This is a genomic window from Erwinia persicina NBRC 102418 (genome assembly GCF_001571305.1).
Classification (GTDB): domain Bacteria; phylum Pseudomonadota; class Gammaproteobacteria; order Enterobacterales; family Enterobacteriaceae; genus Erwinia; species Erwinia persicina.
This window is the reverse complement of sequence record NZ_BCTN01000001.1, coordinates 1-57,342: the sequence shown is the minus strand read 5'-3', so window position 1 is coordinate 57,342 and position 57,342 is coordinate 1. Positions and strand designations below refer to the sequence as shown.

Annotated in this window: 52 protein-coding genes, 1 tRNA gene and 1 pseudogene (1 of these 54 only partly in view); 31 read left to right on the top strand and 23 right to left on the bottom strand. The window is 54.4% G+C overall.

The genetic code is table 11. The annotated features are described in order from the left end of the window. The 3 genes in view from EPE01S_RS00260 to EPE01S_RS00250 are tightly spaced (at most 12 nt apart) and all read left to right on the top strand, a layout consistent with a single transcriptional unit that may run on beyond the window. Positions 1-209: the end of an aldo/keto reductase gene (locus EPE01S_RS00260; protein WP_072277369.1), read on the top strand. The gene continues 817 nt to the left of window position 1, outside the view; the window shows 209 of its 1,026 coding nt (coding positions 818-1,026); its start codon lies beyond the left edge, outside the window; it ends in the stop codon at positions 207-209. 12 nt (positions 210-221) lie between these two features. Further along, positions 222-1,409 carry an MFS transporter gene (locus EPE01S_RS00255; protein ID WP_062742573.1) on the top strand — a complete coding sequence of 396 codons (1,188 nt, stop codon included), beginning with the start codon at positions 222-224 and terminating at the stop codon, positions 1,407-1,409. A gap of 11 nt (positions 1,410-1,420) precedes the next feature. Beyond that, positions 1,421-2,137, top strand: coding sequence for a PHP domain-containing protein (locus EPE01S_RS00250; RefSeq protein WP_072277368.1), 717 nt, complete (start codon positions 1,421-1,423; stop codon positions 2,135-2,137). Between the two features lie 6 nt (positions 2,138-2,143). Here EPE01S_RS00250 and EPE01S_RS00245 read toward each other — a convergent pair whose 3' ends face one another. The 5 genes and pseudogenes from EPE01S_RS00245 to EPE01S_RS00230 form a co-directional block, all read right to left on the bottom strand. After that, on the bottom strand, positions 2,144-3,196 hold the full coding sequence (locus tag EPE01S_RS00245; protein WP_240043851.1) for a LysR family transcriptional regulator: 1,053 nt from the start codon (positions 3,194-3,196) through the stop codon (positions 2,144-2,146). A gap of 268 nt (positions 3,197-3,464) precedes the next feature. Then, positions 3,465-3,752 (bottom strand): annotated as a pseudogene (locus EPE01S_RS23840) (Arm DNA-binding domain-containing protein); the annotation flags it as partial. Between the two features lie 195 nt (positions 3,753-3,947). After that, positions 3,948-4,023: transfer RNA gene (locus tag EPE01S_RS00240), tRNA-Asn, on the bottom strand. Between the two features lie 99 nt (positions 4,024-4,122). Beyond that, the gene (mtfA, locus tag EPE01S_RS00235; RefSeq protein WP_062742572.1) at positions 4,123-4,917 is read right to left on the bottom strand and encodes a DgsA anti-repressor MtfA; all 795 of its coding nucleotides are present in this window, start codon (positions 4,915-4,917) and stop codon (positions 4,123-4,125) included. 210 nt (positions 4,918-5,127) lie between these two features. Then, positions 5,128-5,784, bottom strand: a complete 657-nt coding sequence (locus tag EPE01S_RS00230; protein WP_062742571.1) for a hypothetical protein — start codon at positions 5,782-5,784, stop codon at positions 5,128-5,130. A gap of 597 nt (positions 5,785-6,381) precedes the next feature. On the opposite strand from EPE01S_RS00230, the gene EPE01S_RS00225 reads away from it, so the two are divergent. Continuing rightward, positions 6,382-7,086 (top strand): phosphohydrolase, encoded by a 705-nt coding sequence (locus EPE01S_RS00225; protein ID WP_062742570.1) that lies wholly within the window; start codon positions 6,382-6,384, stop codon positions 7,084-7,086. A gap of 73 nt (positions 7,087-7,159) precedes the next feature. Next, on the top strand, positions 7,160-7,408 hold the full coding sequence (locus tag EPE01S_RS00220; RefSeq protein ID WP_062742569.1) for a hypothetical protein: 249 nt from the start codon (positions 7,160-7,162) through the stop codon (positions 7,406-7,408). Positions 7,409-7,446: 38 nt separating this feature from the next. On the opposite strand, the gene EPE01S_RS00215 is transcribed toward EPE01S_RS00220, so the two are convergent. Then, positions 7,447-8,106, bottom strand: coding sequence for an epoxyqueuosine reductase QueH (locus tag EPE01S_RS00215; protein WP_062742568.1), 660 nt, complete (start codon positions 8,104-8,106; stop codon positions 7,447-7,449). Positions 8,107-8,265: 159 nt separating this feature from the next. Here EPE01S_RS00215 and EPE01S_RS00210 point away from each other — a divergent pair, with 159 nt between their 5' ends. Both EPE01S_RS00210 and EPE01S_RS00205 read left to right on the top strand, forming a co-directional pair. Then, positions 8,266-9,675 carry a DNA cytosine methyltransferase gene (locus EPE01S_RS00210; protein ID WP_062742567.1) on the top strand — a complete coding sequence of 470 codons (1,410 nt, stop codon included), beginning with the start codon at positions 8,266-8,268 and terminating at the stop codon, positions 9,673-9,675. A 72-nt stretch (positions 9,676-9,747) separates the two neighbouring features. After that, on the top strand, positions 9,748-10,218 hold the full coding sequence (locus EPE01S_RS00205; RefSeq protein WP_062742566.1) for a very short patch repair endonuclease: 471 nt from the start codon (positions 9,748-9,750) through the stop codon (positions 10,216-10,218). A gap of 38 nt (positions 10,219-10,256) precedes the next feature. Here EPE01S_RS00205 and yedA read toward each other — a convergent pair whose 3' ends face one another. After that, a complete protein-coding gene (gene yedA, locus EPE01S_RS00200) occupies positions 10,257-11,174 on the bottom strand; it encodes a drug/metabolite exporter YedA (protein ID WP_062742565.1) in 918 nt (305 codons plus the stop codon). Between the two features lie 163 nt (positions 11,175-11,337). On the opposite strand from yedA, the gene EPE01S_RS00195 reads away from it, so the two are divergent. The 4 genes from EPE01S_RS00195 to EPE01S_RS00185 all read left to right on the top strand — a co-directional run bounded on the left by EPE01S_RS00195 (position 11,338) and on the right by EPE01S_RS00185 (position 13,067). Beyond that, on the top strand, positions 11,338-11,613 hold the full coding sequence (locus EPE01S_RS00195) for a hypothetical protein (RefSeq protein ID WP_062742564.1): 276 nt from the start codon (positions 11,338-11,340) through the stop codon (positions 11,611-11,613). Between the two features lie 11 nt (positions 11,614-11,624). After that, the gene (locus EPE01S_RS00190) at positions 11,625-12,536 is read left to right on the top strand and encodes a DUF808 domain-containing protein (protein ID WP_062742563.1); all 912 of its coding nucleotides are present in this window, start codon (positions 11,625-11,627) and stop codon (positions 12,534-12,536) included. Positions 12,537-12,573: 37 nt separating this feature from the next. Next, positions 12,574-12,705: a hypothetical protein gene (locus EPE01S_RS23835; protein ID WP_255210125.1), complete on the top strand. Its 132-nt coding sequence runs from the start codon at positions 12,574-12,576 to the stop codon at positions 12,703-12,705. 182 nt (positions 12,706-12,887) lie between these two features. Next, positions 12,888-13,067, top strand: coding sequence for a YodC family protein (locus tag EPE01S_RS00185; RefSeq protein ID WP_062742562.1), 180 nt, complete (start codon positions 12,888-12,890; stop codon positions 13,065-13,067). Between the two features lie 56 nt (positions 13,068-13,123). Here EPE01S_RS00185 and EPE01S_RS00180 read toward each other — a convergent pair whose 3' ends face one another. Then, positions 13,124-13,447, bottom strand: a complete 324-nt coding sequence (locus EPE01S_RS00180) for a DUF6388 family protein (RefSeq protein ID WP_062742561.1) — start codon at positions 13,445-13,447, stop codon at positions 13,124-13,126. A gap of 156 nt (positions 13,448-13,603) precedes the next feature. Between EPE01S_RS00180 and yedD the strand changes: the two genes are divergently transcribed. After that, positions 13,604-14,089 carry a lipoprotein YedD gene (yedD, locus tag EPE01S_RS00175; protein WP_062742560.1) on the top strand — a complete coding sequence of 162 codons (486 nt, stop codon included), beginning with the start codon at positions 13,604-13,606 and terminating at the stop codon, positions 14,087-14,089. Between the two features lie 38 nt (positions 14,090-14,127). Here the strand turns inward: yedD and amyA are convergent, their stop codons facing one another. The 4 genes from amyA to fliD form a co-directional block, all read right to left on the bottom strand. After that, positions 14,128-15,606, bottom strand: coding sequence for an alpha-amylase (amyA, locus tag EPE01S_RS00170; RefSeq protein WP_062742559.1), 1,479 nt, complete (start codon positions 15,604-15,606; stop codon positions 14,128-14,130). 139 nt (positions 15,607-15,745) lie between these two features. Beyond that, on the bottom strand, positions 15,746-16,111 hold the full coding sequence (gene fliT / locus EPE01S_RS00165) for a flagella biosynthesis regulatory protein FliT (protein WP_062742558.1): 366 nt from the start codon (positions 16,109-16,111) through the stop codon (positions 15,746-15,748). 12 nt (positions 16,112-16,123) lie between these two features. Beyond that, the gene (fliS, locus tag EPE01S_RS00160; protein ID WP_062742557.1) at positions 16,124-16,522 is read right to left on the bottom strand and encodes a flagellar export chaperone FliS; all 399 of its coding nucleotides are present in this window, start codon (positions 16,520-16,522) and stop codon (positions 16,124-16,126) included. Between the two features lie 9 nt (positions 16,523-16,531). After that, the gene (fliD, locus tag EPE01S_RS00155) at positions 16,532-17,935 is read right to left on the bottom strand and encodes a flagellar filament capping protein FliD (RefSeq protein WP_062742556.1); all 1,404 of its coding nucleotides are present in this window, start codon (positions 17,933-17,935) and stop codon (positions 16,532-16,534) included. Between the two features lie 279 nt (positions 17,936-18,214). Between fliD and EPE01S_RS00150 the strand changes: the two genes are divergently transcribed. The 4 genes from EPE01S_RS00150 (at position 18,215) to EPE01S_RS00135 (ending at position 27,759) form a co-directional block, all read left to right on the top strand. Beyond that, positions 18,215-19,417: a FliC/FljB family flagellin gene (locus tag EPE01S_RS00150; protein WP_062742555.1), complete on the top strand. Its 1,203-nt coding sequence runs from the start codon at positions 18,215-18,217 to the stop codon at positions 19,415-19,417. 204 nt (positions 19,418-19,621) lie between these two features. Continuing rightward, entirely contained in the window at positions 19,622-23,137 is a 3,516-nt protein-coding gene (locus EPE01S_RS00145; RefSeq protein WP_062742554.1) for a glycosyltransferase, read from the top strand. Between the two features lie 3 nt (positions 23,138-23,140). After that, complete coding sequence (locus tag EPE01S_RS00140; protein ID WP_062742553.1) at positions 23,141-26,602, top strand: glycosyltransferase; 3,462 nt, start codon at positions 23,141-23,143, stop codon at positions 26,600-26,602. A 29-nt stretch (positions 26,603-26,631) separates the two neighbouring features. Beyond that, positions 26,632-27,759 carry a DegT/DnrJ/EryC1/StrS family aminotransferase gene (locus EPE01S_RS00135; protein ID WP_062742552.1) on the top strand — a complete coding sequence of 376 codons (1,128 nt, stop codon included), beginning with the start codon at positions 26,632-26,634 and terminating at the stop codon, positions 27,757-27,759. 81 nt (positions 27,760-27,840) lie between these two features. Here the strand turns inward: EPE01S_RS00135 and EPE01S_RS00130 are convergent, their stop codons facing one another. From EPE01S_RS00130 to rfbA, 4 genes are all read right to left on the bottom strand, one after another. After that, on the bottom strand, positions 27,841-28,434 hold the full coding sequence (locus EPE01S_RS00130; RefSeq protein ID WP_062742551.1) for an acyltransferase: 594 nt from the start codon (positions 28,432-28,434) through the stop codon (positions 27,841-27,843). A gap of 118 nt (positions 28,435-28,552) precedes the next feature. After that, complete coding sequence (rfbD, locus tag EPE01S_RS00125; protein WP_306304608.1) at positions 28,553-29,401, bottom strand: dTDP-4-dehydrorhamnose reductase; 849 nt, start codon at positions 29,399-29,401, stop codon at positions 28,553-28,555. Then, complete coding sequence (rfbC, locus tag EPE01S_RS00120; RefSeq protein ID WP_062742549.1) at positions 29,401-29,946, bottom strand: dTDP-4-dehydrorhamnose 3,5-epimerase; 546 nt, start codon at positions 29,944-29,946, stop codon at positions 29,401-29,403. Before rfbC ends, rfbD begins: the two co-directional genes overlap by 1 nt. Beyond that, on the bottom strand, positions 29,947-30,816 hold the full coding sequence (gene rfbA / locus EPE01S_RS00115) for a glucose-1-phosphate thymidylyltransferase RfbA (protein WP_062742548.1): 870 nt from the start codon (positions 30,814-30,816) through the stop codon (positions 29,947-29,949). A 271-nt stretch (positions 30,817-31,087) separates the two neighbouring features. Here rfbA and EPE01S_RS00110 point away from each other — a divergent pair, with 271 nt between their 5' ends. The 6 genes from EPE01S_RS00110 to EPE01S_RS00085 all read left to right on the top strand — a co-directional run bounded on the left by EPE01S_RS00110 (position 31,088) and on the right by EPE01S_RS00085 (position 37,165). After that, a complete protein-coding gene (locus EPE01S_RS00110) occupies positions 31,088-32,056 on the top strand; it encodes an HNH endonuclease signature motif containing protein (RefSeq protein ID WP_062742547.1) in 969 nt (322 codons plus the stop codon). 167 nt (positions 32,057-32,223) lie between these two features. Beyond that, on the top strand, positions 32,224-32,946 hold the full coding sequence (locus EPE01S_RS00105; RefSeq protein ID WP_062742546.1) for an RNA polymerase sigma factor FliA: 723 nt from the start codon (positions 32,224-32,226) through the stop codon (positions 32,944-32,946). A gap of 43 nt (positions 32,947-32,989) precedes the next feature. After that, a complete protein-coding gene (fliZ, locus tag EPE01S_RS00100; protein ID WP_062742545.1) occupies positions 32,990-33,493 on the top strand; it encodes a flagella biosynthesis regulatory protein FliZ in 504 nt (167 codons plus the stop codon). Positions 33,494-33,635: 142 nt separating this feature from the next. Beyond that, entirely contained in the window at positions 33,636-34,613 is a 978-nt protein-coding gene (locus tag EPE01S_RS00095) for a D-cysteine desulfhydrase (protein ID WP_062742544.1), read from the top strand. A gap of 205 nt (positions 34,614-34,818) precedes the next feature. Further along, entirely contained in the window at positions 34,819-35,913 is a 1,095-nt protein-coding gene (locus EPE01S_RS00090; protein ID WP_062742543.1) for an acyltransferase family protein, read from the top strand. 175 nt (positions 35,914-36,088) lie between these two features. Next, positions 36,089-37,165, top strand: coding sequence for an acyltransferase family protein (locus EPE01S_RS00085; RefSeq protein ID WP_062742542.1), 1,077 nt, complete (start codon positions 36,089-36,091; stop codon positions 37,163-37,165). Here the strand turns inward: EPE01S_RS00085 and pcaD are convergent. From pcaD to EPE01S_RS00060, 5 genes are all read right to left on the bottom strand, one after another. Continuing rightward, complete coding sequence (gene pcaD / locus EPE01S_RS00080; RefSeq protein WP_062742541.1) at positions 37,162-37,938, bottom strand: 3-oxoadipate enol-lactonase; 777 nt, start codon at positions 37,936-37,938, stop codon at positions 37,162-37,164. The genes EPE01S_RS00085 and pcaD overlap by 4 nt on opposite strands. Before the next feature lies 1 nt (position 37,939). Next, positions 37,940-39,142 carry a 3-oxoadipyl-CoA thiolase gene (gene pcaF, locus EPE01S_RS00075; RefSeq protein ID WP_062742540.1) on the bottom strand — a complete coding sequence of 401 codons (1,203 nt, stop codon included), beginning with the start codon at positions 39,140-39,142 and terminating at the stop codon, positions 37,940-37,942. Further along, positions 39,139-39,804, bottom strand: a complete 666-nt coding sequence (locus EPE01S_RS00070; protein ID WP_191927381.1) for a 3-oxoacid CoA-transferase subunit B — start codon at positions 39,802-39,804, stop codon at positions 39,139-39,141. The genes pcaF and EPE01S_RS00070 overlap by 4 nt, the downstream gene beginning before the upstream one ends. Position 39,805: 1 nt before the next feature. After that, entirely contained in the window at positions 39,806-40,501 is a 696-nt protein-coding gene (locus EPE01S_RS00065) for a 3-oxoacid CoA-transferase subunit A (protein ID WP_062742539.1), read from the bottom strand. Between the two features lie 116 nt (positions 40,502-40,617). Further along, a complete protein-coding gene (locus EPE01S_RS00060) occupies positions 40,618-41,532 on the bottom strand; it encodes a LysR family transcriptional regulator (protein WP_062742538.1) in 915 nt (304 codons plus the stop codon). Between the two features lie 111 nt (positions 41,533-41,643). On the opposite strand from EPE01S_RS00060, the gene EPE01S_RS00055 reads away from it, so the two are divergent. From EPE01S_RS00055 to catA, 3 genes are all read left to right on the top strand, one after another. Further along, positions 41,644-42,756, top strand: a complete 1,113-nt coding sequence (locus EPE01S_RS00055; protein WP_218007811.1) for a muconate/chloromuconate family cycloisomerase — start codon at positions 41,644-41,646, stop codon at positions 42,754-42,756. Positions 42,757-42,771: 15 nt separating this feature from the next. Continuing rightward, on the top strand, positions 42,772-43,062 hold the full coding sequence (gene catC / locus EPE01S_RS00050; protein WP_062742537.1) for a muconolactone Delta-isomerase: 291 nt from the start codon (positions 42,772-42,774) through the stop codon (positions 43,060-43,062). 104 nt (positions 43,063-43,166) lie between these two features. Further along, positions 43,167-44,087 (top strand): catechol 1,2-dioxygenase, encoded by a 921-nt coding sequence (catA, locus tag EPE01S_RS00045; protein WP_062742536.1) that lies wholly within the window; start codon positions 43,167-43,169, stop codon positions 44,085-44,087. A gap of 90 nt (positions 44,088-44,177) precedes the next feature. Here the strand turns inward: catA and putA are convergent, their stop codons facing one another. After that, entirely contained in the window at positions 44,178-48,125 is a 3,948-nt protein-coding gene (gene putA, locus EPE01S_RS00040; protein WP_062742535.1) for a trifunctional transcriptional regulator/proline dehydrogenase/L-glutamate gamma-semialdehyde dehydrogenase, read from the bottom strand. Between the two features lie 440 nt (positions 48,126-48,565). On the opposite strand from putA, the gene putP reads away from it, so the two are divergent. The 6 genes from putP to phoH all read left to right on the top strand — a co-directional run bounded on the left by putP (position 48,566) and on the right by phoH (position 56,436). Continuing rightward, positions 48,566-50,050: a sodium/proline symporter PutP gene (putP, locus tag EPE01S_RS00035; protein ID WP_062742534.1), complete on the top strand. Its 1,485-nt coding sequence runs from the start codon at positions 48,566-48,568 to the stop codon at positions 50,048-50,050. 204 nt (positions 50,051-50,254) lie between these two features. Then, the gene (locus EPE01S_RS00030; RefSeq protein WP_062742533.1) at positions 50,255-51,595 is read left to right on the top strand and encodes a histidine phosphatase family protein; all 1,341 of its coding nucleotides are present in this window, start codon (positions 50,255-50,257) and stop codon (positions 51,593-51,595) included. 195 nt (positions 51,596-51,790) lie between these two features. Continuing rightward, positions 51,791-52,624, top strand: a complete 834-nt coding sequence (gene efeU / locus EPE01S_RS00025) for an iron uptake transporter permease EfeU (protein WP_062742532.1) — start codon at positions 51,791-51,793, stop codon at positions 52,622-52,624. Between the two features lie 57 nt (positions 52,625-52,681). After that, on the top strand, positions 52,682-53,809 hold the full coding sequence (gene efeO, locus EPE01S_RS00020) for an iron uptake system protein EfeO (protein ID WP_062742531.1): 1,128 nt from the start codon (positions 52,682-52,684) through the stop codon (positions 53,807-53,809). Positions 53,810-53,815: 6 nt separating this feature from the next. After that, positions 53,816-55,099 (top strand): iron uptake transporter deferrochelatase/peroxidase subunit, encoded by a 1,284-nt coding sequence (gene efeB, locus EPE01S_RS00015; RefSeq protein ID WP_062742530.1) that lies wholly within the window; start codon positions 53,816-53,818, stop codon positions 55,097-55,099. Positions 55,100-55,647: 548 nt separating this feature from the next. Further along, positions 55,648-56,436 carry a phosphate starvation-inducible protein PhoH gene (gene phoH, locus EPE01S_RS00010; RefSeq protein ID WP_062742529.1) on the top strand — a complete coding sequence of 263 codons (789 nt, stop codon included), beginning with the start codon at positions 55,648-55,650 and terminating at the stop codon, positions 56,434-56,436. A gap of 48 nt (positions 56,437-56,484) precedes the next feature. On the opposite strand, the gene EPE01S_RS00005 is transcribed toward phoH, so the two are convergent. Further along, complete coding sequence (locus tag EPE01S_RS00005) at positions 56,485-57,225, bottom strand: NADPH-dependent oxidoreductase (protein WP_062742528.1); 741 nt, start codon at positions 57,223-57,225, stop codon at positions 56,485-56,487. Positions 57,226-57,342: the final 117 nt, after the last annotated feature.

Here is a 57,342-nt window from a genome sequence, read left to right as displayed (position 1 = left end):
CTTTGGCCTGGATAATGAACAACGAGGCGAAGATCATTCCAATTCCTGGAACCCGGACGCCTCAATTCCTGGATGAAAACATTCAGGCTGCTGACATAACGTTAACCCCAGAACAGATTTCAAGTATCAATGATATATTATCAAGCTATGAAACTGCAGGGACACGTTATCCTGAGGAGTTCATGAAAGCCTATGGCATGATTAAATAAACGGACAAGTGCATGACTGAATTAATTAAATTGACAGATGAAAAATCGGGGTTACCCGTATTTAAACTCGGTATCATAGGTGCAGCTCTCTTTCTTTCAATCCTCACTGAGGCGCTTCCTGCAGGATTCCTTCATTCACTGGAACAGACTTTCAGTGTAAGCGCTTCCGAAGCGGGTCAATGGGTGACGTTGTATGCCATCGGTTCTCTGTTGTCGGCTATCCCTTTAACACTGGCAACACAGCACTGGTCAAGAAAAAAACTATTATTAATTACATTGGCAGGATTTGCTGTATCAAATGCTGTCACTGCTGCAGTTGATTCGTTTATTGTTACGCTTGTAGCTCGCTTTTTAGCTGGGATCTTCGCCGGTCTCTTATGGGCACTGGCTGCGGGCTATGCTGGTAGAATGGTGGCTCCGGCTCATCAGGGTAGGGCTATAACAATTGTCATGCTAGGCGTTCCACTGGCGCTTTCTCTGGGGGTTCCGGCAGGAACATTCTTGGGAAATATTTATGGCTGGCGTACTATTTTTTATACTATGACGGTTCTGGCCGGTTTGCTTTTTATTGCTGGAGCATTCGCTTTACCGGACCAACCGGGAATAAGTCATGCAGAACGTATTTCTGTTGGCAAAGCAGTATCTATACCAGGAATTAAAACGATTTTATTAGCGACGTTTGTTTTTTCACTCGGTCATAATATGATGTATACATACATTTCTCCGTATTTAATGACATCATTGGATAGTAGATTTATCAGTACATTTCTGTTGATTTTTGGCGTGATGGCCGTCATCAGTATTATAATTACTGGTGTGTTTATAGACAAGCATCTTAAGTTACTTACATTGTGTGGATTGTCTCTATTCATCATGTCGTCTTTGATATTCTCTTTATTTTTTGACAGCGTTTATTTCGTTATGAGCGGTGCATTTTTATGGGGATTGGGTTTTGGTGGCGGTGCAACATTATTTCAGACAGCATCCGCACGTACTGCTGGTAATGCTGCTGATATAGCGCAGTCTCTCATGGTAACTATCTGGAACATGGCAATTGCTGGCGGTGGTCTTGCAGGCGGTTTATTACTGGATCAGTTCGGTATTTTATCCCTTCCTGTAGTGTTAACAGCACTACTAATATTTTGTCTTTTTATTGTTAAGAGAAGTAAGGCTCAAGGATTTTCCCGCATTTTGAACTAAAAGAGGAAGATATGAATTTATTTATTGATTTGCATATGCATACTCATGCAAGTGCACATGCCTACAGTTCAGCATTTGAATACATCATGGAGGCTAAGCGTAAAAATATGCTGGCAATAGCAATAACGGACCATGGGCCTGCTCTAGATGATTCCCCTCATAAGTGGCATTTCCTTAATTTGTATGCTATCCCAGAACGAGTAGATGGGATCCGAATATTAAAAGGAATTGAAGCCAATATTTTTAAGGACGGCAGTATTGACTGCGATAACCTGATGTCAGAAAAACTTGATTTTGTTATGGCGGGGTTTCACGATGCAGTGTATCCCCCATGTTATGATGTAACAAAAAATACAGACTGTCTGATCAAAGTGATAAATAATCCATCTGTGAAAATTATCGTTCATCCTGGTAATCCTAAGTTTCCTGTTAATTACCGAGCTATTGCCACTGAAGCTGCCAGAAATAATGTCGCACTAGAAATAAATAGCGGTTCTGCAGTTGCCCGCAAAGGGAGTTCGGCAAACTGCCGTGAGATTATCGAAGAAGTTAAGTCCGCTAATGGGTATGTTTCTGTCGGTTCGGACGCACATTACTGCTCTCAGATGGGCAATTTTGAACATGCACTGAAACTGCTAGAAATGCAGAAGTTTCCAGAGAAAAAAATCATCAACTCATCTTTGATGCTTACATCGTCTTTCCTTGAGATCAAAGAATTATTGCATTGATAACTATTATCTCTTTAAAATCTGAGCCTCAGTGCTTTCAGTATGGCTATTTTCAGTCACGCTTTTGATAAATTCGGTACGTAGAGAAATATCTAATTTATTATTCCACGCAAGACCTAACGGCCATTCACTTTGACATCCTGTCAAAGCCTGACATGAAAAATTGGACTTTAAAAAAGAGATGATACTATGAGGAAGGATTGTAACTCCCATTCGTGATCCCACTAGAGCCAGTACACTGTAGACATTTGTCAAATATTCAGCTGGTTTTTTATAAAAGTTACGTATTTTAAGATAGTCACTGACGATATAATGCAGCTCTGGATTACTGATCTCACTGAGTAAAATAAGATTGTTTTCATCAATCAGATTATCGATGGTTTGTTTTTTATTTTTTATATCTGGATGTGTGACAATACATAAGAAATCCTTACCAAGAGGTATGGACGATAAGTTATCTTCTCTTGGTTTGCGCATAAAACCTAGATCAATCCGACCTTTTAATAGCTCTTGCTCTTGTTGCATGGAGGACATTTCAATAAGCTTTATATTAATATTAGGATACTGGGAATTGAATGAGTTAACGATCTCTGGGACTATACTGAGAAATGATGATGTGTATCCAATGTTAAGGTGACCAGTTTTTCCTGTGCGGATTTTTTTTGCAACACATAAAAAATGATTTATTTGTTCATCAAGCAACAAGGCATTCTGGTAAAGCATTTCCCCTTCTTCGCTCAGTTTTGCACCATGATTATCGCGTTCAAAAAGAGATAAATCTAACTCATGTTCAAGTACGTTTATCTGCTTTGTTAGTGCAGGCTGAGTAATAAATAATTTCTCAGCAGCTTGCCTATAGCTCTGGCTCTGTGCCAGCATAATGAAAGATTTCAGTAGCTTATTATCCAACCAGGCTGCTCCACACGGATTATTATTTTGTATGCTAACTGCAACGTCAAACGATGACAAGCCTGTTAGAATAGTGTTGTGACCAAGAACAGCAGGGTAGTGCACGGGTAGGGCACCTGTCATGTTTTCGTTGCTGATTAAAGTCTTCATAATCTTACCTAAATATCGCCGGAGCGATTTTGACCTGTTCTTTGGCATATCTTAAGAATCAGTTGGTCTGGCCTCTCACGCTGTCCCTGATATATTTTGGTATATACGCTTCCCTGCGAACATTCAGATAACCCACCACCACTGCACCATTGCTTGACTGCCCTTCAGATATTCCGCCTCGGGATATTTGCGTTCCTGGTGGCTTATCTGACGCTCAGCGGCATCATTTGACCACAGGTCCGACTCTATGAGTGCACAACATTAAATGTTTTTCTGGTGAGCGGGCAGCTTTCTCTGCGATACGATGCTGTGCTGGATTGATATTCTGCGCCAGCAGCTTGCGTATGCCATCACGTTGATGTCGGGCGTAATCCAGGGAACCATCGGGTTAGGCTCCTAAGCCGGAGCAGGATTCTATTAACATTGATACGATATTTGAGATACCAAAGATGTGAGCCGCCTGGATTAACCAAAAGGTACAGGCCATGAGAATTGGAAACTTTGAAAGATTTTTCAGAAGGCTTGAGACTGCGGATTTAGTGTCGCGCAGAGACATAAGGTCGTCACTCCATACTCCAAATGAAATGACCTCAAACCAGATCACCAATCTTGCCCGATGCGGAGGAGGAAATGAAAATGCATCAGAAAGACTTTACGCCCTGACCCGGTAAGTCGTGTTCGTGCAGAATTGCGTGACGAGGCACAACAGCAAAAAGCCCGCTCAGGTTTCCCTGAGCGGGCTTCTCTAATATGGCTCCTCTGACTGGACTCGAACCAGTGACATACGGATTAACAGTCCGCCGTTCTACCGACTGAACTACAGAGGAATTGTGGAACGAGGCGAATAGTAGCGATACGCCTCCGGCCTGTCAACAGCAAAAAACAGTTTAGCTTTCAACTGACTGCGTTTGAATCAACCCGGCTGATTAGTGAACAATTCCGCCCTCGTTGTGGTGTAACTGCTGGTGCGCCAGCCGCTGATGCGGATCCTGGCGGTAAAACTGGCGAAAACGCGAGTAGAGGGTCGGAAAGCGGGTGAGCAAAAGCTCCGGCGCGCTGAAAAAGTATTCGGACAGAACGGCAAAACATTCGGCCGGTTCGCTGGCGGCATAGGCATCAATGCTGGCGGTATTTTCCCCGACAAGGTCTATCTCATCCTGGATATCGTTCATCGCGGCGCGCAGCTCGCGCTCCCAGCTCACCACATCACGCAGTGCCATGGAAGGAACGCCATTAGCTTCACCGCTGCCGCGCGAGTCCAGCTTATGAGCGACCTCATGGATCACGAGGTTATAACCGGACAGGTCGAACGAATCCTGCACATCCAGCCAGTTGAGCACAATCGGGCCCTGCTGCCAGCTTTGTCCGGCATGGACGGTCTGCTCGCGGTGGACCAGACCGAATTCATCCTGCCACTCATCGTCAACCATAAACGGGGAAGGGTAGATCAGTACCTCATGAAAACCATCCAGCCAGTCATAGCCGAGACTGAGTACGGGCAGGCAGAACAGCAGCGCCAGACGGCAGCTTTTCAGTTCATCCAGCTCAAATTCCTGCAACGGAACCAGACGTTTCTGACGTAAAAAGCGGGTAGCAAGCTGACAGAGTGCCTGACGCTCAGCTTCATTCAGGCTCGCCAGCAGGGGAATGTCCAGTGCCTGCTGCCAGGGCAGCCCGCTTTCCACGGCGTCATCACCACCTTTCCACGGCCATTTGATCATGCTGTTGTGACTCCCGCCTGAGAAGAAACCAATCCGTAAGCAATCCCTTCATCACTGAAGCTGCCTGCGTCTTTCCCGGACAGGTTGAATTCGGGAGAAGAGAGTGGCTGGAGCGCAGGTGAATGAGGGGAATATTCAATCAGTTATATTGAAGGCTGTCTGTGACAAAACGCAAGCAGCGCTGAAAAAAATCAGCGCTGCTATCGGGCCTTAAAGGCGATCAAATTCGATGACCCAGACCCAGGGATTGACTTCCCAGCTGGTGCCACCGTACTGCAGAGCCCACTGCTTGCGGTAGGCATCTTTTGCGGACACCGCTTCACTGTGCATGGTGAAGAAGTTATTAAGGAAGTGAGAGTCGACCTGCACCCCTTCGGCCATCACATCGTCATCACTGATATCCTGAATACGCTCCACACGAATGGCTGTGATAGTCAGGTCGATACGACTCGCCCAACGCGGCATATGAATGCCTGCCTGCCAGCCGAAATTTTCGTCATTTTCTTCGGTGCTGTAGATGCTGGAATCGGCACGATACTGGCAGTAGTCGATGTTCTTAAACTGCGCGGGGGCCTGCTGATATTGCGCCATTTCGCCGGGGGGCACCACGGGGCCACGCCAGGTTTCACGCACCCAAAGGCGGTCGCCTGGCTGTCCATAGGGGCAGTGGTAGCTCAGGTTTTCCATCCCCAGAACCCGGTTACCTTGTAAATTATTGCTCAAAACATCAATGCCATAACAACCCTCATGATTGTCCTGGCCGGGCCCAAAAAGTTGGGACTTCATGATGCGCCGTGTCTGCTTTTGCTGGCCTGATAGCAGGGCGCGCACCCGTTGATCACTAAATAGAATCGGGCGTTCTTTCATGGTTTAACCTCTAATAAGACTTTCTTAACCAGTTCCTGGTTCATAAGCAAAGTAAAAATACAATACAGATAACTCCTAACATTAGCTCAAAAAAAAGAAATGCATTATTTTTTTCTGTAATCATCAGAGTATCTTATAAAAAAACACCAGGACTGCACGGTTGTTGATGTAATAACGGCCATGTCACCAGGGTTCATTTAGTGTGCACTACAGGTGCGGTGCTAAACGTCATTAATGTGACATTTTACCATATTACAATGCGTTAGTGTGATGAAAGCGGCCTGCCCGATTGCACTAAAATCGGTGCCGATCATGGCAGTATTTTCCTTCCGGCGGTGGCACTTTTAACATGCACTTGGCGCGTTTTGACATTTTATTCTCCTCATTTGCATAACGTTTATTTATCAATATGGTCACAAACCAGGCATCAAAAGAGAAGGAGAAAAGACTGAAAATGGAAAAAATACTGTAACAAGCGCAAGACAGCGGCTATAAGTTTGATGTAGATCGCATTTTTATGCCGAAACGGGAGATCCGTCCCGTCGGCGTGACTCCACTGACTTCTCGACAAGTTCAAACAATATTAAGGAGACGTCTATGACGCTGACCCACTGGCAATCACGTTTTGAACACTGGCTGCATGAGACCTGGCAGAAGGAAGATAAAGCCCACGATGTGGCGCACCTGACGCGCGTCTGGCAATCGGCACAGCGCATCATGGCAGGTACTGATGCCGATGCACTGGTCGTGCTGGCTGGCTGTTACTTCCACGATATTGTTAACCTGCCGAAAAATCACCCCGAGCGCCATCTGGCCTCCGCACAGGCCGCTGATGAAACCCGTCGCGTATTGCGGCAGGTGTTTACGGACTTTCCGCCGGAAAAAATTGAAGCGGTGGCGCATGCTGTCCATGCCCACAGTTTCAGTGCCGGCGTCGCCGCAGAGACGCTTGAAGCAAAAATTGTGCAGGATGCTGACCGGCTCGAATCGCTGGGCGCTATCGGGCTGGCGAGGGTATTTTATGTTTCGGGGGCGCTAGGGCGCTCTCTGTTTGACAGCCTGGACCCGCTGGGGCGCGAGCGGCCGCTGGATGATGCCGAATGGGCACTGGATCACTTCCAGAAAAAACTGCTCAAACTGCCTGAAACGATGCAAACGGCACAGGGGAAAAAGCTGGCTGAATATAATGCCGGTTTCCTGGTGACTTACATGGCAAAACTGTGCGCCGAGCTGAAAGGAGATTTTTGCGCGCTGGATCAGGATGTTCTGGCGGAATTTACCCCGGACGGGGTGAAATATTAAATTTTTGTGACAGTATGGTTAAACCGAACATTACAGGTTACGTTGTTGGGACAATTATCAGGAGAATCAGGCAATGACCGACAAAGTAAGCTTAACCATCAAGATCGATCCCGCTTTAAAAGAAACGATTAAAACGCTCGCTCTGGACAGTCAGCTTTCTTTAAGCGATCTGGTGACCCAGCACCTGGTGAAGAGCTTTTCCGCTCAGGCACCGGATGCGGTAGACAGCACTCATACAGAAGAAGAGACTTCAGAGCAACTCAGTCAGAACGAGCTGAAACAGGTTCGCGCGCTGCTGAAAAAATCGAAAAAGAAAAAGTAACCCTCGCCTCTGTGCGTCTCTCCGTCGGAGAGACGCGTTTATGACGGTTCGTCATCACCGTAATACAGCACGCCCAGCTTGATTAATGGCCGTCCCTGGCTTTTGCGGTGCAGATTGCTGTCCCGCAGGGAATAGACACAACCGCAATACTCCTGCTGATAAAAACGCTCGCGCTTGCTGATCTCGATCATCCGCGACGATCCCCCTTTTTTACGCCAGTTATAGTCCCAGTAGCGAAGACCGGGGTAGGGTTCGGCTGCCCGTGCGCCGCAGCCGTTAATTTGCTGCATGTTTTTCCAGCGTGAGATCCCCAGCGAGCTGGAAATGACCGGAAAACCGTGTTCAAAGGCATAGAGGGCGGTACGCTCGAAGCGCATATCAAAACACATGGTGCAGCGCACGCCGCGTTCGGGCTCCCACTCCATCCCTTTGGCCCGTTCAAACCAGTTGTCAGTGTCGTAGTCGGCGTCCACAAAGGGGATGCCGTGCTGTTCAGCAAAGCGGATGTTCTCTTCTTTTCGCAGCAGATATTCTTTCTGTGGGTGAATATTCGGATTGTAGAAAAAGATGGTGTAATCAATGCCCGATGCCTGTAGTGCTTCCATGACCTCGCCGGAGCAGGGGGCACAGCAGGAGTGCAGCAGCAGCTTTTTGGCGCCATCGGGCAGGGTCAGCAGGTCGCGTTGGGGTGCGCTCATCGGTATTGTCTCCATGTTTAAATCCGTTAACCGCGCAAGTGTAGTCGCCTCTTTTCGCACTGTCACCCGTTGGAGGAGCGTTGCAGGGCTAATTTCCGCCTGGCGCTGGGTCAGTGAAGTGATAGACTGACACCCGTTTATCCCATTTATTGAGTAATTATGAGCGATTTTGACCGCGTGGCCGCCGGGCTGGCAGAGCAGGCACGAGTGCAATCCCAGCATAAAGAAGAGCAGGACCGTCAGCTGTTGCTGCGCGTGCTGGAGATCTATGACCAGAAAACCGTGGCGGCTACCCTGCGTAAGGTCAGCCAGCAGGAGTGGACCCGGGAGTCTGTTAACCGCTGGGTAAAAGGGTACAGTCGTAAAACGCTGAATGAGGCCGAAGTCAGCTTGTTGCGCAAAATGCTTCCAGCGCCGCCGTCGCATCATCCTCACTACGCCTTTCGCTTTATTGACCTGTTTGCCGGCATTGGTGGCATACGCAGCGGTTTTGAAGCGATTGGCGGGCAGTGTGTGTTCACCAGTGAGTGGAATAAACACGCGGTACGTACCTATAAAGCTAACTGGTACTGTGACGAGCACCAGCACCGCTTTAACCAGGACATCCGCGATGTCACGCTGAGCGGCGACGCGCAGGTGAATGAAGAGCAGGCCTATCAGCACATTCGCCAGCAGATACCGGATCACGACGTGCTGCTGGCCGGGTTTCCCTGTCAGCCTTTCTCCCTGGCCGGGGTGTCGAAGAAAAATGCGCTGGGGCGTAAGCATGGATTTGAAGATGAAGCGCAGGGCACGCTGTTCTTTGACGTGGCGCGCATCATCACCGCCAGAAAGCCGGCGATCTTCGTGCTGGAAAATGTGAAGAACCTGAAGAGCCACGACAAGGGCAATACCTTCCGCATCATTATGTCGACCCTGGATGAGCTGGGCTACGACGTGGCGGATGCCGCCGTGACCGGCTCACCGGATCCGAAAATTGTCGACGGCAAACACTTCCTGCCGCAGCACCGTGAGCGCATTGTGCTGGTGGGGTTCCGTCGTGACCTGGCGCTGCCGGCCTTTACACTGAGTGCCTTACCCTCCCTCTATCCGCAGCAGCGCACGCCGCTGAAGGCGTTGCTTGATCCGGTCGTGGACGAGAAATATATCCTGACGCCGACCCTGTGGAAGTATCTCTATCAGTATGCGAAAAAACACCAGGCACGCGGCAACGGATTCGGCTATGGACTGGTGGATCCGGCGTTGGAGCAGGGCGTGGTGCGCACGCTGTCGGCCCGGTATTACAAAGACGGTTCGGAGATCCTTATCGATCGCGGCTGGAACAAAGCGCTGGGCGAAGAGGATTTTGACCATGCTGACAATCAGCAGCGTCGCCCGCGCCGGCTGACGCCGCGTGAGTGCGCCCGACTGATGGGGTTCGAGCAGCCGGGGGAACAGCGCTTCCACATTCCCGTCTCGGATACTCAGGCCTACCGGCAGTTCGGCAATTCGGTGGTGGTGCCGGCCTTTGCCGCGGTGGCCCGGCTGCTGCTGCCCTGGATTGAGCAGGCCGTTAAGCAACGCCAGTGAAATGTGGTTCGCCGCTACGACGACAGTGCCGCTTTTAGCTACACTTAAGGTCTTCTTTAAAGGGATATCAAGATGGCCGACGTTCACTCTTCAGACGTGCGTAGCAAGAACATGCGAGCCATTCGCACCCGCGATACGGCAATTGAAAAAAAGCTGGCAGAACTGCTGGCTGAGCTTGGCCTGAGTTACCGGGTGCAGGATAAATCCCTGCCCGGGCGTCCTGACTTTGTGCTGGGTGACTATCAGGCCATCATTTTTGTGCACGGCTGTTTCTGGCACCGGCATCACTGCCATCTGTTTAAGATGCCCGCCACCCGCACGGCATTCTGGCAGGGAAAAATAGACAGCAACGTGGCGCGCGATAAACGCTATATCGAAGAACTGAGCGCCAGCGGCTGGCGGGTTATGCTGGTCTGGGAATGTGCACTGCGGGGTAAGACACGCTTAGAAGAAGAGGCGCTGCGCACGCGCCTGGAGGAGTGGCTGTGCGCCGCGACGGGCAACGGCGAGATCGACGCCCGGGGGATTCGCTCCCTGTCATAGCGGCGGACAGTCTCTTGCGGTCTGCCCGCCCGTAACCCTTATTTTTCCGTGCAGGGCCTGATAATCGGTTTGGCCGGGAACAGATATTTTCCCAGCGTCACCAGCACCACGGCCAGGATGATAATCCCCAGCGCCAGCCATTCGCGACCGGACAGGCTTTCCCCCGCAAAGGCAATACCCAACAGCACGGCGACCACCGGGTTGACATAGGCGTAGCTGGTCGCAATTGCCGGGGTGACGTTACGGATCAGGAACATATAGGCATTGATGGCAATCACTGAACCAAACAGGCTGAGGTAACCGAGGGAAAAGAAACCGGCCAGCGATGGCTTCTGCACCAGGTGCTCGCCACTTAACTGACTGGCGATCAGCAGCACCACGGCGGCGGCCAGCATCTCGATGGCCCCGGCCATCATCCCGTGCGGCAGGGCAATGCGGGAACCCCACACAGAGCCGAATGCCCAGGTCAGTGAACCGCCCAGAATCATCAGTGCGCCCCAGGGATTACCCGCCAGGTGTCCGCCGCTGTTGAGCAGAATAATCCCTACCAGGCCGACGGCGATCCCCACCCATTCGATCCAGCGGGTGGCAATGCCAAACAGACGACTGAAACACATGGCAAACAGCGGGACCGTTGCAACCATTACGGCTGCCAGTCCGGAAGGCACGTGCTGGTGCTCAGCGACGGTGACCGCGCCGTTCCCCATCGCCAGCAGCAACACGCCGATAATGGCGGCATTACCGGCTTCACGCCACGAGGGCAGCTTATGCCCTTTAAGCAGCAAAAACGTCAGCAGCACAACACCTGCCATTAAAAACCGCAGTCCGGCCAGCATCATCGGTGGCCAGCTTTCGACACCAATGCGGATCACCAGATAGGTGGAACCCCAGATGAAATAAAGTGTAAACAGGGCAGCCAGCAGGGGCAGCAGGGCGGGGGCACGGCGTAACGTCATGTCAGGATCGTCCTTGTTATAGCAAGTTATAAAAGTGTTATGTAGGGCTGATTCTGCCACTAATTATCACCCCCGGAAGGATTTTTTTTACAAAATTTGCACTCCCTGGCCATAATTGCTTAGATCAGTGCCCTCTATCAATACAGCCAGCCAGGGGTAAGCCATGGCCAGTGTCAAACTGACGGTAAGACGTTTGTACAAACTCAGCGGCGAACGCATGGTCAATACCCAGGCGACGGCGCGTATTTACGTGGGCGACTGCCTGATAGCGACAGAAGAAATTAGCGGGATGACGGAAAGCCCGGTGAGCAAATATCTGCACCATACGGAAACGGCGGGGCAGAGCGTGCGCGTTGAGTGGGACTGCGATGGCATCGCTGATATGGCGGTGGCAGAAATTGAGCGGTGCCCCTGTTGTCAACATGATGAAATTGAATAAGGAATCTGATTTTGGCCGGAAGCAGTTTACTGACCTTACTGGATGATATTGCCACCCTGCTGGATGACGTCGCAGTGATGGGCAAAGTGGCGGCAAAGAAAACCGCCGGGGTACTGGGGGACGATCTCTCGCTGAATGCCCAGCAGGTCAGCGGAGTGAAAGCGAACCGTGAGCTGCCGGTGGTATGGAGCGTGGCAAAAGGGTCATTTCTTAATAAGCTGATCCTGGTGCCGCTGGCGCTGCTGATCAGCGCCTTTGCCCCCTGGGCGATCACTCCCTTACTGATGGTGGGCGGTGCCTATCTGTGCTACGAGGGCGTGGAGAAGGTGCTGCACAGTCTGCATAAAGACAAAAGTCAGGAGACGGCGGAAGCCCGCGAGCAGCGTCTGCTGAAAGCCGCACAGCAGGACCCGGCAGAATTTGAAAAGAAGAAGGTCAAAGGTGCGGTACGCACTGACTTTATTCTTTCTGCTGAGATCGTGGCGATTACACTCGGCATTGTGTCAGAAGCGCCATTGCTCAACCAGGTGATCATCCTCGCCGGCGTGGCGATTCTGGTCACCGTCGGCGTGTACGGCATTGTGGCGGGGATTGTCAAAATTGACGACCTGGGGATGTGGCTGCAGAAGAAAACCTCGGCGGCCGCGAAAGCCATCGGTGGTGTACTGCTGGTCGCCGCTCCCTGGCTGATGAAGATCCTGACGGTGGTCGGCACGCTGGCGATGTTCCTGGTCGGTGGTGGCATTATCGTGCACGGCCTGCCGTGGCTGCATCATCATATCGAAGGCTTCAGCGCAGGTATGCACGGTCTGCTGGCGATGCTGGTCAGCAACCTGGCCAACCTCATCATCGGCTTCATTGTGGGGTCGATTGTGCTGTGTTCGGTAAATTTGATTGCCAGAATGCGCCAGAAATCAGTATAAAGACGGGCTTAAACGAGTAAACAGGCAGGAGAGAAAGATGAACGACGATATGTTTGAATTCGATATTGATGCGCAGCTTGAGCAGGCAGAAGCTAACGCGCAAAAGAAAGCGGCCGAAGTGCCGGCGGATTTAGGTGATGAAGCCGACTGCGAAGGCTGCAAAATCTAAGCGCAAATTGCGACAGGTTTCACATAAAAAGCGTGTAGTAAAACTACACGCTTTTTTTATATTCAGCGTTTATAACTGCTTATTTTGATTTAACATATATTTTACCTGTCGTTAACAGCGCGGATTATATTCAGATGCTATAACTGATTAACGATTGATAACCGAAAAGGGAGGTGCTTTATATGAGCTTTACGATCAGTGATGAAGTGCAACATAAGGAAGGTGGCCCCGCAATGATTGTGACCGGGGTGGCCAGTGGCATGGTGGAGTGTCGCTGGTATGATGGCTTTAGCGTGCAGCGGGAGGCGTTCCGCGAAGAGGAACTCTTTTCACTGTCATCCGCTACCCGTCTGGCCGGGTAGTCCGGCCTGTCTTTTGCGGCAGGGCGGAGCGAAATAAGGCGCCGCCCTGCCTGTTCTTACAATTCGTTTTTAATACAGAACGCTTCCCACGTCATGCCCAGCGCCTCTGCCTGCGAACGCAGGTAGGTTTCAATCGCTTCCACCATCACCGCTTTATCCGGCTCTGCCAGCTGAATGGCAAACAGCATCCCGTCGAGTTTTTTCTCACGCACGTAAGCCGCATAGGCCCGGTCTTTCTGCATGGACTGCAGCTGTTCAACGCTCATACCGAGCGTGGCCGCCTGTTCTGCGGTCAGATTTTCAATACCGGCTTTCAGCGTCGGGTGTGCCTCAAGAAACATATCTTTGGCAATGGCGTAATATTCTTCAACGGTTTTCATAGCAATGTGCCCGGGTAAGTGCGTGGAAATATGCAGGCGATAGTGTACACGGCGGGGTGGAACGGGGAAAGTCAGTGCAACAGGGCGCATCGGGCTTGCGGCGGGGCAGGTAAAAATTATAACGTATCGCCTAATTGAACAATCAGGATGAGAAAAATGAAAAAGTGGATGTTTGCAGCCGCCGCCGCGGTGACGTTGAGTGGCTGTGCGCAGTTAGCCGATTATGCCAGCGCGGTGAAAACGCCACCGCCCGCGACGCTGGTGGGCAACTGGCAGACTTTTGGCCCGCAGAGTGGGCTGGTGAGCGATCAGGCAAAAGCCAGCCTGATTATCACCGCTGAAGGCGATACCCTCGACTGCCGCCAGTGGCAGCGGGTGATCGCCAAACCGGGTAAAGTGACCTTTTTTGACGGAGAGTGGGTGAATGTTAACGAGCAGCTGCGCGTTATGCCGCTGGAGCTGCAAGGCACCGAACTTCACTACGACAAGCTGGTGATGCAGAAAGTCGCCCAGCCTACTGCTGAATGCCAGAAGGCGCTGGACGACAGGGCGAAAGCGCAGGCTGCGGCCCAGCAACCGACAGCCGGGAGTGCCACGCAGCAGCCTGAGCAAAACGTTACGACGCCGCCTGCCCAACCCTGATCGGGTCTGTCGTGGCCGTCCTGGCCACGACAGGGGGATCAGCTGATCACCCAGACACTGACGCTGCCTGCCGCGCAGCGAAACACGGCATTGCCCTGATCATCGGTGTTGACGGGTTCAGCGATCTGCTCCAGCAGATCGTGCCAGCGTTTCCCGGCGTAATTTTCCCCGAGCTCCAGCGTTTTTTCGCCCGCCTCGCCGTTTGACATGATCACCACGCAGCCCGGCAGTTCCTCGGTGCCACTGCGGGCGAAGGCAATGCAGTTGGGATGGTCAAACCACTCTCGCTGTTCACCGTGGGCGTACTGCTGGCGCGCGCGTATCAGGGTTTCCAGCCCGGGAATAACGGGCATATCAATCTGATGTTGCTGTCCGTCCCCCCCTTCATCTTCATAGCTGGCCCCAAACAGGTCGGGATAGAACAGCGCCGGAACGCCGTTTTCCCGCATCAGGATCAGCGCATAGGCCAGCGGTTTAAACCAGGACTCAACCGGGGCTTCCAGCGCCTGTAGCGGCTGCGTATCGTGATTGGCGACAATAGTCACTGCATGCCAGGGGTCGGTGGCGACCAGCGTATCGTTGAAGATCTGACTCAGGTCATAATCGGCACCCTGCTTAGAGGCGGTATGAAAATTCATCTGCAGCGGGGCGTCGAACAGCATGGTCTTGCCCTCGACCTGATGAATATACTGCTGCAGCTTATCCACCTCGTGTGACCAGTACTCCGCCACGATAAACAGCGGCTGCTCTGCCACCTCCTGAACGTGTTCAATCCACTCCTTGTAAAACCAGGCGGGAATATGTTTAACCGCATCCAGGCGGAAACCGCTGCAGTGCACTTCCTCCATGACCCAGCGTGCCCAGTACTTCAGCTCTTCGGTGACCGCACGGTTGCGGAAATCAATATTGGCTCCCATCAGGTAGTCAAAATTGCCCAGCTCGTCATCCACCTGATCGTTCCAGCCTTCACCGGTATAGTCGTTAACGATCTTGAACACGCCGTTCTCATTGGGGTTTTCGATGTGATCGACGCCGCTAAAGCACTTATAGTCCCAGACGAACTTTGAATACTGTCCGGCACGAACGGGGAAGGTAAAGCGCGTCCAGGCTTCGGCCTGGATCACTTCCGGGTCAATTTCATCCCGGTTATCCGGGTTAACACGGTTAATCTGCACCTGCTCTTTCTCATCGGCACCCATCTTGTGGTTGAGAACCACGTCAAGGATCACGCCGAGACCGTGAGATTTTAGTGTGTCGACGGCGGTCAGCAACTGCTCTTTATCGCCGTACTTGGTGGCGCGGGAGCCTTTCTGCCCGAATTCCCCCAGGTCAAACAGGTCATAGCTGTCATAGCCCACGGAATAACCGCCGGATTCCCCTTTATAAATGGGCGGCAGCCAGACGTCGGTAATCCCCATCTCTGCCAGCCTGGGGGCACGTTCTGCCGCTTCCGGCCAGAGTTTGCCGCCTGTGGGGTAATACCAGTGAAAAAACTGTAACAGCGTGGGATTGCGCATTTAGGTGATCCATTTTCGGCAGACGGGAAAATGAAGTATGAGCGAGACGGGGAGAAAAGGGCGGGCCAGCGTGGAAATATTTATTTCACTCTGGCCCACTGGAGAAAACAAGCCGGGACGGGCGGTTTAAAAATCAGGTTTATCCGTTGGCCCCGGTGGGGAACAGCACCACGCCAGCACTCTTGGTGTAGGCATTATTCACTGACTTCTGACGTCCTGCCTGCTGGATCAAACCTGAGATTTCATCCTGGCGCAGCTTGAGCAGCTTTTTCAGTTCTGACTCGTTATCAAGAATATGACGCAGCACGGGACGCAGCTGTTCCTGCGTGTGTGCAGGTACCGGCTGGTGCTGGGTTGTTTTCGCCAGTTTTTCCACGGCGCTGAGGTAGTTCACTTCCATATCAATCAGTTCGTCCCACTGTCCTTCTCCAGCCAGACGCAGCATGGACTGACTATGAGTCAAAATTTCCTGATAAATCGCGAGCAGATGTGGGGCAATGTTCATGTCTACAGAGTCCTAAACCAGAGCGGTTGTGCCAGAAACCTCTTTCCAGGCATCGGCGATATTGCGCAACAGCGCTTCGACTTCTTCAATGGCGTGTACATCATTGTCGATATTAGCGCGCAGCAGGCGATTGACCATATAGCGGTACAATCCCAGCAGATTCTGCGTTAACTCGTCCTCACTGGACTCATCCAGACCCAGCTTCAATCCGTTATCGATAATATTGATCGCTTTAGAGAGTGATGCCCCTTTCATGATCGTATTACCGTCCTGCAAAAAAAGACGGGCGCGAACCAGGGCACTGAGTGCCCCATCGAACAGCAGAGTGATCAGCTGGTCATTGCTGGCACTCATTACTGCACTTTCCACACCCACTTTTGCATAGGCTTTAGTACCGCTTGCGCTATACATGATGGTCCCTTACTTGGTGGTACTGTTAGTTGTCGCAAACTGCTGTGTCAGATAGCTGCTGGTATTGTTCAGTTTGCTGATCATCACGTCGAGCGCGGTAAACTGGGTTTTCAGTCGTGCGATGGTGTCATCGATGCGATCGCTAATCTTGTTGTACTGCGCTGTCAGGTTGTTCAGTGTTTTGCTGACGCCATCTGTCGCCGCCTGAATAACCCCTTTGGTGGATAACCAACTGGTCAGGTTTGAGTCCAGCTTGGTGGTAATCCCGGTGGTTTTACCGTCACCCATAAACATCGCTTTGATCCCTTCCGAATCTTTTGCCAGCGCGGCATCCAGCTTAGTCTGATCGGTGATCAGCTTGCCGTTGGTAGGATCAGTAGTGATACCAATCTGCGAAAGGGTTTTATAAGTGGACGTGCTGGCGGTATTGGTCAGCATGTCTTTCATCTGCGATTGAATGGTACGCAGGGTGCTGTCACCGAGCAGGGCGCCGTTGCTGGTATCCTGTGCAGTGGTACCCGCATCAACGGCGGTATATTTGGTCAGCGCGCTTAAGCTGTCCTGCAGCGTGTTATAGGCAGTCGCCCAGGCTGCAATAATATTAGATGCACTGCTGGTATCTTTAGTGATGGTCAGCGACTGTGTGCCGGTGGTTTCCGCCGTCAGATTCAGCGTAATCCCTTCCAGCGCATCACTGATGGTATTGCTGCTACTTTCGATATCCACGTTGTTGACTTTCAGCATCGCGTTTTGCGCGGCAACGCTCTGGGTCATATTGCTGCTGTTAGTGCCATCGTAATTCAGCATACCTTGCAGCGTGCTGTCGCCCGTCACGCTAATGGTCGCTGCGTTATCCGTACCGGTTTTATCTGAGGTCAGCGACAGACGATAGCTGCCGTCACCGGTTTTGATAATGCTGGCGGTCATACCGGTATCGGCGGCGTTGATCGCATCACGGATGCCGGTCATCGAAGAGTTTGCCGCCGTCACTTTAACGTCAACGGCCTTATCGCTGCCCGCCAGTTTAATCGAAATGGTACTGTCAGACGTGGCCAGCGCAGTAGAGTTGCTGGTCTGAACGCCGGAGGTCAGGGTCTGAGACGAGGCTAACTGGGACACGGCAATCGTATATTTACCCGCGACGGCACCTGTCGTTGTCGTGGCACTGAACGCGGTGCTGGTGCTGCTGGTCTTGGTTGAACTGAACAGATTGGCACTGTTCAGCTTGGTATTGGCTGCCTGAAACGTGGTTAAGGCACTTTTCATGGTGCTGTAGGCGCTGAGTTTGGCGGTATAAGCCGTCTGCTGCTTAGAGATAGGCGTCAGTGCTGCTTTCTCTGCGCTTTCAGTCTGCGCAAGGATAGTGCTTAATTCGAGGCCGGAGCCGATACCTAAGGTAGAGATACTAGCCATGATGTTTCCTTTATTTAATCAGGACGGAGTATGAATACCGAGGTTATCGGCTATTGATGCACAAAGTTTACGATTATTTCTTCAGCGGCAATAAAGCGAATAGCGGCAATAAGGAGGCGTATTTCATCGGGTAGGGTAAAACGAAAAAAAAACGCGGTGAGGCTAAAAAAATTCTAAAGGTTACTGAGGGGCAGACGATAACAACTTTGACGGCGATGAAGCCGGGGGGCAAACAAGCCCAACCACTTAACCCGAAATGATTTAACAGGAATCTTAATCATGGCACAAGTAATCAATACCAACAGCCTCTCGCTGATCACTCAGAACAACATCAACAAAAACCAGTCTGCTCTGTCTACTTCTATTGAGCGCCTGTCTTCTGGCCTGCGTATCAACAGCGCTAAAGACGATGCAGCGGGTCAGGCAATTGCCAACCGCTTCACTTCTAACATCAAGGGCCTGACTCAGGCTGCCCGTAACGCAAACGACGGTATCTCTGTTGCACAGACCACTGAAGGCGCACTGTCAGAAATCAACAACAACTTACAGCGCGTTCGTGAACTGACTGTACAGGCTTCAACCGGTACTAACTCAGATTCTGACCTGTCTTCAATCCAGGACGAAATCAAATCCCGTCTGTCTGAAATCGACCGCGTATCTGGTCAGACTCAGTTCAACGGCGTGAACGTTCTGGCTAAAGACGGTAAAATGTCTATCCAGGTTGGCGCTAACGATGGTGAAACCATCGATATCGACCTGAAAAAAATCGACTCTAAAACTCTGGGTCTGGACAGCTTCAACGTTAACGGTCCTAAAGGGACTCTGACTGCGGCTTCAGGTACTGCTGCTTTCAGCGGTTACTATGGTGCTACCACCAGCGTTTCTGGTGCGACTGTAGCAGAATCTGGCGCAGCAGACGACCTGTCTACTCGTCTGGGTCTGGCATCTGGCGGCGCAGAAGTCGATGGCACTAACGTTTATAAAGACGAAAGCGGCAACCTGTACGCTAAAGTGACCATCAAATCAACTTCAGCTGCTGAAACTAACAACCTGAAAGCGAACGGCTTCGACATCGCCAGCGGCGCAAGCGAAGAGTTCTATGTGGCTGTTGATCCACAGTCTGCTGATACGACCACTGCCGGAACCGCAGCGTTCAAAATTGACACCAAAGCACTGAGCCTGTCTAACCTGACCCAGGGTTCTACCTCTGGTCCACTGGATAAACTGGACAAAGCCATTGCTTCTGTTGATGAATTCCGTTCATCACTGGGTGCGATTCAGAACCGTCTGGGTTCAGCGGTAACTAACCTGAACAACACCACCACTAACCTGTCTGAAGCACAGTCCCGTATTCAGGATGCTGACTACGCGGTTGAAGTTTCTAACCTGTCTAAAGCACAGATCATTCAGCAGGCGGGTAACTCAGTGTTGGCGAAAGCTAACCAGGTTCCACAGCAGGTTCTGTCTCTGCTGCAGGGCTAATTACCCCCGCGATAATCTTGCTCTCAAACCCCGCTTCGGCGGGGTTTTTTCGTTTTTGAGGGTGAAAAGCATTAACGCTCAGATTAGCCCTGTATTCCCTTTCTTTTTTGGCGATTGATTCTTGCGGTGCTGGCTATCATAGCCAGAATCATTTTCCCTGCGTCGACGTTTAATGGACTGCGGGGGCCGGGAGAGCCATTATTCATGACCCAGACAGCACGTGTTAGCATTATTATTCTTGCTCAGTATCCCATCTGGTTTAACGATGCGCTTAGTAGTGCACTAGCCCAGGATTATCCCCACTGTGACATTCTGATCGCTGACTGCAGTGGCGATAAGTTTATCGGAAACTTGCTGACAGCCCGGACGGGGAGAGACCGCTTCCCTGTCACGCATACTATTTTTGACCGACATCAGCAGGATATTTGCGACGCGTCTGTCCGGCTCGTGGAGGGGGAATATATTAAATTCCTCAGCCATGCGGAACGATTAGAACCAAATTGTATCAGTCAGTTAGTCGCAGGTTTACAGGCCAGGCCTGAGTGTCGTATTGCTGCATCGAAACGTCAGCGGCTCGATCCGCACGGCAAAATACTGCCCGATGTGCTTAACACGGCCCCGTTGTATAACGCGGACTGTATCATTGATGGCCGTGATTTTCTTCGTTGCCAGACACGCGCTCATCACAGTCTGGCGGGTGAACTTTCAGCATCAATGTTTTATCGCGATGATCTTCTCGCCCTGACTGCCAGTCAGCACCCTCTCTTTGCGATTAATGATCAATCACTGCCGGATTTAGCTGGGTTGGTGGTTTACAGTAAGTTGCTGCCCCAGACTAACCTGCTGTGGTTTGTGCAGCCCTTGCTCGGCATACGTTTCTCGATGATGTACAAACAGCCGCATCAGAATGAAAACGATGAAGAAGTTATTAAAGTTATTGAATCGATTAAGGCGCAGCCCTGGTATTCAGATGGCGCTGCCCGCGATAACGTGCGGCTTGCCGAACTCGATCGTCCAGACTGTTTCGAAGCAAAAGACATCCTGAGTACACAACATCAATATGTCGTGCAGACGGCGCTGAAAGCGTGGAACGGTGTGCGCAGCCTGCAGCCCTTCCAGCAAAAAAGATTACAGCAGATGGCCGCCGAGTTTCCATCCTCCGTGAATGTCGCCGTGGTGATCTCTGTCACCGCCGAAAACCGTGAAAAACTGTCCTTAACACTGGATTCACTGGCGCATCAGGGTATTTCGACGTTGAAACTCCATCCACTATTAGTCGGTGAGGTGGATAGCGCTTTCAATGGGTTACCCTGCTATCCGTCAGTAGCGGAAGATCGCATCGCCACCTTTAACAAAATCATTGAACAGCATGATGCTGGCTGGTTTATCTTTGTAGAGGCCGGCACCTGTTTCCAGCCATCGGGTCTGATCGCTCTGTCTACAACCCTCCCGCAGGCCGATGGATTATTAGCGATTTATGCCGATGAGTATTTCTATCTGGGTGACGAACCCTCTGGTATGTTTTTCAGGCCGGATTTCAATCTTGATCTGTTCCTGAGCTCCCCCAAAATGATGGCGCAGCACTGGCTGTTCCGCCGTGAACTTCTGATCGCAGCAGAAGGTTTTGACCCGAACTATCCCCGGGCGGCAGAATTTGATTTGATCGTTAAGTTGATTGAGTCACAGGGGCTGAATGTGGCTGGTCATCTTGCCGAACCCCTGCTGACGGCACCGTTAATCAATCGGGCGATAGTGGAGGATGCGGCCGTCATTGAACGCCATCTTAATAACAGAGGCTATCCTCAGGCGCAGATTGCGTTAGACAATCACTATAATTACCGGCTGCGTTATGAGCATCCTGGACAGCCCAAAGTCTCCATCATCATTCTGGCGAACTGGCATTTACCGTCGCTGATCAGCTGTGTGACCACGCTGCTGGAGAAAACACGTTACCTGAATTATGAGCTGTTAATCGTTGCTGATAGTCAGGGAACGACGGAACGTGACAGCTGGCTGGCGACCATAGCGGGGGTCGACCCCCAGCGTATACGCGTCATGCATCACAGCGGCAGTTATCATCATGCCAGCATGGTCAACCTGGCCGCAGAGAAAGCCACAGGAGAATACCTGATGCTGATGCACTGTGAACTGGCTGTCATTGATGGCGAGTGGCTGGACAACCTGCTGAATCACGGACAGCGTCCCGAGGTCGCTATCGTCGGTGGTAAGCAGTTAACTTCAGAGAATAAAGTGCGTCATGCCGGTTATATCCTCGGGATAAACGGTGCGGCAGGTGATGCTTTCCGGGGGATGGATGACAGTCATCCCAGCCAGCAGGGGCGTCTCCATCTCGATCAGAATTACAGTGCGGTATCGGGCGACTTTATGCTGGTTCGAACGGCGGTATTTTTCGAGCTGGGCGGATTTGACAGTGACAGCCAGCTTTACGATGACGTCGACCTTTGCCTGCGCGCCCGCAACGCGGGGTATATGACCGTATGGACGCCTTACGCACGCATACTTCGCCCGGCGGCCCGCAGCAATCCTTTTCCCGGGGAGACGGTGCACACTTCCAGCAAGCTTAAGCAGCTGGAAGAGGACAAGCTCTTTGCCCGCTGGATGCCGGTGATCGCCAACGATCCGGCATTTAATGCCAATCTGTCGCTAAGAAGTCGCCACTTCGATATTGAAGGTGACAGCCTGTTGAGCTGGCGTCCCGCACCCCGCGAAAATTTACCTGTTTTCCTTGTCCATAATGCGGACATGACGGGCTGCGGTCATTACCGCATGATGAAACCCTTTGAAGCCATGCAGAACGACGGACTGGCAGAGGGTAAAGCCGGCATGACGCTGCTGAATATCAGTGAAATTGGCCGGTTTAAGCCCGATAGCCTGATTATACAGCGCCGCTACTCACCGGCTTTCCATAACTGGATTGAACGGACCGGAAAACTGCACAACGTGTTTAAAGTGTTTGAACTGGATGATTACCTGCTCAACGTGCCGATGAAACACAACAATCGCCAGCATTTTAAGCAGGAAATTACCGGACAACTTCGTAAAAGTCTGACTTTCTTTGACCGTTTCGTGGTTTCAACAGCACCACTGGCCGATGCGATGAGCAACATGCATCCGAATATTCTGGTGGTTAAAAACCGGCTTCCGGCAGACATATGGGCACCGTTGTACAGCCTGCGCAATCAGGGGCGTAAGCCACGCGTCGGCTGGGCTGGTGGTTCCAGCCATCGCGGTGATCTTGAAATGATCGTCGATATTATTAAAGAATTTGCTAACGATGTGGAGTGGGTATTTCTGGGGATGTGCCCGGACAAGCTCAGACCGTATATCCATGAGTATCATCAGGGCGTTGATATCGTTCTCTATCCTGAAAAACTGGCTTCTCTGAATCTTGACCTCGCCCTGGCGCCGGTTGAAGACAATATCTTTAATGCCTGTAAGAGTAACCTGCGTCTGCTGGAATATGGTGTCTGCGGCATCCCGGTGATTTGCAGTAATGTGGCCTGCTATACCGATGATGACCTGCCGGTGACTCGTGTCAGTAACCGTTTTATTGAATGGCGTGATGCGATTCGTATGCATCTGGCTGACCCGGATGCCAGCGCGCGAATGGGCGCAGAGTTGCAAACGGCGGTGCGGCGCGACTGGATGCTAACCGGAGATAACGTAGTCGAGTGGGCTAATGCATGGAGCGCAAACTAAACCATGGATAAAAAAAGCATCACTTCTCCGACGCCATATATCCTGCTGGCACCAGGCTACAAAGAGTCTTCGCTGGGGATCCAGGTGGTGCACCGGCTGTGTCATTTGCTGAATGAAGCTGGCCACGATGCACGACTGATTGAGTGCGAGGTTAACCCGGCATGGAATACGCCCGTTATCTCGTTTGAAGACCACCTGGCCTATTCAGAGGGCGGTGAACCCTTTATCGCCATTTATCCTGAAGTGGTTGAAGGAAATCCCCTGAATGCCCCCGTTGTCGTGCGTTATATGCTTAACCGCGAAGGGGTGATTGAGAAGAATAGCATGGAGGCCAGAGCGGAAGATCTCTACTTCTGGTACCGAAGTGAATTTGCAGGTAAGGCATTCCAGCCTGATTTACTGACCCTGGAAGCCTATGACACCGCTTTATTCTGTGATGATGCCCCCGTCAAAGACCTTGATCTGCTCTATTTGAACCGTGTTCCGGCAGCAAAGATAGATTTCAGTACGTTGCCTGCCGGTATTCGCGTGCTCTCTATGCAAAATCCGCTGACGCTGGCAGAGCTGGCTGCCGTACTTAAGCGGGGCCGGGTCATGTATTCCTATGAATCCTCAGGCACCTGCTTCCTCGCCAACCTCTGTGGATGCCCGGTTGTGGCCCGCACGCTTCCGGGTTATGAAAAGTTTGCTATCACCGACAGTACGTTGACCGACAATGCCGGTGGTATTGCCTGGCACGATAGTCCTGACGAAATTGAGCGTGTACGGCTGACACTGCCAGAGGTGAGACAATGGCTTTATAAGCGTCGCGAAGACGTCGATCGTCAGCTTCAGACCTTCATTTCGGTGACGCAACAGCGTGCGGCAGAAAAACGGCAACATTTGCCGGGTTACTCCACGCAGAACTGGTTAAAACTGCGCGGGATGACGCCAGATCAGCAACGTCAGATGGCGCAACACGTCGCCGGTTTACAGGAGCCGCAATCTCTGTTGATTGTGGTGCGTAACGACAGTCACGACAGCCACGCTGTTGAACTGACGCTGAACAGCCTCGCCACCTGCCGGGAAACTTACCCCTATTTTCGCGTGGTATTGACCCATAACGCTGGCAGTATCAATGTCCTGCCAGACTGGGTAAGTGTCAGCACCAGCCTGTTAAGCCATGCTCAGGAGCAGTGGATGCAGGTGGTCGCTGCCGGTACGCTTTACCTCAGCGACAGCTTCAGCACAGTGGGATTGAGTCTCAATCAGGGCTCTGACTGTTTTGCCATTTACACGGATGAGCTGATACAAGAAGAAAAGGGGGAGTACACCAGCGCGCTGAGACCGGACTTTAATCTCGACCTGATATTAAGTATGCCGTGGCTCTATGCCCGTCGCTGGCTTTTCCGTGTTGATGTCTTGAACACTGTTCCTGTGGAGTTGCCTGCGCATTCCCCGGGTTGGGAATTGGAGGCCATCACGCGTTTAATTGAACAGGAGGGCATTTCCGGTATCGGCCATATCAGTGAACCCCAACTGGTGGTTCCCCGGACGTTATTGCATCCCGAGCCCATTGATATCGCCATCATTCAGCGACACCTCCAGCAACGCGGATATCCGGCAGCCGAGGTCCGTGTTAACGGCAATCATTCCTGGCATCTCTGCTATGGTGAAACACCATCCTGTTTTGTCTCCGTCATCATGCCTGCCAGTCAGGATTTGAAGAACATGCAGGTTGGCATTAACCAGATGTTGTCGAACACGTCTCATGAACACTATGAAATTATTATCGTAAGAGATCGTGCGATGAATTCCGCCGTTAATCAATGGCTCGATACTATTGATGAGGCAAAAATAAACAAGATTCAAATTATTACTGTTGCTGAAACAGCCAATGATGCTGCGCGCTATAACGCCGGAGCAGCAGCGGCGCGTGGTGATTATATTCTGCTGGTCAACCCCTACGTTATTGTCATTGAGAAAGACTGGCTGACGCACCTCCTTAATCATGCACAGCGGCCTGAAATTGGCAGCGTTGGTAGCAAGATTATTTCGCTTAACCGGCAACTGGTTTTATCTGCGGGAGAGATGCTGGGCGGGGAGGATCTTTGTGCGCCAGTCGGCTATGGTGCCGCCGCTAATGAAGGCGGTTATATGGGGCGGCTGCAAAGCGATCAAAATTATACGGTGCTCAATTATTCCAGCCTGATGATAAAAAAAGAAGCCTGGGATAATGTTGCCGGGATGGACGACAGTTTGCCTTCCCTGCAACAACAGAATATTGATTTGTGTCTGAAATTGCGCCATGCCGGATATATGTCAGTATGGCCCCCCCACTCAGTGATCGCCTGTGATGTTTATCATCTCTATCCGCAAACCAAACGGATGACCCTTGAGGAGGAGCAGGGGAGATCCAGGCTCTATGCCAACTGGCTTTCTCAACTGCTTCGCGACCCCTCTTATAACGATAATTTTTCCTCGTTGCGGCGTTTGTTTAAACCAGAGTGTCGTCCTGCCTTCATTCGTCATCCCTTTGCCGATCGTCAGCGGCCTGTTGTGCTGGGGATCGCATTACCCTGTCACGCCGGTCAACCAGCGACACTGACCGCCATCACAGACAGCCTGACGCGCAGACAGTACATCAACGGCCTGGTGACTGAAAATGCACAAGATTATTCGCTTATCCATCGTATCGATGCCGATGCGATCGTCATTGAAGATACGTTAAGCGCCGAAACATACAGCGTGATTAGCCAACTGAGGAAGCGCCATAGCTGCGTCATTTCTCAGATCATTTCACCTTCCTGGATTATTGCACAGGGCCGACATCTGCCTGAGTTCAAGGGTATTGATCGCCTGATTGTGCAAAACCATGCCCAGGCTGAAGCTTTACGCCACTCCGACCGGCCTGTTGCTATCCTGTCACGCGCCCTGATCCCCTTTACCCCTTTGCATAAAGTGACCCGTCGTGAAGGAGAAAAACTGCGTGTGCTGTGTAATACCTGCGAGCTCAACGATGCTGATATCGAACTGATTCATAATCTGGTGCGTGAACTCGCCAGTGAAGTGACCTGGCAGGTGCTGGGGCCGTTGCCTGCCGGCTGGGAACCCTTGATAGAAGAACACTACCGTTATCCGGGGCACGAATATTATCTGCCTTTTTTAGCCAGCATTGATACCGATCTGGCCATCGTCCCGCGTGCTGATACTAAATTCAATCGCCTTAAAGATAACTTTTGCCTGCTGGAAACGGCTGCCTGCGCTATTCCTGCGCTGGTCAGTGATGTTGGCAGCTTGCAGAGTCATATTCCTGCTATTCGCGTGCGTAACCGTAAGGTTGACTGGCTGGCGGCTATCCGCCTTGCGGCCAGTGAACGCTCAGACTTAGCGAATTTTGCACACAATGCCCGGCACGCTCTCCAGGATTCGGACTGGCTGACTGGCGAAATTATCAACCAACACCTGCATGCCTGGCTGCCGTAAACAGTGTGAGCTAAATAAGGGTTAAGACAATGAAAGATAATATTTTCGTAACCAGTCCGTTGATGCCTCCCTTAGAGGAGTTTATCCCCTATCTGGAACAAATCTGGGATAACAAGCAACTGACCAACGGCGGTCCATTTCACCAGGCCCTGGAGCAGGCGCTGGCGGAATACCTTGGCGTTGAGCATATTTGCCTGTTTGCTAACGGTACGCTGGCGCTGGTGACGGCACTGCAGGCGCTGCGCGTCACCGGTGAAGTGATTACCACGCCATACTCCTTTGTTGCCACATCGCACTCGCTGTTATGGAACGGTATTAAACCCGTGTTTGTTGATATTGACCCGGTGAGTTGTAACCTGGATCCAGCGAAAATTGAGGCGGCGATCACCCCGCAGACCAGCGCAATAATGCCGGTGCACTGTTATGGTATCCCGTGCGACGTCGATAGCATTCAGCATATTGCTGATAACTACGGTCTTAAGGTGATCTATGACGCTGCGCACTGTTTTGCGGTGAAGCAGGAAGGCGTCAGCATCCTCAATCACGGCGACCTGTCCATACTCAGTTTCCACGCCACAAAAGTGTTTAACACCTTTGAGGGCGGGGCGATTATCTGTCCTGATGCTAAAATTAAACGCCGCATTGATTACCTGAAAAACTTTGGTTTTGCGGATGAAACCACCGTGGTGGCGCCGGGTATTAATGGCAAAATGAATGAGTTTCAGGCCGCGTTTGGCATGTTGCAGCTAAAGCACATTGATGCCGCGCTGGCGGTGCGTAAGACTATTTATGATACCTACCGCCAGGCGCTGGCACATGTGCATGGCCTGACGTTTCTTGAAGCAGAGGAAAATACCCAGTGGAACTATGCCTACTGTCCGGTGTTTATTCATGATGCGCTGTTCCCGATGAGCCGCGATCGGCTGTACCAGGAACTCAAAGATCAGGGGGTATTTGTCCGCCGCTATTTCTATCCGCTCATTTCCGAATTCCCGATGTATAAAGGCTATGCCTCTTCGGCTGCGGAGAATCTGCCTGTCGCCAGCAGGATGGCACAGAGCGTACTTTGTCTGCCCATACACCCCTCTCTTTCTGCTATCGAACAGACGAAGATTATCGATATTATTATGCGGGCAAGTGCTGTCAATGCTGCCTGATATCAGACGGGAGACCGCTATAACGGTGCTCCCGATCACGCCAGCCTGGACCGGGTGAGAGTCCGCAGATAGCTTTACTTTTTACTTTATCGCGCCACGATGTGCCAGGAACCTCTGTTCCACTTCAAGGAGCTTTTTTTTCCTGTCTTTGATTTTTTTTGCCGGCGCACCAAAATACATACCCCATTCAGGAAGGCTTTTGGTCACCAGCGAGAGTGCCCCAACGCTGGCACCTTCACCTATGGTGACCTTCGGCAGGATCACTGTGCCTGAGCCAATGATGACATGACGTCCTAATGTCACTTCGCCTGAACTGACCCCGGTATAGTCTGCATCAACAGTAGGGTTGGTTAAGTAATTTCCTGAGTAATCATCGGTTTTACTGTAAATTTTAACCCCCTGCGAAAGCCCGCTAAAGTCGTGCAGGGTGATACCGGCACCGGCCGAGAGCAGAGAGTAACCACCGATATGTATAAACGAACCCAGGGTTAGAAATCCCTCACCGCTTGCGACGATAGTGGTGTAGCCGTCTATTCTGACATTGTCACCAATAGCGATGTTTTCCAGCCCGACAATGGTGCAATTTTTTGCAATGGATACGTTTTTACCTAACCGTTTAAAACCACATTCTCTCAGTTCATTTTCTGAGTAATAACCCACGTCAAAAGGATTCATAAGTCACCTGCATGCTCAGTGGAAGGTCGGGCTAAAAATCGCAGAGCGAATCAGCCCATGTGTACAGCGATGACGCCCCACACACTTCCAGCGGATAATATTGCTGGAATTCACTCTGTCAGAAGTGGGGGGGATCGACAACCTGGCGCAGGGCACGCTGCCAGTCAGAGCGAACAATTCCCAGATTCTCAATACGCTGGCAGTCCAGCACTGACATCGCCGGGCGCTGCACCGCTGAAGAATACTCTGCCGCGCTGATGGCGTTGACCTGCGGGGTTGTCGCCTCGGGACGGTGGCTTTTCATCAGTGCAAATATGGCTTCTGAAAACTCAAACCAGCTAACCGCGCTGTCTCCGCAGTAGTGATAGATGCCGTGAGCGTCCGGATGCTGCGCCAGTGCGATCAGGCATTCGGCCAGATCGCCTGCATAGGTCGGGCAACCTACCTGATCTGCAATGACGCTCAGGCAGTCATGGCTTTGTGCCAGACGCATCATGGTTTTAACAAAGTTTTGACCATACTCGCTAAAGACCCATGAGGTACGGACGATAATCGCCTGCGGCAACAGCGCCTGAATGTTTTTTTCCCCTTGCCATTTCGTCATCCCATAGACGTTTAACGGGGCGGGAATATCGTCCTCCCGCCAGGGGGTGGTGCGATTGCCATCAAAAACGTAATCTGTCGAAATGTGGAGCAGTCGTGCACCGGACTCAGAGGCAGCTGCAGCCAGGTTGGCGGCACCGGTGGCGTTGACGGCCATCGCCTGTTGGGGATCGGTTTCAGCCTTATCAACTGCGGTCCATGCCGCGCAGTTGATGATCACTGTCGGTTGAAATTCAGTGACCATGGCACTGACCATGCTGGCGCGGGTGATATCAAGCTGTTGTGAGTTGCAGGCGCGAACCACCCACCAGGCCGGCAAACGGTCACTCAGGCAGCGCCCGAGTTGCCCGTCTGCGCCAGTCATCAGAACCCGCATAGTTGAAGTTCTCCCAGGCGTAAGCCCTGCTGATCTTTAGCAGACAGCAGCGGAGTGCTGACGGGCCAGTCGATGGCGATCGTCTCGTCCTTCCACAGCAGGCAGGCTTCGTCATCAGGTTGATAATAATCGGTGCATTTATACTCAAAGTCAGCCACGTCTGACAGAACAACAAAACCATGTGCCAGGCCGGGTGGGATCCAGAGCTGTTGCTTATTCTCTTCAGAGAGGATTAAGGCATCCCACTGACCAAATGTCGGTGACGCAGGGCGGATATCCACCGCAACGTCAAACACTTCACCGCGAACGACGCGGACCAGTTTGCCCTGCGGGCGTGTTCGCTGATAATGCAGTCCACGCAGAACATGCCTGCCGGATCGCGAGTAGTTGTCCTGGACAAAATCCAGCTGGATATCCAGCATTTCGCTGTAGCGCTGCTTTTCGAATGTTTCAAGGAAAAACCCGCGGGCGTCGCCAAATATACGAGGTTTGATGATCTTCACATCATGAATCCGGGTATTTAATACCTCCACTTATATCTCCTCGGCCAGTTGACGAAGATAGCTGCCGTACTGAGTTTTACCCAGCCATGTTGCCCGTTCCAGCATCTGGTCTGTGCTTATCCAGCCTTTACGCCAGGCTATCTCTTCTAGACACGCCACTTTGAAACCCTGACGTTTTTCGATGGTATGAATAAAGGTAGAGGCTTCCAGTAAACTATCGTGCGTTCCGGTATCCAGCCAGGCAAAGCCACGCCCCAGCACTTCAACATTCAGCAGGCCATCATTGAGGTACATCTGATTCAGCGTGGTTATTTCCAGCTCTCCACGTGCAGAAGGCTGAACCCGTTTTGCCATCTCTACGACATGATGGTCATAGAAGTAGAGTCCGGTGACGGCATAGTTCGACCTGGGTTTTAGCGGTTTTTCTTCTATCGACAGTGCCTTGAATTCTTTATCGAACTCCACGACGCCAAAACGTTCCGGATCCATCACCTGATAACCGAAAACCGTCGCTCCCTGCGAACGGGCAGCCACGTCCTCCAGCTTTTTCGCAAAACTTTGTCCGAAGAAGATGTTGTCACCCAGCACCAGCGCACAGCCTTCTCCCGCGAGAAAACTTTCACCAATAGTGAAGGCCTGCGCCAGGCCATCGGGTGTGGGCTGAACGGCATAGGTCAGTGTAATGCCCAGATGGCGGCCATCTTTCAGCAGGCGCTGAAAGGCCTGCAGATCTTCCGGAGTGGTTATCAGGAGAATATCGCGGATCCCTGCCAGCATCAGCACTGACAAGGGATAGTAAACCATGGGTTTGTCGTAGACCGGCAGCAGTTGTTTAGAGACGCCGCAGGTCACAGGATGAAGGCGGGAACCTGTGCCTCCTGCAAGAACAATACCTTTCATAGAGTGTCTTCTTTTTTATCAGAATGTGGGCAGGCGGGCATTCGCCCATCACTTACTGAAATTGTAAAAGGATGGCAGCGGATCAATGGCTGAAATAACGGGAAGAAAGAGGGGTATTCAAACCTATAGCGGCAGAAAAAACGCGCCGAAAAAGGAAACAACCTTACAGATCCTTAACATTCTGCCGATAACACGTTATTGCGATTTTTAACTTTTCGCCTGCGTGCAGACACTGTACGGGGTACTTATCGGTCTGCTGGGGTAGGGTGCTATGCGCTTCAATTATGACTTGTTACCTGGGGAACTGCTGCCGTTTGAGGAGATCAACGACCGCTACAGCAAAAAGTATCCCGACGATAAATCGCTAACGACCCGGGGTTTGCTGAGTCCGTCGACGTCCAGCAAAAACTGGACGATACGCGCTATCTTTGCCAGCAAGGACAGCCATATTCCGCTGGAAGACCTGCTGTTTATTACTAACGACAACGAACGGAAAAATTATCTGCAGCGCTTCGAACACTATCTGCAGCGTCAGGAGAGTTTTCTCTATTTTCGTCGTCCGCTGGAGCCCACGCCCTGGAATACCTGGAAGGTGATGGGCGATAGCAAGGTGCTTGCCATGCTCGATCCGGCCTCGATCATGGCGCAAAGCCTGCTGCAACAGCGTGGATTCACCCTCACAATGCTGCGCAACGACGAGGATGACGAATACTGGCAGCTGTATGACCGGCAGTCTCAGCCGTGCTTTGAGTACTCTCGCCAGCTGCAGTTTATTGTGGTACTGACATCTCCGTTGCTGCCGCCGCCCGCCGGGGTGATCCCGGGGACACAAGTGGGACGTCGGGTCAAGGCCAGGCTGTGGCACCGTGCCAGTCAGCATGAGTTCAGTCATCTGGTCCGCGAGCGCTACGGTGCCTGTGTGATCACCGGAACGCTGCTGACCGACGAGCACGCGTGGCCGTGGGTCGAGGCCTGTCACATCGATGTGCGGGAAAATGAACAGGGCTTCCTGCTGGACAACAGTGCGGACAACGGCCTGTTTCTGCGCAGCGATCTGCAACGTCTGTTCACCAGCCGCCGTATGACTATCGATCCGCTGCACGGGACGGTGCATTTTCGCCGCACGTTGCAGGAAGATCAGACGCTGATACCGTTTTATCAGGAGCTGGAAGGCAAAGTCTGTGCCCTGTGGCAGCAGGTGCCGGAAAACACCCGACAGCGGTTGCTGCGCAAAAACTGAACGCGTTAACGCTGAGGGATCCCCACGCCTGAAAATCAGGTGTCGGGGATCGTTCAGGTCCACAAAAATGAAATAACCCGCCTTTATGACCGCTATTCCCCCAATCAACTTGCCCTACAGAAACAGATAATCGTGCCGATAACTTAATTACTGCAGGGTAGGTCAGAGTGAACGATCTATATACCGCCGATGGCGTGATGGACAAACATTCGCTGTGGCAGCGATACATACCGCTGGTTCGCCATGAGGCACTGCGCTTACAGGTTCGCCTGCCAGCCAGTGTGGAACTGGATGACCTGTTACAGGCCGGTGGGATAGGGCTGCTGAATGCCGTAGAGCGTTACGACGCACTGCAGGGCACAGCATTCACTACCTATGCCGTACAGCGTATTCGGGGAGCCATGCTTGATGAACTTCGAAGCCGTGACTGGGCACCACGCAGCGTGCGCCGCAATGCACGCGAAGTGGCGGGGGCCATGCATCAGGTGGAACAGGCGCTGGGTCGCTCTGCCACCGAGCAGGAAGTGGCTTCGCAGCTGGATGTATCGCTGGAAGAGTACCGGCAGATCCTGCTGGATACGAACAACAGCCAGCTGTTCTCTTACGACGAATATCGTGAAGAACACGGTGACAGCGCAGAGCTGGTGACGGACGGCCATGAAGAAGCCAATCCCCTGCATCAGCTTATGGAAGGGAGTCTGCGTGAGCGAGTCATTGAAGCCATTGAGGCCTTGCCCGATCGCGAAAAAATGGTGCTGACGCTCTATTACCAGGAAGAACTGAACTTAAAAGAGATTGGCGCAGTGCTGGAGGTGGGCGAGTCCCGTGTCAGCCAGCTGCACAGTCAGGCGATAAAACGCCTGCGCGCCCGGTTAACGGGAGCGCGCTGACCAGGTCAGTTTTGCACTCTCAACACCAACCGGGGAATCTCGAATGGGATCCAAAACTAAAATGAGGCCGTTGAGCCGTTATTTGAAAGACTACAAACACAGCCAGAGCAATTGCTCCCACTGCGGAAAAGTATTGGATCGCATGGCACTGGTTTTTCGTGGTCAGATCATTAACAAAGAGGCCATCGCCCGGATGGATCAGCTGATCGACGATCAGGTCTGGTTAAAATTACAGAATGAGCTGACGGCACTGTGCCGTTTTTGTAGCGACATTTATTGCAACACCCATCCGACTTACTTTGACATCATGGCGTTCAAACAGTATCTGTTTGAGCAGACCGAAATGAGCCACAGCACGATTCGCGAATATGTTGTTCGCCTGCGTCGTCTTGACGATATGCTGTCAGCAAGGGGCTTTCCGGCAGAGCGCCTGAGCGGGCCGAGCTGGCACGAATGCCTGGAAAACGATCTGCCCGATGCGGGAAATAATAACTATCGCATAGCGCTGCGCAAATATGATCAATTCCTTGGCTGGCAGCGCAATTAAATAGCCTTCACGTGGACGCGGCAGCTGCACTGGCTGCAGCCCCCATCGCCGGGTTATTTCACCGCTTCAATTGGAAGGTGACCATCCGGTCATCTTCTGCAACACTGTAAGGATAACCTGAACGCCTGCTCTGGAGGCCGCGTTGTCCTTATACCATATTGCTAATTTCCCCCGCGTAGAACTGCTGGGTTCGCCCACGCCCTTAGAACACCTGCCGCGTTTGTCCGATTACCTCGGCCGCGATATTTTTATTAAACGTGACGATGTCACGCCCGTCGCCATGGGCGGCAATAAACTGAGGAAGCTGGAGTTTCTGGCGGCCGATGCGCTGCGTGCCGGAGCGGATGTCCTGCTGACGGCGGGTGCCATTCAGTCCAATCACGTGCGTCAGACGGCGGCGGTGGCGGCGAAGCTGGGGCTAAAGTGTGTTGCGCTACTGGAAAACCCGATGAACAGCAGTGCTGAAAACTACCTGAATAACGGTAACCGACTGTTGCTGGAGCTGATGAGCACCGAGGTCGTGATGGTGGAATCGCTCCATGCGCCTGATGAACAGCTGGAGAAGCAGGCCACCCTGCTGGAAGCCCAGGGTTTTCGTCCTTACATCCTTCCGGTGGGGGGATCCAATGCGCTGGGCGCTCTGGGCTACGTTGACTGCGCTCAGGAGATTGCACACCAGTCTGAGGGCGTGGTCGATTTTGCGGCGGTGGTGGTGGCCTCTGGCAGTGCAGGCACACACGCAGGGCTGGCGGTGGGGCTGGAGCATCTGCTGCCGGATACCGAGCTGGTGGGCGTCACCGTTTCGCGCCGGGCAGCCGACCAGTTGCCGAAGGTGGAGCGCATCCGCCAGGCCCTGGCGCAGTCGCTGGAGATGACCAGTACCGCCCCCCTTACCCTGTGGGATGACTACTTTGCCCCGGGATACGGCGTGCCGAATGAAGAGGGCATGGAAGCGGTGAAGCTGCTGGCAAGGCTGGAAGGCATTTTCCTTGATCCGGTCTACACCGGTAAGGCGATGGCCGGGCTGATTGACGGCATCAGTCAGCAGCGTTTCCGCCGAGAGGGACCCATTGTCTTTATTCACACCGGCGGGGCTCCGGCATTGTTTGCCTACTGCTGACAACATGCGCCCTGATACCAGGGCGTTTTTTTTAATAAGGATAATCTTAAATAAATACACTACCTGATTGTAATCTGGCGGGAATACTGAAGAGATTTTATACAAAGGGAAATATTAAGAAATCTTTCAGATGATCCTCATAGTGATCCGCCGGGGTAAAGGAGATACTCCCGGGATAATATGATGAAATCAGGTTTGCATTTATATGTCTGTCGCTGGCAAGCAAGAAGTCCTCTGGATTAATACCCTCAAGGGGGGCTGTATATTACTGGTGGTACTGCACCACACTATTATCACCACCTTTATTCCTTCCCTGCCTTATCTGACGGCCGGAATGATACCGGCAGAAATGTGGGTGATTTTTAATAAATATCTTTCGCCGCTACGGATGCCGGCCTTCTTTTTTGTCTCCGGTTTACTGGCGGCCAGTGCCATTAGTAAAAAGAGCTGGAATGAAGTATTTACTAAAAAATTCACTAATATTCTCTATCTGTATATCCTCTGGGGCGTCATCCAGTGGGCCAGTATTTATAATATATCGGCCAATCTGATTGGACAAAAACTCTCGACCTCGGTCAATGCTGCTTATGCCAGTACGCCGCTGGAGTTTGTTAAGCTGCTAACGCTGTCAATGACCAGCCTGTGGTATCTGTACGCGCTGGCAGGCTATTTTATCGCCGCGAAACTGTTTCACCGCCAGAAGACGTTACTGCTGGTGGGGGCGATCCTCCTCAACTACGCTACCCAGTTTCATCTGGTGCCGGGCTGGGGACCAAACGGTGTGGTACAGAACTTCGTCTATTTTGTGCTGGGAGCCTTCTTCAGCCATACGCTGGTGGAGATCAGCCAACTGTCACGCCGCCATCTGGCACTGCTGGCGGCCATGGTGCTGGTTGGGGTTGCGCATCATGCGGCAGGCATGATGAAAAATCCGTTCTACTGCATCGTGGCGATCGTGGCCGGTATTGTGCTCTGCCGGGCGTTAAATAACCGTTTCAATATGGCCTGGCTGAACTGGATTGGCCGCAACACGCTGCAAATTTACGTGCTGCACCGTATCTTTATTGAACTGCTGGGCCTGACCATGCTGACCCTGGCAGTGAAATACAGCCTGTTCGACAGTCAAGCCTTCTCGCTCAGCTGGTCACTGTTGCTGCCGGTAGCCGCGGTGGCGGTGACCACCTGTATTTCGCTGATTGCCTGGAATCTGTTAAATCGCGGGCCCGGCAAAGCGCTGTTTATCTATCCGCGACTGTTACGCAAGCGGCAGCCTGCAGAAAAAGCCGTCAGCAACGGCTGAGAACCAGACCCTTATGGCCGGTAATCTTTATCGGCCTTTTTTATACCCGTCTGGCCCGGCAACGGAACAGGGCGGGTCGGCAGTTTAAGAAGACCAATAAATATAATAAACCGTGGATAACGGAGGCAGACTTTCTCTTTTTTACACAGCAGACCATCACAGCAGGAGTCCCGATATGCCATCGACTCAAAAAAAAGATATCGCCTGGGTCAATACCCTGAAAGGCGGATGTATTCTACTCGTTGTTCTCTACCACGTTGTCCTTCCCGGCTATGCGGATGTGGTTCCTCATCTTACCGCAGGGCAGTTACCCGCCCGACTCTGGCTGGCCTTTAATCATTATCTTTCCCCGCTGCGGATGCCGGCATTTTTCTTTGTCTCGGGTCTGCTGGCGGCAAATGCCATTCTCAACCGGCCCTGGAAACAGGTGTTCACCAGCCGAGTCACTAATCTGTTCTACCTCTATTTTCTCTGGGGGGCTATCCAGTGGCTGATGATTAACGGCGTGTCGCAGGGAATGATGGGCGAGCGCCTCTCCGGTAATCTCAATGCCGCCTGGGCGGACTCGCCGTGGCAGTTCCTTAAGCTGATGCTACTGGCGATGAGTGCCTCCTGGTATCTCTATGCTCTGGGCCTGTTTTTCCTGTTTGCCCGGGTGTTCCGTGACCTGAAGCTGCCGCTCCTGCTGGTGGCCGTGGCTCTGAATTACGCCGCGGTGGCGAATATCATCCCTGGCTGGGGACCGGAGAGTCTCTCGCAGTATTTTATCTTCTTCCTGCTGGGATCATTTTACAGTGAGATCCTGATCCGCTGGAGTGAATGGCGGCGAGGTAATCTGCTGCCGTGGACGTTGCTGCTGCTGCTGACGGTCGGGCACAGCCTGCTGGGGCTGGAACAGAGCCTGTTTCTCTGCGTGGTGGCGATCCTCGGCTGTATTGCCGCCTGTCGCGGGCTGAACCAGCTGTTTTCCCTGCGCTGGTTAAACTGGGTGGGCAAAAATACGCTACAGATCTACGTGCTGCACCGTATTTTTATCGAGTTTTTTGGTCTGTCAGCGATCCTGTTTGCCGTGGGTCACCAGCTCTTCGCCACCCCGGCATTTTCCCTGCTGTGGGCGGTGGCATTCCCACCGGTGATGACAGCGCTGTGCGTCGGCTGTTCGGTGGCCGTATGGACGCTGCTTAACCGGGGCTGGGGTCAGTCACTGTTTATTTACCCTAAGCTGCTGCGGATGAAGTTTGACCCCCGCTAGCCCGGTGGATTTGTGCTTCCGCGCAGCAGGAACTCGCTGACGGCCTCGCTGAACGCTGCGGGACAGGCAATGCAGGAGAGGTGAGAGGACGGTAGCCTGAGCAGCGAAGCGGCGGGAATATGGCTGGTCAGCCAGCGGGCATCCTCCACCGTGGTGACCGCATCCTGCTCACCGGCTATCACCAGCAGGGGAACCGTCATTCGCCGGACATCCGCACGCAGGTCTGCGGCCGCCAGCACTTCACAGCATGCGGCATAGCCGGCCGGATCGGCATGTGCCAGCTGCATGATCAGTCGGGTGACCTGGGGATGGGCTGCACGCACAAACTCCGGCGTGAACCAGCGCGATGAACAGGTGGCGGCCACCGTGCTGAGACCGTCCCGGCGTATCTGCGTTGCACGGTTTAGCCAGCTTTCCGGTGTGCCAATACGGGCCGCGGTGTTGGCCACCACCATGCGGTGAAAACGCTGCGGATAAAACCGGCTTAACCACAGGCCGGTCATGCCTCCGAGCGAAATACCGCAAAACAGCGCCTGCTCCACCCGCAGCTTATCCAGCAGGTCGATCACATCAAGGCCCAAACGTTCCAGGGTCAGCGACGAGGCGGGCAAAGGTGTTGAACCGTGGCCGCGTGCGTTATAACGCAGCACGTGGAAGTGTCGGGTCAGCGCCGCCATCAGCGGTTGCCACAGGTCAAGAGTGGTGCCTAACGAGTTTGATAGCACCAGCAACGGTGCATCTTCAGGGCCATCCAGCCGGAAATCCATCTTCATCTTATGTCCTCTCGATAATCAGGGCGATACCCTGACCCACGCCAATACACATGGCACAAAGCCCGTATCGGCCGCCGTTTTCCTGCAACGCCCAGGCGGCATTCATCACCAGTCTGGCTCCCGAGGCACCCAGCGGGTGGCCAAGGGCGATGGCACCGCCGTTAGGATTGACATGGCCGGCATCGTCCGGCAGCCCGAGCGCGCGGGTCACGGCCAGGGCCTGGGCGGCAAAGGCTTCATTCAGTTCGAATACGTCAATCTGCCCGAGGCTGAGTCCCGCACGCGCCAGCACCTTGCGCACCGCCTGCACCGGGGCAAAGCCCATGATTGTCGGTTCAATACCGGTGACCGCGCTGGCCACGATGCGGGCCAGCGGTTGCAGGCCGGACTGTCTGAGGCCGGTATCACTGGCCAGCAGCAGTGCACAGGCACCGTCGTTCAGACCCGAGGCATTGCCCGCTGTCACGCTGCCCTGCGGGTTGACCACCGGCGGCAACATGGCCAGTGCCCGCAGGGAGGTGGTGCGGGGGTGTTCATCCCGGGTAACGCAGTGGGGTTCACCTTTCGGTTGCGAGACGCAGACGTTCATTATCTGACGAGTGTAAAAACCACGCTCCCGCGCCGCGGCAGTACGGAGCTGACTACGCAGGGCGAACGCGTCCTGATCTGCCCGACTGATGCTAAAGCGCAGTGCAACGTTCTCTGCCGTCTGCGGCATCGACTCTACGCCGTACAGTGCCTTCATTTGCGGGTTAATCAGCCGCCATCCCATGGTGGTATCTTCCAGCTGCATCTGCCGGCTGAAGGGCTGCCCGGCCTTGGCCATCACATAGGGTGCCCGTGACATACTTTCCACGCCGCCTGCGATCATCAGGTCAGCGTCGCCGGCGCGCAGGGCTCTGGCCGCCGTAGCCACCGCATCCAGACTGGAGCCACACAGGCGGTTCAGCGTGCAGCCGGGGACGGAGGTCGGCAACCCGGCCAGCAGCAGTGCCATGCGGGCGACGTTACGATTATCTTCTCCGGCCTGATTGCTGCATCCCAGCAGCACATCGTCAAGCAGGCCCCAGTCCAGCGCCGGGTAACGTTCCATCAGGCGGGTGATCGGCAGGGCGGCCAGGTTATCGGTACGCACCGTGGCCAGACAGCCATTCAGTTTGCCGAACGGGGTCCGGACAGCATCACAGAGCCAGGCGGCGTTCATTGTGCAGCCCCCGGCGACAAATCAAACGTCAGCGCGACCGGCGTCAGCGCCTGTAACTGTTCAGGAGTCATACCACAGTGAATTTCACGAACCACCAGACCCGCAGCGGTGATGTCCATCACCGCCATATCACTGTAAATCCGGCGGATACAGGCGACACCGGTCAGGGGATAGCTACACTGCTGGACGATTTTACAAACGCCATTTTTGGTCAGATGTTCGGTCATCACAAAGACCTGGCGCGCACCGATAGCCAGATCCATTGCCCCGCCCACCGCCGGGATCGCCTCCGCCTTGCCCGTGCTCCAGTTAGCCAGATCCCCGCTGGCTGACACCTGATAAGCGCCCAGTACGCAGATATCCAGATGCCCCCCGCGGATCATGGCGAACGAATCGGCGTGGTGGAAAAAGCATCCGCCGGGAAGCAGCGTGACTGCCTGTTTACCGGCGTTGATCAGCTCGGGATCGTCGTGACCGGAGGCCGGGGACGGGCCCATACCGAGAATGCCATTTTCGCTGTGCAGAAAAATGTCTTTACCGGGTGGAAGAAAATCCGCGATGCGGGTCGGCAGGCCGATGCCCAGATTAACGTATGAACCTTCCGGTATATCCCGGGCGATGCGGGCGGCCAGCCCGTCATGACTGAGTCTGGCAATATCCATATCAGGGGTGTCCTTCAGTGTCAGTGGGCAGTGACCGGGGGGCGGCCACTACACGTTGTACAAAAATGCCGGGGGTGACGACGGCCTCCGGATCCAGCGACCCCAGCGGCACCTGATGGCGGGTTTCCGCGATGGTGCAGTCGGCTGCCATCGCCATAATGGGATTAAAATTACGCGCGGCTTTACTGAAGACCAGGTTTCCCCAGCGGTCAGCGCGCTCGGCGTGGATCAGCGCATAGTCAGCGCGCAGCGGCATTTCAAAGATGTACTGACGTCCGGCAATGTCGCGCACCTCCTTGCCCGCAGCCAGCGCGGTTCCCGCGCCGGTGGGGGTGAAGATGCCACCCAGACCCGCGCCACCCGCCTGAATTCGGGCAACCAGCGTTCCCTGGGGCACCAGTTCCAGATCGATATCGCCCTGGCGATACAGGCCGTCAAACACCCAGGAGTCAGGCTGGCGCGGGAAAGAGCAGACCATTTTTTTCACGCAGCCCGCTTTGAGCAGGGCGGCCAGACCGTGGTCGCCGTTGCCCGCGTTATTACTGATCAGCGTCAGCCCGCGGGGACGACGCCGGACAAGCGCCTCCAGCAGGACACAGGGCTGGCCCGCCGGGCCAAAACCGCCGATCATTATGGTGGCGTTATCAGCAATATCTGCGACGGCAGCATCAGCAGAAAAGCATCTTTTGTCGATCATGTTGACTCCTGTACAGGCAGGTAATGTTGACAGGGGCAAACTTATGAGATGAAAAATTTGCCAGCAAGGGCGAAAAGAGCGATGTGTCGCGAATGGCACGGGTGGCCAGGCGGGTCTTACTCTGCCGCGGGTTTGATATGAGGAATATTTCGCTCGTCATACAGCTGATAAATCAGGGTAAGCAGCAGCCGGATATCATCCGAAGGATCCAGCCGCCGCGTGCTCATCACCACCGGAGAAAACAGATGTGCCTCGCCGAGGGGCCGGTAGATCACCTCATCACGCTGCAGACACTGCAGGCATTCAGGTATCAGCGTTATCCCCTCGCCAGCAGCAACCAGCGCGAGGGCAAGCTGAAACCCGCCCACCTCAACAATGTGACGGGGTGTCACCACGCTGGTGGGGCTGGCCTGCCGCTGGGGGCCGGCAAACGCCGGACAGGGGGCCTGGGGGTAGACCAGCAGCGTTTCCGTCTGCAGATCGTGCAGCGTTAACGTCGCCGCGCCGGCCAGCGGGTGGTGGGCTGTCATGGCCACCATCAGGGGTTCCTGGCGCAGGGTACGTTGCTGCAGCCGGACATTGCCGTCACTGAGGCGGCCAAATCCGACGTCTATGATGCCGTCTGTCAGTGCCTGTCCCTGTTCAGCCGGGGTCATCTCCTGCAGACGAATGGCCACCTGCGGCAGGGCGGCACGAAAGCGCCGCAGTATCAGCGGTAACAGGCCGTACAGCGTCGAGGTGACTAACCCCACGCTGAGCGTGCGCCCGGGCTGCCCGATGCGGCGGGTCAGGGTCTTCAGCTCCAGAGCACTGGCCAGCAACTGGACGGCGTGATGATAGAAAAAGCGTCCGGCGCGGGTCAGCGCCAGCGGACGCGATGCCCGGACAAACAGAACCATCCCCAGATCCTCTTCCAGCTGGCGTATCTGGCGGCTTAACGGCGGCTGGCTGATATGCAGGCGCAGAGCCGCCCGGCTGAAGCTTTTCTCTTCCGCAACGGCAACAAAATAGCGTAAGTGGCGCAGTTCCATAGCGATACCTTCCGGGCATAAAGATCAGATGAAATGGGTATTGGACGCCTTTTTACAGGTCGTTATAGGGTCATCTTCATCGCAAACTGAGCGGGCTGTTGGACAAAAAATATGATTATCGACACTGTGGAAACCCTGTTGTTAGACGTTCCTGCCATTCGCCCGCATCGCCTGTCGATGACCACGATGAAGGTGCAGACGCTGGTCCTGGCGCGCATTGCCTGTGAGGATGGTGTTGAAGGCTGGGGGGAGGCAACCACCATCGGCGGACTGAGCTATGGCGAAGAGAGTCCGGAAAGTATCAAAGCCAATATTGACGGCTGGCTCGCCCCGCTGTTGATTGGCCAGGATGCGAGCCGGATCGCCCCCCTGATGGCCCGACTGGCGAAGACGGTGAAGGGCAATCGCTTTGCCAAATGTGCGCTGGAAACGGCACTGATGGATGCGCAGGCGCGGCGGTTAAATATCCCGCTCAGCGAGTTGCTGGGGGGGCGAATGCACGATGCGCTGCCGGTGGCCTGGACACTGGCCAGCGGCGATACCGGCAAAGATATCGCGGAGGCGCAGAAAATGCTGGATCTGCGACGGCACCGCATCTTTAAGCTCAAAATCGGTCGGCGCAACGTCAGCACCGACGTTGCCCATGTACTGGCCGTCCGGCGGGCGCTGGGAGATCAGGCCTGTCTCCGCGTGGATGTCAATCAGGCCTGGGACGAGCGTGAAGCGGAGCAGGGGATGGCCGCGCTGGAGGCCGGAGGCATTGCCGCCGTCGAACAGCCTGTCCGGGCGGAAAATCATGCCGGACTGGCGCGGCTGTCCCGGCGCTTCAGCATACCGATCATTGCTGATGAGGCCCTGAATGGCCCGCAGACTGCGCTGACCCTCGCCAGCCAGGCGGCGGCGGACGTATTTTCTGTAAAAATCAGCCAGTCCGGTGGGCTCACGGCCGCCCGGCAAGTCGCTGATATCGCCCGCCTGCACGATATTGCCCTGTATGGCGGCACCATGCTGGAGGGGGCTCCGGGGACGGCCGCTTCAGCCCATCTGTTCTCCACCTTCAGCGAAATGAAGTTTGGCACTGAGCTTTTCGGGCCGCTGCTGCTGACCGCGGACATTCTGACTACGCCCCTGGTCTGGCGCGACTTTATGCTGCAGGTTCCCACCGGCCCCGGACTGGGCATTGCTATTGATACCGACAAAGTGGCGGCGCTGCGTCGCCGCTGACAACAGGAGTTTTCTATGCTGTTTCACGTCAGAATGGACGTCTGCCTGCCTCACTCGCTGCCGCAGCAGGACGTTCAATCCCTCAAAGCGGAAGAAAAAAGGCGGGCGCAGGTTTTGCAGGCCAGCGGCAAATGGCGTCATCTGTGGCGCATTGCCGGGCACTATTCCAATATCAGCCTGTTTGATGTGGCGTCCGTGGAGGAGCTGCATCAGTTACTCTCCACGCTGCCGCTGTTTCCCTGGATGCAGATTCAGGTGATGCCGCTCTGTCGTCATCCGTCTTCGGTTCACGAAGACGACCGTTAGAACACCCGCTTACTGTACCCTACAGCCACCTGTCCTGCGGCCGCAGAGCCGTGCCCTGCTTTACCGGCAACAGGGGGCGTTACAACCTGAAAGGGAGTTGCACTATGGACAAGCACGAAATCGATAGTCTGGTTCAGCATTTTATTGTCAAAACGGCCAGAGGAGAGGTCAATCCCCGCGTGCAGCAGGTGACGGTCCGTCTGCTCACCGACCTGTTCACGGCCATAGAGGATCTGGATCTGCAGCCTGGTGAAGTGTGGAAAGGGCTGGAGTATCTGGCCGACTGCGGTATGGCGCACGAGATGGGGCTGCTGGCCGCCGGACTGGGACTGGAGCGTTTTATCGATATCCGGTCGGATGAGGCAGAAGTCCGGGCCGGGTTGCAGGGGGGAACGCCGCGTACCATCGAAGGCCCGCTGTATGTTTCCGGCGCACCGGTTTACCACGGCTTTGCACGTCTGGACGACGGTACGGAGGAGGAAGAGGGCGAGGTGCTGTTTATGCAGGGCACCGTGCGTGATGAAGCGGGAAATCCGCTGCCGCGGGCCAGCGTTGAGGTCTGGCATGCCAATACCCTGGGTAACTACTCCTTTTTTGATAAGAGCCAGCCGGCATTCAACCTGCGGCGCACCATCATGACCGACGATCGGGGCCGCTATCAGCTGCGCACTATCACGCCATCCGGGTACGGCTGTCCGCCTGACGGCCCCACCCAGCAGCTGTTAAACCTGCTGGGGCGTCACGGCCGTCGTCCCGCCCATATTCATTTTTTTATCCGGGCTCAGGGCTGCCGGATGCTGACCACCCAGATCAATATTGATGGCGATGAGTATCTGTGGGATGACTTTGCCTTTGCCAGCCGTGACGGGCTGGTGCCTGAGGTGCATAAAATCACGGCGGACACGGCGCTGGCCGCAAAAAAACTGCCCCGGCCATACTCATCAATCGATTTCGACTTCACCCTGTATCTGGAACGCGACAGCATGCCAGGAACGGAGGTCGACCGCCAGCGGGCACATGCCTGAGGGCAAAAAAAAGGCTGTCCTCCACGGGACAGACCAGTTATGACACATACCTTTCGCCAGAGGACGGCCCTGATGGGCCGTTTTGCTGTCTTAACCGATGGTCATCAGGCTCGCGTTTCCACCTGCTGCCGCGGTGTTGACGCTCAGAGAACGCTCCAGCAGCAGACGTTCCAGCAGCAGATTGGTTTCGCCGCGGGCAAAACCCTGCACGGAGATAATCGCCCCGTCACGGGCGGCCACGGCCTGACAGAGATCGCGCAGCTGGTCAGCATCGCCATGGTAAATCACCGCATCCACGGTGCGGTTCTCCAGCGGCTGTGCGGCAAAGGCAATACGCTGCTGAACCAGCGGAGGCAACTGCTGCCACAGGCTGCGGTGCAACTCATCGTCTGGCCATAGCGCGTGGCTGCCCACCGCCGTGACCGCGGCCAGCTGCACCAGTGCATCCTGCTCGTTATCGGCCAGGCAGAGGACCCGTTCACGCGGCAGCAGAGCGAAGGTGTTGCGTTCGCCTGTCGGGCCTGGCAGTTGGCGCAGAGTGCCCCCCTGGCCCAGTTCCGCAAAGCGCGCGCAGCAGACCGCCAGCGCCGGACGGTCGGCGGCCCAGTCGCTCAGCGCCTGATGCGCCGCCAGCAGGGCAGGTCGCAGTGCGGCATCCACCGGGCGCGCTTTATCATGGCGGTTAAGGGTGATACTCAGCGCGTTGTCCGGACGGTGTGACAGCAGACGATACAGGTAGAGTGGCCCACCGGCTTTCGGCCCGGTACCCGACAGACCTTCCCCGCCAAACGGCTGCACGCCGACCACGGCCCCCACCATATTACGGTTCACGTAGAGGTTGCCGACGTGGGCTTTCTGCACCACCTGATGGATGGTTTCATCAATACGGGTATGCACCCCCAGCGTCAGGCCGTAGCCGGAGGCATTGATCTGATCGATGACCTGCGGCAGCGTGTTGCGGGCATAGCGCACCACATGCAGCACCGGCCCGAAAATCTCTTTGTCCAGATCGGTCACTTTATTCAGCTCAATCAGCGTTGGCATCACAAAGGTGCCGGTCTGCCACTCGCGGCGGCCCGGGGCCTGCGGCTGTGCTGCCTGGAAGACGGTAAAGCCCTTACTGCGCATCGACTCAATATGCTGCTCAATGCCTTCTCTGGCCTCGGCATCGATTACCGGGCCAATATCGGTAGAGAAGCGCTCCGGGTTGCCCATGCGGCACTCGGCCATGGCACCGCGCAGCATCTTCAGTGTGTGTTCGGCCACGTCGTCCTGCACGCACAACAGGCGCAGGGCAGAGCAACGCTGCCCGGCACTGTCGAAGGCGGAGGCCACGATATCCGTCACCACCTGTTCAGTCAGCGCTGAGGAGTCAACAATCATGGCATTCATGCCGCCGGTTTCTGCCACCAGTGGCGTCGGGCGGCCCTGCGGATCGAGGCGTCCGGCCAGGTTGCGCTGTAGCAGCGTGGCGACGGCCGTGGAGCCCGTGAACATCACGCCGCGCACGCGCTCATCCTGAACCAGCTGCGCCCCCACGGTTTCACCCGTCCCCGGCAGCAGCTGCAGAGCCCCCACGGGAACGCCCGCTTCATGCAGGATAGCCACGGCCTGGGCAGCAATCAGTGGCGTCTGTTCTGCCGGTTTGGCCAGTACGCTGTTACCGGCGGCCAGGGCGGCCGCAATCTGGCCGCTAAAGATCGCCAGCGGGAAGTTCCACGGGCTGATACAGACTACCGGGCCTAACGGACGGTGAGTTTCATTGTCAAAATCATCGCGTACCTGGCCCGCGTAATAGTGCAGGAAGTCCACCGCTTCGCGCACTTCTGCAATGGCGTTACTGAAGGTCTTTCCGGCTTCACGCACCAGAATACCAATCAGACGCTGCATCTGGCCCTCCATCATTACCGCCGCGCGCTCGAGAATGGCGGCGCGCTCCTGCGGCGGGGTGGCAAACCAGATCGGGCCAACGCTGGCCGACGCGTCCAGCGCGGCCGACACCTCATCGGCGGTGGCGTTGCGAACGTAGCCGACCACATCGGTCGGCTCTGCCGGGTTGAGAACCGGACTGCTTTCCCCGGAAGCCAGCGGGGCATCAATCACCGGCTGCACCTGCCAGGTCTGGCTGGCGCTGTTAAGCAGGGCGCTGGACAGGGACGCCAGACGATGTTCGTTCGCCAGGTCCAGCCCGGCGGAGTTCTGACGGTCTTCGCCATACAGCGCGCGAGGTAAGGGGATCTTCGGATGCGGCAAACCGACCGCACCTTCACTGCGGGCCAGGGCTTCCACGGCGGTCACCGGATCGGCGACCAGCTCGTCCAGCGGCAGAGTGGCATCGGCAATGCGGTTAACGAACGAGGTGTTCGCGCCGTTTTCCAGCAGGCGGCGAACCAGATAAGCCAGCAGTGTTTCATGCGTGCCCACCGGGGCATAGATACGGCACGGACGATTCAGCTTGCCGTCGGCGACTTTGCCCACCACCTGTTCGTACAGCGGCTCACCCATTCCGTGCAGGCACTGGAACTCATACTGGCCCGGGTAGTAGTTATTGCCCGCCAGCTGATAAATCGCCGCGAGGGTATGCGCGTTATGCGTGGCGAACTGCGGATAAATCAGGTTCGGTACCGCCAGCAGCTTGCGGGCGCAGGCGAGGTAGGAGATATCGGTATACACCTTGCGGGTGTAAACCGGATAGCCTTCCAATCCTTCGGTCTGGGCGCGTTTGATCTCGCTGTCCCAGTACGCGCCTTTGACCAGGCGGATCATCAGCCGGCGACGGCTGCGCTGTGCGAGGTCGGTCAGATAGTCGATGACCATCGGGCAGCGTTTCATATAGGCCTGGATGACGAAGCCGATGCCGTTCCAGCCTTCCAGTTCCGGCTCGAAGCAGAGTTTTTCCAGCAGATCCAGCGACAGCTCCAGGCGGTCGGCTTCTTCGGCATCAATATTAATACCGATGTCATAGCTGCGCGCCAGCAGCGTCAGGGATTTCAGGATCGGATACAGTTCTTCCATCACACGTTCGTACTGCGCGCGGCTGTAGCGGGGGTGCAGGGCGGACAGCTTGATGGAGATGCCCGGGCCTTCATAAATACCGCGTCCGTTTGAGGCTTTACCAATGGCGTGGATCGCCTGCTGGTAGGAGACCAGGTAGGCTTTGGCATCCTGCGCGGTCAGCGCGGCTTCCCCGAGCATATCGTAAGAGTAACGGAAACCGGTCTCTTCCAGCTTGCGGGCATTGGCCAGCGCTTCGGCAATGGTTTCCCCGGTGACGAACTGCTCGCCCATCAGCCGCATCGCCATATCCACCCCTTTGCGGATCAGCGGTTCGCCACTCTTACCGATAATGCGGTTAAGTGAGCGTGTCAGGCTGGCTTCGTTATGCGTGGCGACCAGCCGACCGGTGAACAGCAGTCCCCAGGTGGCGGCATTAACAAACATCGACGGGCTGCGGCCGAGGTGGGAGTGCCAGTTACCGTTGCTGATCTTATCGCGGATCAGCGCATCGCGGGTTGGCTTATCAGGAATACGCAGCAGGGCTTCGGCCAGACACATTAACGCCACGCCTTCCTGTGAGGAAAGTGAGAACTCCTGTAGCAGGCTTTGCACCATACCGGCGCGCCCGCCTGCCCCTTTCTGGTGCCGTAGCTTATCGGCAAGTTGCCAGGCCAGACGATGCGTTGACTCTGCCAGCGCCTGCGGTAAGCGGGCCTGCTCCAGCAGCATCGGCACCGCTTCGGGCTCCGGGCGGCGCCAGGCAGAGGTGATGGCGGCACGGGCAACGGACTGCGGCAGGATCTGCTCGGCAAAGTCGAGGAACGGCTGGTGCGCTTCGTCCTGCGGGCGTTCATCGCTTTCAACCGTGGCGGTGCCGGCCGGAATTTCTGCCAGCGTGGCCCCCTGCTCAATCTGTTGCAGGTAGTTGAAAATCGCCTGTTTGATCAGCCAGTGTGGCGTGCGGTCAATCTGAAGCGCGGCCTGTTTAATCCGGTCACGCGTTGCGTCGTCCAGTTTCACGCCCATGGTAGTTGTGCCCATGCTTTACAGCTCCTGAGTCAATAGATAGCAAATGATAGAGTGCAATATCACTGATGTTGCAACTTTGTGCAACCTCGTTAAATGTGACACTCACCTCAAACTTAAAATATCGCTTTTTGTTAACAGATAAAAAGCGGCATGGATATTGCTGCAAGAAACTGGCCAGGTCTGAAAAGGCAGGTAAACCCTGGCTTTCATAAGGTTGTCGTGCGGGTGCAACCCGATTAAATGTGATGCAGTGCAACCTGCCAGCAATTAGTCGTAACAACCTGGTGAAATGAATGTGCAAGCTGTGTTAAATCGTTTGTGCCACACAGCCGTTTACGGCAGGATACCGCCCCCGGCTGGATGCCATACCCACGCGTGCCTTTGCTACGTTCCGGCAATCGACGCCTGTGCAGCCTCCCGCTGTGGAAACTAATAATAAGTGGAGAACCTGAATGACTCTAAGTACGCCAATGATGGTGACATTCTGTATTTACATTCTCGGCATGGTGTTGATTGGTTTCATCGCTTACCGTTCAACGAAAAACTTTGACGACTATATTCTGGGGGGCCGCAGTCTGGGGAGTTTTGTTACCGCGCTCTCCGCGGGGGCCTCGGACATGAGCGGCTGGCTGCTGATGGGCCTGCCCGGTGCCATCTTCCTCTCCGGTATCTCCGAAAGCTGGATTGCCATCGGCCTGACCCTGGGAGCCTACCTGAACTGGAAAATTGTCGCGGGCCGTTTGCGCGTGCAGACCGAGCATCACGACAATGCCCTGACGCTGCCGGACTATTTCTCCAGCCGCTTTGAGGACACCAGCAAACTGCTGCGGGTGATCTCTGCGCTGGTGATCCTGGTGTTCTTCACTATCTACTGTGCCTCCGGTGTGGTGGCCGGTGCCCGTCTGTTCGAAAGCACCTTCGGGATGAGCTATGAAACCGCCCTGTGGGCCGGTGCGGCGGCTACCATCGTCTATACCTTTGTTGGCGGTTTCCTGGCAGTCAGCTGGACCGATACGGTGCAGGCGACGCTGATGATTTTCGCCCTGATCCTGACGCCGGTGATGGTTATTCTGGCCGTCGGTGGCCTGGATGATGCGATGGCCGTCATCAGAGCGAAAAGCATTGAGAACGTTGATATGCTGAAAAACCTCAACTTTGTGGCCATTATTTCCCTGCTGGGCTGGGGGCTGGGCTATTTCGGTCAGCCGCATATTCTGGCGCGCTTTATGGCGGCAGACTCTCACCGCTCAATTCGTACCGCACGTCGTATCGGCATGATCTGGATGATCCTGTGTCTGGCTGGTGCCGTGGCGGTAGGCTTCTTTGGTATCGCCTATTTCCAGAACCATCCGGAACAGGCGGGTGAGGTGTCACAGAACGGCGAGCGTATCTTTATTGAGCTGACCCGCATTCTGTTCAACCCGTGGATTGCCGGTGTGTTGCTGTCGGCCATTCTGGCCGCGGTGATGTCCACCCTGAGCTGCCAGCTGCTGGTGTGCTCCAGCGCGCTGACAGAAGATCTGTATAAGAACTTCCTGCGCAAAGGGGCCAGCCAGCGCGAACTGGTGTGGGTAGGGCGCATGATGGTGCTGCTGGTGGCCGCCATCGCCATCGGTCTGGCGGCGAATCCGGATAACCGCGTGCTGGGTCTGGTGAGCTACGCCTGGGCCGGTTTCGGTGCGGCATTTGGCCCTGTGGTCTTGCTCTCACTGGTGTGGAAGCGCATGACGCGCAATGGGGCACTGGCCGGTATGATCGTGGGGGCCGTGACGGTGCTGGTCTGGAAGCAGTGGGGCTGGCTGGATCTCTACGAGATCATCCCGGGCTTCCTCTTCGCCAGCATTGCCATTGTGGTATTCAGCCTGTTCGGTAAAGCGCCATCGGCCGCCGCGCAGCAGCGTTTTGATGCCGCTGAAGCGGAATACCAGGCCGACTAACGGCTTCTCTGTCCGCTGGTACCGCCAGGCGCCAGCGGATCTTTTCCTCTGATCCCCGTTTTTCCCTTTTTACGCCTCAGCCCGTGTCGACCCATCAGATTCTGCCAGCATCAACGAATAAGTGGCAAACCGCTCAAGGCTGACAGGGCGCTTTTATTCCTACACTCCGCAGTGAACGTCTCAATCACTACACGGAGTTCTCTCATGAGAAATGGATTTAACGCGTTGAACCGCAGCCTGCTGTCAGCAGTGCTCCTCCTTCTGCCCTTACTGACCTGTGCAGCACCGAAAAACGCTGAGGACGATGGCGTGCTGCGTTTCTACCTGGTGCGCCACGGGCAGACCCTGTCCAATAGTAAAGCGATGACGATTGGCGGAGGCGGCAATGCCGAACTCACGGCGAAAGGACGTTATGATGCCAGCAGCCTCGGACTTGGACTGGCTGACATTCCGTTTATTGCTGCTTACAGCAGTACTCTTGGCAGGGCATTCCAGACGGCAACCCTGATCCTGCGCGACCGTAATATGGCAGTGACGCAGATTGATGGACTGAAGGACATCTCCTGGGGGGCGGCGGAAGGGGGACGCATTGATGATCTGACCGCACAGTTTGGTCATTCCGGTAATGATTTTGCCTTCTACTTTGGCCGCCCAGATGATGTTGATTTTGTCTCACCGGTGCAGGCGGAAAATATGGCGGTTTTCTCTCATCGCTTCGAGAGCGCTTTACGTACTATTGCCCGGCAGCACAGGGGAGAAAGTGGCAATATTCTGGTTGCCGCACACTCTTCGATGGCATTTTATCTGCAAAAGTACCGGCCAGACCAGCCATTATCGGGTCTGGCAAACACCAGTGTATCGGTGCTGGAGTGGCGAAAGGGGGCGTTCAGGCTGGTCGATTTTAATAATACGGACTTGCTGCAATCTGGTTACCTTAAGGCGGCCGCACTGGCACCGCTGGAAATGACGGTCGTGGTCAATTCCCTCACCCGGCTGAAGCAGTCGGGTGTCATGGAGGGAACCTCTGATTCTGATTTTTCAGCGGCCGGCGATCGGGCCAACCAGCGTCTGGCTGAACATCTGCAAAAGATGGCGTTTATCGGGGCCTGGAGCAGTGAACTGGGCAGGGCGGTGAAAACATCGCAGGCAGTCATGTTATCGCACCACCAGCGAGTAGTTCAGGATAAACGACTGAATGAACTGTTCCTCGGGCCGTGGGAAGCAGAAAAGATAGCCACGCTGCACACCCTCAGCGCGGCAGAGCCGCTGTTTTCCCCGGGTAAAAGGATCAATGTTCTCCCTGCAGAGCAGGGAGAACGCGGTGAGGTGGCCGCAGCGCGGTTAGATGAGGTGTTGTCACAGATCGGCTATCAGTACGAACACAGTCAGGGGCGGGTTGCGATCTTTACCCATCCGCTGATACTGGACGCCTTTCTTAGCAAGCGCATGCCAGGCTATCTGCCTCCGCCCTGTGAGGCCGCGTGTATTCTGACGCTGACCTATAAGAACGAGGCGTTTCAGGTCAAAGAGGCCCTGACCTTCTGAATCGAAGATTAATTTACCGGGCCAACAGGTTGTTGGCCCCACTGGGTTACATTTGCTTAAATTTTACCCCCCGCAAAACGCGAAAATAAGCCCGCGCCATCTTGTATTTCCTTAGCCGATAATGATAATCGATATCGTTCTTATTTTACTTATCTTTACTGAATTTGACCGGATTTCACATTTGAGGTGTCAGGCATGTTTGTCCCGTTTCTGATTATGTTACGTGAAGGGCTGGAGGCGGCGCTGATTGTCAGCCTGATTGCCAGCTATCTGAAGCGGACGCAGCGAAGCCAGTGGTTTCCTGCCATGTGGGCGGGCGTGTTTGTGGCGGCTGCCCTGTGCCTTGCTCTCGGCTGGTTTATCAATGAAACCACCGGTGAATTCCCGCAGAAACAGCAGGAGCTGTTTGAAGGGCTGGTGGCCGTCATTGCCGTGGTGATCCTGACCTGGATGGTATTCTGGATGCGCAAAGTGTCGCGTAACGTCAAAGCCCAACTCGAAGATGCCGTCGACAGCGCGTTACAGAAGGGCAACAGCAGCGGCTGGGCGCTGGTGATGATGGTATTCCTCGCCGTCGCGCGCGAAGGCCTGGAATCCGTATTCTTTCTGCTGGCGGCCTTTCAACAGGACGTGGGCTATGCGCCGCCGCTGGGCGCGATGCTGGGTCTCGCCACGGCGGTGGTACTGGGCATGCTGATTTACTGGGGCGGCGTGCGCCTGAACCTCGCCAGCTTCTTTAAATGGACCAGCCTGTTTATCATTTTTGTCGCCGCCGGGCTGGCTGCGGGGGCAATACGCGCCTTCCATGAGGCCGGCCTGTGGAATCATTTTCAGGCGGTGGCGTTTGATTTCAGCCAGACCCTGACAACGCACAGCGTCTTCGGCACCCTGCTGGAAGGACTGCTGGGCTATCAGGAAGCCCCAAGCGTGAGCGAAGTGGCCGTCTGGTTTATCTATCTCGTTCCCGCGCTGCTGCTGTTTATGATGCCTGCGCGAACGGTTGCACCCTCTGCGCGCATCACGCGCTGAATCTGGCCGGACAGGTCACCGACCTGCCGCTTATAACACTTAGACTGGGAAGACCCTATGACCACTCATTTTCGCCGTCAGGCCCTGAATGTTGCCCTGCTGGCGGCGCTGACCTCGTCGGGCGCTGCACTGGCTGCGGATATTCCGCAGGTGAATGTCAGCGTGAACGACAAACAGTGTGAACCCATGTCCCTGACGGTTGATGCGGGAAAAACGCAGTTCATCATCAAAAACAACAGCCAGAAAGGGCTTGAGTGGGAGATCCTGAAAGGGGTGATGGTGGTGGAAGAGCGTGAAAATATCGCGCCGGGCTTTACGCAGAAGATGACGGCAAACCTGGAAGCGGGTGAATACGACATGACCTGTGGTCTGCTGAGTAATCCGAAAGGCAAGCTGATTGTCAAAGCCAGCGGCAGTAAGGTCAATGACGGCAAGCCGGATGTCTTACAACTGGTGGGGCCGATTGCCGATTATAAGCTGTATGTCACTAAAGAAGTGGAGCAACTGGTTGCCGGAACGAAAGCCTTTACCGATGCGGTAAAAGCGGGCGATCTGGAGAAGGCCAAAGCCCTGTTTGCCCCGACCCGTCAGCACTATGAGCGTATCGAACCGATTGCCGAGCTGTTCTCCGACCTGGATGGCGCGATTGATGCCCGTGAGGATGATTTTGAGAAGAAAGCCGAAGATCCTAATTTCACCGGTTTCCACCGCTTAGAAAAAGTGCTGTTTGCTGATAACACCACTCAAGGTCTGGATAAGTTTGCTGACCAGCTGTACAAAAATGTGCTGGATCTGCAAACCCGTATCAGCGAGCTGGCGTTCCCGCCGGGTAAAGTGGTGGGCGGTGCTGCCGGTCTGATTGAGGAAGTCGCGTCCAGTAAGATCTCGGGTGAGGAAGACCGCTACAGCCGCACTGACCTGTGGGATTTCCAGGCCAACGTTGATGGCGCGCAGAAAATTGTTAATCTGCTGCGTCCGCTGGTGCAGAAAGCCAATCCACAGCTGCTGGCGAAAGTGGACGGTAACTTCAAAAAGGTGGATACCATTCTGGCGAAATACCGTACCAAAGATGGCTATGAGTCTTACGATAAATTAACCGATGCTGACCGTACGGCACTAAAGGGTCCGATCACGGCATTAGCCGAAGATCTGGCGCTGCTGCGCGGCACGCTGGGTCTGGATTAAGCACAAATGGCAAAACCTGTTGATGACGTGGCACTGACGTCACGCCGTCGTTTACTGAAAGGGATGGGCATCCTCAGCGGTGCCCTTGCGCTGGCGGGCGGATGCCCGGCTCATGCAGCGGTCGATGAGAAAACTTCTTCCCCGGGCACCCTGTCTCCGGGGGCCCGCCAGGAGCGTCAGCCATTTTATGGCGCGCACCAGGCGGGGATCACCACCCCGCAGCAGGCGGCAATGATGCTGGTCGCCTTTGATGTGCTGGCCAGTGACAAAGCCGATCTGGTGCGGCTGTTTACGCTGTTAACCGACCGCATTGCGTTTCTGACCACCGGCGGTAAAGCCCCGCTGGTGACCAATCCGCAGCTGCCGCCGATGGATTCAGGCATTCTTGGCGATGATATTTACCCGGATAATCTGACAATTACCGTATCGGTGGGAAGCTCACTGTTTGACGAACGTTTCGGTCTGGTCGCCCTTAAGCCGCTGAAGCTGCAAAGGATGACACGCTTTCCTAACGATTCGCTGGATGCCAGCCTGTGTCACGGCGATTTGCTGCTGCAGATCTGCGCCAACACCAATGACACGGTGATCCACGCGCTGCGCGACATTATCAAGCATTCACCGGATCTGCTCAGCGTGCGCTGGCGGCGGGAAGGCTTTATCTCTGACCATGCTGCACGCAGCCGGGGCAAAGAAACGCCGATCAATCTGTTGGGCTTTAAAGACGGCACGGCTAATCCGGACAGTACCGATGGTCACCTGATGGACAACATCCTGTGGGTCAGCAGGGAGCAGGGCGAACCGGCATGGGCGGTGGGCGGCAGCTATCAGGCGACGCGCATCATTCAGTTCCACGTCGAGTTCTGGGATCGCACGCCGCTGCGTGAGCAGCAGACAATATTTGGCCGTGAGAAGCACAGCGGTGCGCCGCTGGGCATGCATCATGAGCACGATGTCCCGGACTATGCCCGCGATCCCGACGGCGACGTCATTCCAATGGATGCTCATATCCGTCTGGCGAACCCACGCACGCCGGAAACACAAAGCAGCCTGATGTTGCGCCGGGGGTACAGCTACTCACTGGGGGTGTCTAATGCCGGACAACTGGAAATGGGGCTGCTGTTTGTCTGTTACCAGCACGATTTGGAGAAAGGTTTTCTCACCGTGCAGAAACGTCTTAACGGCGAAGCACTGGAAGAATATATAAAGCCGATTGGCGGTGGTTATTTCTTTGTGCTACCTGGCGTACCGGATGCACAGCACTTCCTGGCCCAGGGATTGCTTGAAGCCTGATCTTATTTAGCGGATTGTTCTTAATCCGCTAACCTTCCTCTGGCCTGCCCGTTCGGTGGCCATCATCAATAAACGGCAGTGGCTTAAACGCCCTACGTTTGCTCGTTTTTTAACCACCCATTTTAATAATCAATCGATTTTAACGCATTGATTTAAATCATTTTAATGTGATTGTAATAATAAGGTTAAAAAAAGTGTTGCATTTTTTCACTAATATGAAGAATATGAAATTGCTGTTGATTTTCGCATATAGTTTTCCACTCTGGAGATAGCGAATGCAGAAAACCGTTACCCGGTCAGTCGTCAAAAAGTCTCATTTCGCAAAATTTTGCGGGGAATTTATTTCCTCTTCAGCTTTCTCTTCTTTTACAACTCAACGGCGTTTCCATTCCTTTAACTCTTTACGATGTTCAACAGAAACTTATTCTGTCGTTCATTTGTGCTGATGGCCAGACAAGGCTTAAAAGGAAGCCACGACCTCTAAAGCGTTCACGTAATCGCATCGATATGACGGATGCGGGAAATGAAACCAACTGTAAGGTGCCACTATGGGAAGACAGAAAGCAGTGATCAAAGCGCGTCGTGAAGCAAAACGTGTGCTTCGTAGCGATTCACGCAGTCATCGTCAGCGTGAAGAAGAGTCGGTCACCTCGCTGGTGCAGATGGGTGGGCTGGATTCAATTGGCATGGCACGCGACACCCGCGATCATTCCGCCATTGAAGCCAGAAATGAAGCTCAGGCGCACTATCTCCATGCCATAGAAAATAAAAAACTGATCTTCGCTACCGGCGAAGCAGGGTGCGGTAAGACCTGGATCAGTGCGGCGAAAGCCGCCGAGGCCCTGATACATAAGGATGTCGACAGGATTATTGTTACACGCCCGGTCTTGCAGGCGGATGAGGATCTCGGGTTCCTCCCCGGCGATATCTCAGAGAAATTTGCGCCATACTTCCGGCCGGTCTATGACGTTCTGGTTAAACGTCTGGGTTCATCCTTTATGCAGTACTGTCTGCGTCCTGAAATTGGCAAAGTAGAAATTGCCCCCTTTGCCTATATGCGCGGTCGTACCTTCGAGAATGCGGTGGTGATTCTGGATGAGGCGCAGAATGTGACCGCCGCCCAAATGAAGATGTTCTTAACCCGCCTTGGGGAAAACGTCACGGTGATCGTCAATGGCGATATCACGCAGTGTGATTTGCCTGCCCATGTGAAGTCCGGCCTCAGCGACGCGATGGCGCGCTTCGAGGAAGATGAGATGATTGGCGTGGTGCGTTTCGATAAAGAGGATTGCGTGCGTTCTGAACTCTGCCAGCGCGCACTGCAGGCCTACAGCTAACCTGACTTATGCAGACAAAAGCCCGGCTCTGGCCGGGCTTTTTTATGGTTATTTGTCGATGCCAAAGCCCTGCTGCAGGATCGCGGGCTGAACGTCCGGGAAATAAATATTCTGGTAATAGCTGGCGGTGTTATTACCCCAGTTATCGCCATCCTCGCGCCCGGTGCTCTGCCAGTGAGCCACCAGCACCCGGTTATAGGCCTTAATCACGTCCGGCAGGATCGCGGCATCATAACGCTCGTTGTGACGGAAGCCCGCCAGTGACATACGTGGCTTCTGCACGGCCGGCTGGTCGATATAACCCAGCACCACACCGGCAACCGGGAACGTCAGCTCGGGCAGGTTGAGCAGTTCGACCATGGCCTGCGGCTGACGACGGATACCGCCGATAGGCACCACGCCAAGGCCGTGAGAGCGGGCCGCTGTCATCACCGCACCCAGGGCAATACCGATGTCGGTGGCCCCGGAAATCAGGCTCTCCAGGCTTTCATGAGCAATCTGCGATTTCCCTTCTGCTTCAATACCCAGCTGGCTTTTATGCATATCCAGTACGAAGGTGATAAACACCGGTGCCTGGGCGATCCACGGCTGGCCGCCGGCAATTTCAGCAATGCGGGCGCGTGTGGCGGCGTCACGGACGACCACCAGCGAGACCTGCTGAGAGTTAACGGAGGTTGGCGCACGCCAGGCCGTTTCGATGATGTCATCCAGCACGGCATCGTCAATAGGTTTATCAAGGTAGCTGCGATCGCTGCGATGGCTTTTCAGCAGTTGAGTGACTTCATTCATGGGATAACCTGGTTAGGATTGAGAAAGTGGCGCAAGCTGCTAAGAATAGTGAAGGTGGGGAAAATCCAGTAACCCGTTTGTGCGGCCGATCACATTTTGTACGGCACGACATCGCAG

What these genes read in the sequence shown, in the direction of transcription:
- EPE01S_RS00255 (WP_062742573.1), top strand. Translation starts at nt 222, where the DNA reads ATGACTGAATTAATTAAATTGACAGATGAAAAATCGGGGTTACCCGTA.
- EPE01S_RS00250 (WP_072277368.1), top strand. Translation starts at nt 1,421, where the DNA reads ATGAATTTATTTATTGATTTGCATATGCATACTCATGCAAGTGCACAT.
- EPE01S_RS00245 (WP_240043851.1), bottom strand. Translation starts at nt 3,196, where the DNA reads ATGAAGACTTTAATCAGCAACGAAAACATGACAGGTGCCCTACCCGTG.
- mtfA (WP_062742572.1), bottom strand. Translation starts at nt 4,917, where the DNA reads ATGATCAAATGGCCGTGGAAAGGTGGTGATGACGCCGTGGAAAGCGGG.
- EPE01S_RS00230 (WP_062742571.1), bottom strand. Translation starts at nt 5,784, where the DNA reads ATGAAAGAACGCCCGATTCTATTTAGTGATCAACGGGTGCGCGCCCTG.
- EPE01S_RS00225 (WP_062742570.1), top strand. Translation starts at nt 6,382, where the DNA reads ATGACGCTGACCCACTGGCAATCACGTTTTGAACACTGGCTGCATGAG.
- EPE01S_RS00220 (WP_062742569.1), top strand. Translation starts at nt 7,160, where the DNA reads ATGACCGACAAAGTAAGCTTAACCATCAAGATCGATCCCGCTTTAAAA.
- EPE01S_RS00215 (WP_062742568.1), bottom strand. Translation starts at nt 8,106, where the DNA reads ATGAGCGCACCCCAACGCGACCTGCTGACCCTGCCCGATGGCGCCAAA.
- EPE01S_RS00210 (WP_062742567.1), top strand. Translation starts at nt 8,266, where the DNA reads ATGAGCGATTTTGACCGCGTGGCCGCCGGGCTGGCAGAGCAGGCACGA.
- EPE01S_RS00205 (WP_062742566.1), top strand. Translation starts at nt 9,748, where the DNA reads ATGGCCGACGTTCACTCTTCAGACGTGCGTAGCAAGAACATGCGAGCC.
- yedA (WP_062742565.1), bottom strand. Translation starts at nt 11,174, where the DNA reads ATGACGTTACGCCGTGCCCCCGCCCTGCTGCCCCTGCTGGCTGCCCTG.
- EPE01S_RS00195 (WP_062742564.1), top strand. Translation starts at nt 11,338, where the DNA reads ATGGCCAGTGTCAAACTGACGGTAAGACGTTTGTACAAACTCAGCGGC.
- EPE01S_RS23835 (WP_255210125.1), top strand. Translation starts at nt 12,574, where the DNA reads ATGAACGACGATATGTTTGAATTCGATATTGATGCGCAGCTTGAGCAG.
- EPE01S_RS00185 (WP_062742562.1), top strand. Translation starts at nt 12,888, where the DNA reads ATGAGCTTTACGATCAGTGATGAAGTGCAACATAAGGAAGGTGGCCCC.
- EPE01S_RS00180 (WP_062742561.1), bottom strand. Translation starts at nt 13,447, where the DNA reads ATGAAAACCGTTGAAGAATATTACGCCATTGCCAAAGATATGTTTCTT.
- yedD (WP_062742560.1), top strand. Translation starts at nt 13,604, where the DNA reads ATGAAAAAGTGGATGTTTGCAGCCGCCGCCGCGGTGACGTTGAGTGGC.
- amyA (WP_062742559.1), bottom strand. Translation starts at nt 15,606, where the DNA reads ATGCGCAATCCCACGCTGTTACAGTTTTTTCACTGGTATTACCCCACA.
- fliT (WP_062742558.1), bottom strand. Translation starts at nt 16,111, where the DNA reads ATGAACATTGCCCCACATCTGCTCGCGATTTATCAGGAAATTTTGACT.
- fliS (WP_062742557.1), bottom strand. Translation starts at nt 16,522, where the DNA reads ATGTATAGCGCAAGCGGTACTAAAGCCTATGCAAAAGTGGGTGTGGAA.
- fliD (WP_062742556.1), bottom strand. Translation starts at nt 17,935, where the DNA reads ATGGCTAGTATCTCTACCTTAGGTATCGGCTCCGGCCTCGAATTAAGC.
- EPE01S_RS00150 (WP_062742555.1), top strand. Translation starts at nt 18,215, where the DNA reads ATGGCACAAGTAATCAATACCAACAGCCTCTCGCTGATCACTCAGAAC.
- EPE01S_RS00145 (WP_062742554.1), top strand. Translation starts at nt 19,622, where the DNA reads ATGACCCAGACAGCACGTGTTAGCATTATTATTCTTGCTCAGTATCCC.
- EPE01S_RS00140 (WP_062742553.1), top strand. Translation starts at nt 23,141, where the DNA reads ATGGATAAAAAAAGCATCACTTCTCCGACGCCATATATCCTGCTGGCA.
- EPE01S_RS00135 (WP_062742552.1), top strand. Translation starts at nt 26,632, where the DNA reads ATGAAAGATAATATTTTCGTAACCAGTCCGTTGATGCCTCCCTTAGAG.
- EPE01S_RS00130 (WP_062742551.1), bottom strand. Translation starts at nt 28,434, where the DNA reads ATGAATCCTTTTGACGTGGGTTATTACTCAGAAAATGAACTGAGAGAA.
- rfbD (WP_306304608.1), bottom strand. Translation starts at nt 29,401, where the DNA reads ATGACTGGCGCAGACGGGCAACTCGGGCGCTGCCTGAGTGACCGTTTG.
- rfbA (WP_062742548.1), bottom strand. Translation starts at nt 30,816, where the DNA reads ATGAAAGGTATTGTTCTTGCAGGAGGCACAGGTTCCCGCCTTCATCCT.
- EPE01S_RS00110 (WP_062742547.1), top strand. Translation starts at nt 31,088, where the DNA reads ATGCGCTTCAATTATGACTTGTTACCTGGGGAACTGCTGCCGTTTGAG.
- fliZ (WP_062742545.1), top strand. Translation starts at nt 32,990, where the DNA reads ATGGGATCCAAAACTAAAATGAGGCCGTTGAGCCGTTATTTGAAAGAC.
- EPE01S_RS00090 (WP_062742543.1), top strand. Translation starts at nt 34,819, where the DNA reads ATGTCTGTCGCTGGCAAGCAAGAAGTCCTCTGGATTAATACCCTCAAG.
- EPE01S_RS00085 (WP_062742542.1), top strand. Translation starts at nt 36,089, where the DNA reads ATGCCATCGACTCAAAAAAAAGATATCGCCTGGGTCAATACCCTGAAA.
- pcaD (WP_062742541.1), bottom strand. Translation starts at nt 37,938, where the DNA reads ATGAAGATGGATTTCCGGCTGGATGGCCCTGAAGATGCACCGTTGCTG.
- pcaF (WP_062742540.1), bottom strand. Translation starts at nt 39,142, where the DNA reads ATGAACGCCGCCTGGCTCTGTGATGCTGTCCGGACCCCGTTCGGCAAA.
- EPE01S_RS00070 (WP_191927381.1), bottom strand. Translation starts at nt 39,804, where the DNA reads ATGGATATTGCCAGACTCAGTCATGACGGGCTGGCCGCCCGCATCGCC.
- EPE01S_RS00065 (WP_062742539.1), bottom strand. Translation starts at nt 40,501, where the DNA reads ATGATCGACAAAAGATGCTTTTCTGCTGATGCTGCCGTCGCAGATATT.
- EPE01S_RS00060 (WP_062742538.1), bottom strand. Translation starts at nt 41,532, where the DNA reads ATGGAACTGCGCCACTTACGCTATTTTGTTGCCGTTGCGGAAGAGAAA.
- EPE01S_RS00055 (WP_218007811.1), top strand. Translation starts at nt 41,644, where the DNA reads ATGATTATCGACACTGTGGAAACCCTGTTGTTAGACGTTCCTGCCATT.
- catC (WP_062742537.1), top strand. Translation starts at nt 42,772, where the DNA reads ATGCTGTTTCACGTCAGAATGGACGTCTGCCTGCCTCACTCGCTGCCG.
- catA (WP_062742536.1), top strand. Translation starts at nt 43,167, where the DNA reads ATGGACAAGCACGAAATCGATAGTCTGGTTCAGCATTTTATTGTCAAA.
- putA (WP_062742535.1), bottom strand. Translation starts at nt 48,125, where the DNA reads ATGGGCACAACTACCATGGGCGTGAAACTGGACGACGCAACGCGTGAC.
- putP (WP_062742534.1), top strand. Translation starts at nt 48,566, where the DNA reads ATGACTCTAAGTACGCCAATGATGGTGACATTCTGTATTTACATTCTC.
- EPE01S_RS00030 (WP_062742533.1), top strand. Translation starts at nt 50,255, where the DNA reads ATGAGAAATGGATTTAACGCGTTGAACCGCAGCCTGCTGTCAGCAGTG.
- efeU (WP_062742532.1), top strand. Translation starts at nt 51,791, where the DNA reads ATGTTTGTCCCGTTTCTGATTATGTTACGTGAAGGGCTGGAGGCGGCG.
- efeO (WP_062742531.1), top strand. Translation starts at nt 52,682, where the DNA reads ATGACCACTCATTTTCGCCGTCAGGCCCTGAATGTTGCCCTGCTGGCG.
- efeB (WP_062742530.1), top strand. Translation starts at nt 53,816, where the DNA reads ATGGCAAAACCTGTTGATGACGTGGCACTGACGTCACGCCGTCGTTTA.
- phoH (WP_062742529.1), top strand. Translation starts at nt 55,648, where the DNA reads ATGGGAAGACAGAAAGCAGTGATCAAAGCGCGTCGTGAAGCAAAACGT.
- EPE01S_RS00005 (WP_062742528.1), bottom strand. Translation starts at nt 57,225, where the DNA reads ATGAATGAAGTCACTCAACTGCTGAAAAGCCATCGCAGCGATCGCAGC.